This is a genomic window from Microcystis wesenbergii FACHB-1317, assembly GCF_014696875.1.
Lineage (GTDB): Bacteria > Cyanobacteriota > Cyanobacteriia > Cyanobacteriales > Microcystaceae > Microcystis > Microcystis wesenbergii_A.
Map to the genome: position 1 here is coordinate 1 of NZ_JACJQV010000142.1, position 44,096 is coordinate 44,096.

The following is a 44,096-nucleotide window of genomic DNA, read 5'->3' on the forward strand; positions in this document are numbered from 1 at the left end:
ATCTGTAAGAACTCATGTTTGTTCTTGTGGGTGTGTCTTGGATAGAGACGAAAACGCCGCTATAAACATTCTCGCACGGGCAAATACTGTCGGGCGGACAGAAATTCAAGCCCTCGGACAGACTACCCACTGTCTATTAATGGGACTTAGGCATTTTCGGGCAGCAAAAAAGGCTCAAACCATTACGGGACAAAGGGTTAACCTCGATTTATGATTTTCCTTGATCTATCTGGGTTTCAGCGATTTTGGGCTTCTCGAAGTAAATCCCAAGCAGGGATTGGGGTTGAGGCTTTTCTCGATTTGTTTTTTGTCTAAGTCCCATTAAGTGAAAGCCTAATAGATAAGGTAACTGGATGAACAGGGAATCCTGAAGCGCTTGAGTGCGATGGGAGCGTCAATTTAGGTATCCCGTCGAGTATTTTCGCTAGACTGGAAAATAATGCACCTCGGCTAGACAAAATCCTATGGTAAAGCTGCTCGAAAATCCTCTCCGAGTGGGATTGCGACAAGAAAGAACCCCAGAACCCCTAATTTTAGTCATTTTTGGGGCATCGGGAGACTTAACCCAAAGAAAACTGGTTCCTGCCCTCTATCAACTGAAACGGGAAAGACGACTGCCGGCCGAATTAACCATCGTCGGTACAGCGCGCCGAGAGTGGAGTCATGATTATTTTCGCCAACAGATGCGCCAAGGCATCGAAGAATTTTCCGACGGGATCGGTAGCGAGGAATATTGGCAAGACTTCGCCCAAGGGTTGTACTATTTCCCCGGCAACATGGACGATCCCGAAAGTTACGCCAAAATGAAAGTCTTTCTGGAAGAATTAGACGGAATCCGGGGAACCCGCGGCAATCGAGTCTTTTATCTAGCGGTTTCTCCTAATTTCTTTCCCCCCGGTCTTAAAAACCTCGGGGCGGCGGGAATGCTGAAAGACCCGATTAAACACCGGTTAGTGATCGAAAAACCCTTTGGCAAAGATCTCAGTTCTGCCCAAGTTCTCAATCGAGTCGTACAAGAGGTTTGTCAGGAGAACCAAGTTTATCGCATTGACCACTATTTAGGCAAGGAAACCGTCCAAAACTTACTGGTGTTCCGATTTGCTAACGCCATCTTTGAACCCCTCTGGAATCGTCAATTTATCGATCACGTCCAGATTACCGTGGCCGAAACCGTGGGAGTGGAGGAGCGGGCCGGATATTACGAAAAATCGGGAGCTTTGCGCGATATGGTGCAAAATCACCTGATGCAGTTATTCTGCTTAACGGCGATGGAAGCACCCAACGCTATTAACGCCGATAGTGTCCGCGGCGAAAAAGTCAAAGTCCTGCAAGCGACTCACCTGGCCGATATTAATAACCTAGAAAAATCCGCCATCCGCGGCCAGTATAAAGCCGGTTGGATGAAAGGAAAACCCATTCTGGGCTATCGGGAAGAACCGGGGGTTAATCCAGAATCGACCACTCCCACCTATGTGGCCATGAAATTAATCGTCGATAACTGGCGTTGGCAGGGTGTCCCCTTCTATCTGCGTACGGGTAAACGTCTGCCGAAAAAAGTTTCCGAGATTGCCATCCAATTCCGCCATGTGCCGTTATTAATCTTCCAATCGGCAGCCCAACAAACTAATGCAAATGTACTGAGTCTCCGGATTCAGCCTAACGAAGGTATTGCCCTCCGTTTTGAGGCGAAAATGCCGGGGTCAGAATTACGCACGCGCACGGTAGAAATGGACTTTAGTTATGGTTCCTCCTTCGGTGTTGCCAGCGCTGATGCCTATAATCGGCTACTTTTAGACGCTATGCTAGGAGATCAAACCCTATTTACCCGTTCTGACGAGGTAGAAGAAGCATGGCGCATCGTTACTCCCGCTCTCGCCGCTTGGGACGCTCCCGCCGATCCCGCCTCCGTACCCCAATACGAAGCGGGTACCTGGGAACCCACAGAAGCGGAATTTCTCCTTAACCGCGATGGCCGTCGTTGGCGACGACTTTAAAACAGTGAACAGTAATCAGTAATCAGTGAGCAGTAAACAGTGAGCAGTAAACAGTAAACAGTAATCAGTAAACTAAAAACTCACATCTGATAACTGATAACTCACATCTGATAACTGATAACTGAATCACTGATAACTGATAACTGATAACTGATAACTGGTAACTGATAACTGATAACTGGTAACTGATAACTGATAACTGATAACTGATAACTGACATGACTACCCAAAGCCCCCCCATTGTCTCCCTGCAAGCACCAAAAGATGTTTCCATCGATGTGATCGAGCAGGAACTGCGCGATATCTGGCAATCCTATAATAATAATGAGGATGGGATGGCCGCCACCCGGGCCACCACCTTTAGCTTTATTGTCTATGAACCCGACGCGGTACAGGAATTGTTAACCCTTCTTGGCTATTACACCGGCCCGATTGATGGTATTGCCGGTCCCCGGACCCACGCCGCCATCAAAGTCGCCCAGAAAGACCTAGGACTAGAAGTAACTGGACTTTCTAGCGATGAATTTGTCGTCCGGTTAAGGGCAGCCTGGGAAGCGGAAAAAAACGCCGAGGATGGGGCTAATCATCGTCAATACGCCGCCGATTTGGATGCGATTGGGGTGGCAGATGCGATCGCTGCTTCCAATCCCTGTCGCATTATTACCCTCTGTCCCACCGCCGAGGCCGATGAAGGGGTAAAAGCCTCTGTTTCTGCCTATTGTCCCGTTAACAAACGTAGTCAGAACACCTTAGTTTGCTGTGAATACGTCACTTTAAGCGGTACGGCGGAAGCTTTGGAACGAATTGGCGGCATTATTTCCGAGTTAACTATTCCCAGTTTGCCCAAATTTCTCTGGTGGAAAGCCAGTCCCGATGCGGAATATGGACTATTTAAACGTTTGGCCAGTCAATGTGATACGATTATCGTCGATTCCAGCACTTTTCGGGAACCGGAAACGGAACTGCTGCAAGTGGGGGATTTATTAGCAACAGATGTACCATTAGCTGACCTGAACTGGAGTCGTCTCGCCCCCTGGCAAGAACTAACCGCCGAGGCTTTTGATCCACCGGAGCGCCGGGATGCTATTCTGGAAGTCGATCGCATTACTATTGATTACGAAAAGGGCAATCCTTGCCAAGCTTTTATGTTCCTCGGTTGGATGGCCAGCCGGTTACAATGGCGACCGGTGGGATATACTCACCAGTCGGAAGATTACGCTATTCATCGGATTAGCTTCCTCGGTCAGGACCAGCGTTTAATTGAGGCGGAATTAGCCGGTGTTCCCGTGGCCGATTGGGGTGAAGTACAAGGAGATCTGATTAGTATTAAACTCACTTCTACTAATCTTCAGGCCGATTGTTGCACGGTAATTTGTTCGGGAACTACTGGCTGTATGCGGATGGAAGCTTCGGGAGGGGCCCAATCTTGCCGCATTGAACAAGTGTCCCATCTGGAAGACCAAAAAACAGAAACTCTCCTGGGTAAACAGTTACAGCGTTGGGGCCAGGACGTGCTTTATCAAGAAAGCATGAAAGTCACCGGCGCTATCCTCAAATTATCCCAACCAGATTAACAAATTAGCAACAATAATCCCACCCACTTTCAAGAGACCTTGTTAACAAGGTCTCTCGATATTTATACTAAATTCAGTTATTAAAAATGAGTAGAAAACGGGTTTCTCGGAGAAACCCGTTTTCTGTGCGTTACTCAACGGATTTAGTATTATACAGCAGTCAGCACCTGATTAAAACCGATAATTGTAGCTTTTTGGAAAACAGGTTATCATAAAGACAGAGCTTTGCTTTCAAGGGGGCAATATGGTCGCAACCACTGAGAAACGCTACACAGTCGCAGAATACTTTCAACTAGAGGAAACTGCCACCGACAGACACGAGTATCGAGATGGAGAAATTATTATTATGACCGGGGGAACTCCTAACCATAATCGCATTGCCTTGAATTTCTGTAGAAAATTTCCCTTAACTATCCAGAATCAAGCCTATGATATATTTATCACCGATCTACGCTTGGCAATACCCGCCTATAATGTGTACACCTATCCCGATATTATGATCGTTAAGGGAGAACCAATTCTTGAAAGAGGACGCACCGATACGATTACCAATCCACAGGTGATTATCGAGGTTTTATCAAAATCTACTCAAGACTATAATCGGGGTGATAAGTTTAAGTTTTATCGCTCTCTTAATAGTTTTGAAGAATATATTTTAATCGATCAATATGGTTATTATATCGAACAATTTCATAAAAGAGGCGATCATTGGGCATTTCGGGATTATCACGAGCAAGAAGCGATTTTAACTTTGTTTTCTCTAGATTTTCAAATATCCCTGACAGATTTATATCAGCGGCTGGATTTTACCGCAATTGAAGTATCCTAATGATTCAACTATTTAGGGTTTGCTGAAAAAGTTTTTCGTGGGGACAGGGTGTGACCCCCCCACCCCCCCCGACATCGGGGGGGCAGGTGGGGTGTAGGGTTTTACCGATTCTCATCTGGTCAATTACCTAATTTTAAGAGAAAAAGTCCCAGAATTTTCCCCCTATCTCTCCCACAACTGGTACTTTTTGATTGACAAAAAGTCTAAAAGTCTTACCCAACAAGGTTTTTAGATTTATTCAGCAAGCCCTATTTAGGGTTTGCCGCAAAAGTCCTGGTATGATTAACTCCCAATCCAACTTTAAAAACCCACTCCCTAATTCATAAAAAAAGGTGGGGCAACACCCACCTTGTTTAAACCTGAGATATTAGCGATAATTAGGCTTCATCGAGGGCGGCAATACCGGGTAAAACCTTCCCTTCGAGTAATTCCAAACTAGCGCCACCACCGGTGGAAATATGGCTCATTTTTTCCGCCACTCCCACTTTTTCCACCGCCGCTACCGAGTCACCACCACCGATAATAGTAGTTGTACCAGTAGCGGTTAAATCGGCTAAAGTGTTAGCGATCGCATCTGTACCCGCCGCAAATTTATCGAACTCGAACACCCCCATCGGGCCATTCCAGAGGACAGATTTACAGTTAGATAAAGCTTCTTGGAAAACTTTAACTGATTCAGGGCCGATATCCAATCCCATCCAACCATCGGGAATATTTTCGACGTTGACGATTTGGGAATTGGCATCTTTATCGAATTTATCCGCTAACACCACATCGGTAGGAAGGAGGAATTCCACCCCTTTTTCTTTAGCTTTTGCCTCTAGGGATTTAGCTAACTCTAGTTTGTCTTCTTCCACCAAAGACTTACCAACACTTAAACCGCGGGCCTTGTAGAAAGTAAAGATCATACCGCCACCGATGAGCAGTTTATCGCACTTTTCCAATAAAGTTTCAATCACGCCAATTTTACTAGAAACCTTAGAACCGCCGATAATCGCCGCTAGGGGACGTTGGGGAGTTTCAATAGCTGCTTGTAGGTAGTTTAACTCTTTTTCAATCAAATAACCCGCCACCGAGGGGCTGAGATAGTGGGTAACGCCTTCCGTGGAAGCGTGGGCGCGGTGGGCGGTACCAAAAGCATCATTAACGTATAAATCGGCGTTAGCGGCTAATTTTTTGGCAAAATCGGGATCATTTGCCTCCTCTTCACCGTGGAAACGCAGATTTTCTAAAAGGGCCACTTGACCGTTAGACATTTGACTAATCGCTGCCGTCACTCCCTCACCAATAGAATCGGGACACATGATTACTTCCTGGCCCAATAATTCCGAGAGACGTTTAGCCACAGGAGTCAGACGCAAATTTTCTTTAACTTGACCGTCGGGGCGACCCATGTGGCTGCATAAAATAACCTTAGCCCCTTTTTTGATTAAATCCTCAATAGTTGGTAGTGCCGCCCGAATGCGGGTATCATCGCTGATTGCCCCGGTGGCTTTGTCCATGGGAACGTTAAAATCGACCCGGACTAAGACCCGTTTACCCGCTAAATCAGCCTCTGTTAAATTCGCTACTGTTTTTTTTGGCACAGCCCATAACCTCCTAGATTGCTTACCGTACAATAAAGATTAAATCAGGGTATCGCTACTTGCGGCAATTACTTTGACAAAGATTATTTCAGATTTGGGGATCAGTGTTGCAGTTCTAAGACTGATTTTCCCAGAAAAATTTGATTGGAGAGACTTACTAATTATGTTTGAGACGATTTTATTTCCCATCGACCATAGCCGCGAAAGTCGTGACGCGACCAGTAGTGTGATCGAATTAGTCAAAATCTTTGACAGTCGTTTGGTGCTGTTGTCGGTGGTGGAAACGACACCCGCCGGAGAAATTGCCCCCGACGACAAGATGAATTCGATCGAAGCGGTGGATAGATTGTTACAATCGGCGCAAGCGATTTTTGCCCAAGCTGGCATCAATGCCGAAATGATTGAAAGGGAGGGAATACCTTCTTTTGTCATCTGTGATGTGGCCGATGAAGTTAATGCCGACCTGATCGTTATGGGTTGTCGCGGTTTAGGATTAACCAGCGAAGGCGTGTCCGAAAGCGTCACCACCAAAGTTATTAACCTTGCCCCCTGTCCAGTGTTGATTATCCCTTAATCAGTGATCAGTTATCAGTGAGCAGTTATCAGTTATCAGTGAGCAGTTATAGCGTTTCCCAAGCTAGTGAGGTACACCTATTTTTCTTCCCTTTTGCCTCTTGCATGAGTGCATGAGTGCCTAAAACCCATAACTTTTGTAGCTCAGCAGACTGAAAAACGCTATATCATACTAAATCCAGTTATTAAAGACTGATTATCTATTCCTCCTTTTGCTCCTTGCCCCTTGCCTCTTGCCTATCCTGATATGTAGCCTATACTCAACGGATTTAGTATCAGATGTGAGTTTTCAGTTCACTGATTACTGTTTACTGTTTACTGGACGGCTACGCCGTGCCTTTGGCAACACTGAAACAAAGCTCCCCACTCCTGTCTCCTGAGAGAAATGTAACGAATTGTGAGAGTTTCAGCCGTCAACCCTTGAAAACTCGATCGATGGGGTTGCTTGAAGTAATTCTTAGGCCTAAAGTGTAATCTTAAAGTTTTATGATCAATTTTCCTGTTGATCGGAAAAAGGAGAACTCAAACACAATGGCTGAAACTGGATACAAACAGGTGGTGACACCCTACAATGATGATCCGTTCATTGGTCATCTAGCTACCCCCATTTCCGCTTCTGGTTTTACCAAAGCTTTTATTGGTAACTTACCTGCCTATCGTCCCGGTCTAGCTCCGATTCTGCGCGGTCTAGAAGTGGGTATGGCCCACGGTTATTTCCTCGGTGGTCCCTGGGTTGTCCTGGGTCCCTTGAGAGACTCGGAATATGCCAATCTCGGCGGCTTAATCCCCGCTTTGGCCATGGTTCTCTTGGCTACGGGTTGTTTAGCTAGTTATGGTCTTGTCTCCTTCCAAGGTAAGGCCGCTACTGGTGATCCTCTGCAATCGGCCGAGGGTTGGAGTCAATTCGCTGCTGGTTTCTTTATTGGTGGTATGGGTGGCGCTTTTGTTGCCTATTTCCTCCTAGAAAATCTTGGTGTCGTTGATGGCATCATGCGCGGGGTTTTTAATCAATAATTAACCCTGGTTCTACCTGATTATCATTTCCTTATTTTTTTACTAGGAGCATTTGACATGACTGGTGCCTACGCAGCTTCTTATCTGCCTTGGATTTTAATCCCGATCGTCTGTTGGTTAATGCCAGCCGTAGTGATGGGTTTGTTATTTATCTATATCGAAAGTGAATCCTAATTTAGCCTAGGATTCCTACAATTCAGGACTTGAAAATTAGCTATTTGATAGTTAGTTTTCAAGTCCTATTTTCTGAGGAAAAAAGAAAAAATTGACCAGATGAAAATGGGTAAAACCCCACACCCCACACCCCCCCGATGTCGGGGGGGGTTGGGGGGGTCACACCCTACCCGCACCGAAAAACTTTTTGCCGCAAACCCTACTTATAAAGCGGTTAGATAGCGGATTTTTTCCAACAATAGGGAGGGTTGAATCGGTTTGAGCAGATAGTCGTCAATGCCATGAAGACCGAGAAAATTAACGCTGATTTCAGGGGTATCATTTAAGATTAGCACTTTACTGGCTTGAGTTTGGCTAGATTTTTTTAAGAGATGACAGAGATGATATATATCGGGCATTTTCCGATCGACAATTATAATACTTGGCTGCACGATCTCAATTTTTTTGATAGCGGAGACACTATCGATTAACCAAATAACTTGATAATGTGCCACCATCAATAACTCACAAATAAGATTGGCGATTTCTTCGTCACTTTCAATTAAAACTATAGTGGGATGGTGGTGATTAAAATGGGGATTATGCTCTGAGGGTTGGGGTTGAGATTTGGATGGGTTTTGTTGAGGTAAACGGACGGTAAAGATGGAACCTTTATCTAAGCAAGATTCTACCTCGATCGTGCCGCAATGGAGTTCCACTAATTGTTTAGTTAAAGCCAATCCTAATCCCACACCACCATAACGACGTTTGCGGGAGCCATCCAATTGGGTAAATTTTTCAAACAGAAGCGGTATTTTTTGAGCAGGAATGCCGATGCCCGTGTCCTCTACCTGAAAAATGACCTGACTGTCTTCTTTCCACAGTCTCAGCGTGACAGCACCCTGTTCGGGGGTAAATTTTAGGGCATTTTTTAACAAGTATAAAAGTATCTGCTGAACTCGATCATAATCGGCGTAAAAATAATGCTCTTTTTCGGCAATTTTCATCTCTAAAATTAGATTAATTTCTTTAATTTCTGCCTCCGTTTTGATAATTTCTAAAACATGATTACAGAGGTATTTTAGCGAAAATTGTTTAATATCTAAAACGGCTTTTCCTGCCGAAACTTGGGAGAAATTAAGCAAGTCATTGATTAATTCTAATAGTTTATTGCCGTTATCCTGAATAACTTTTAGATATTGTTTTTGTTTGTCGGGAGGTAAAAAATTACTAGCTGCCGAGCATTTTTGCAGGGTACTGGACAAACCGATAATACAAGTTAGGGGAGTTAATAACTCATGACTCATATTATTTAAAAATTCACTTTTGCAGAGGTTAGCGGCTTCCGCGGCCATTAAAGTATCTTGTAATTCTTGGGTTCTTTCTATTACCCGGCGTTCAAAAATATCTTTTTGTTCCTGTACTTGAGAATATAATTGCGCTTGATAGATAGCGATGGCGAGATGTTCACCAATCTGACCTAAAAATTTCTTTTCCTGCGGCAACCATTGGCGTTTTTGTTGACATTGATGGGCAATTAATAAACCCCACAATTCTTCTTGTACCACAATCGGGGCGATTAATTTTGATTGCACTTGGTGTTGTCGCAAAAATTCCGACAAACAGAAGGAAGAAGAATAGTTAACATCCACATCATCCACGGCCAGAATTAATCCTTGACGATACTTTTCCTTGTATTGGGGAATATAGGAAAAACAATCGTCTTCGGGGGTTAAATTTAACACGGAATTTATCTGGTCGGAAATGCGCGACTCGGAAGTTATTTTTCCCTTTCCCTCACCAGTACCAGGGAAAAATTGATAAATTAACAATCTGTCCACTTGCAGAAATTCCCGCGCTTCCCTGACCACGGTTTCCAGAATCACCGGTAACTCCAGACTCTGACGCATTTGGGTGATGACTTGGTTTAATAATCTTTCCTGTTGGATTTGTTGGGATAGGGCCGCTTCTACCGGTTGACAAACGGAGAAGATGCGGGGACAACCCCCCTCAGCAGCCGGAGAAGAAATTATCGAGAGAATTTTGACTAAAATTTTATTTTGAAAACTGCTGACATTATTGGATAGAGGCAAATTTAAAATTTGATAACCCTGCTCAATTTTCGGGTGGTGAAGAGACTTGACGGCCAGTCCTTGCAGAAAACTTTTAATCGTGTTCGCTTCAAAACTAATGCGGACTTCGTACTCAAAGTTATGTGCTTGGGGACTGGCTAACAATAAAGCTTGTAGGTCAGTGGAAAGCAAGAGTTGATAGATTTCCCCCGTCTGTGGGGGAATATCTCTTTCACTGAGACTAATCCTCGGCCCTGTTACCTGTATTGCCAACTGTCCCCACCAAGAACGAATTTGTTCGAGGTGAGTAGATGACAACACTTGACAGCAAACATAAGCGGGAGCAGCATTCATTTATCAGTTATCAGTTATCAGTTATCAGTTATCAGTGATCAGTTATCAGTTATCAGAAGGCAGGAGGCAGGAGGAGATAGGGTGATAGGGTGATAGGGTGTTAGGGTTTTGGGGTTTTAGGGTTTTAGGGTTTTAGGGTTTTGGGGTTTTAGTTGAAATTCCCCCACTTCCCCACTTCCCCACTTCCCCACTTCCCCACTTCCCCACTTCCCACTTCCCCACTTCCCCACTTCCCCACTTCCCCACTTCCCCACTTCCCCAAACCCCAGTTATCAGTAAGGGGACTGGGGTTGGGGTTTTAGTGAAGATTTTTCTTAATCCCTATCCCCTAACACCTATTCCCTGTTCTTTAAATTGCCGCAGACAGATATAATCATCTCTATCTACCTAGGAATGATCCCTCGATCGAGACCCTGATTCTCAAAACCTAATCATTATTTAACCTAACTCTCAAAATTTATGCATCGTATTGCTCCCCAAGCGGGTGGTTGGACAGCAGATACCGAAGGGGTGATTATTATTGACCAAAATCCGGCCCCGATTGTTCTCCTCACCATGGCTGATACCGATATTCAAACTCTAGCGGCAGCTATCGACCATCTACCGGATAATTTTCCCGCAATTCGCGCCCTCAATTTATCCCAGTTACAACAGCAATACAGTATCGATAACTATGGGGACAAGGTACTATCCCAAGCAAGGGTGATTATTCTTCGCTTATTGGGGGGACGGGGGAGTTGGTCCTACGGGTTGGAAGTAGTTAAGGAAATTGTCGAGGAAACTGGTGCGACTTTATTTGTCCTCCCGGGAGAGGATAAACCGGATTTAGAGTTGATGAGTCATTCCACTGCTTCCCTGACTACTGTTAATCAGTTATGGTGCTATTTCACGGAAGCAGGGATAGATAACTGGATTAATGCTGCTAAATTTATCGCGCATACCTGTCTCCATCTCGACTATCCTCCCTCTCCTCCTAGGGTTGTCCCTAGGTTGGGAATCTATTCCCAGATAACCCTACCCCAACCCCAAGCACGGACTTGGATACTTTTCTATCGTTCCCATTATCTCGCGGGTAACACCAAAGCTATCGATGCTTTAATCAGCGCTTTCACCCAAAGAAATATTGAAACTGTCCCTATCTTTCTCTCCTCTCTGCGGGAAATCGAAGTGCAAGAGGAACTATTAACCCTCTTTTCCCACCATCCCCCAGACTTAATTCTCGATACCACTAGCTTCTCTATCCAACGACCAGAAGACAAACAAAATCATCACTTCTGGCAGTCCCTCAATAAACCCATCTTCCAAGTTATCCTCAGCAGCAGCAGTTTAGAAGCTTATCAACAGGGCTATCAAGGTCTTTCCCCCCGGGATGTGGCCATGAATATCGCTTTACCGGAAATGGATGGCAAAATTATCACCCGCGCTATTTCCTTTAAATCTGTCCTCACCCGACATCCCAAACTAGAAACGGAAATAGTTATCTATCAACCCCTCCCCCACCGGGTTGATTTTGTCGCTGATTTAACCGCAAACTATTGTCAACTCTCCTCCCTTCCCAACTCCCAGAAAAAAATTGCTCTCATTTTCCCCAACTATCCCAATAAGGATGGTCGTATCGCTAACGGAGTCGGTTTAGATACTCCCGCTAGTGGTTTGGAAATTCTTCGCGCACTACAAACCCAAGGTTATACCCTCACCGACCTCCCCGACCATAGCGATGAATTAATGCGATTGCTGATTTCCGGTATCACTAATGACCTGGAAACAAGGGAATTAAAACCTATCTATCAATCTCTCTCCCTAGAAGCATATCTAGATTATTTCTCCTCCCTTCCCCCCGATAATCAAAGCGCTATGCTTGACCGTTGGGGACATCCAGACAAGGATTTTCCTATCCCGGGCCTCCAGTTAGGTAATGTCTTTATCGGTATTCAACCTTCTCGCGGTTATGACCTTGACCCGACTCTTAATTATCATTCCCCCGACCTGGAACCTACCCACAGCTATCTCGCTTTTTACCATTGGTTACGACAGGAATTCCAAGTCACTGCTGTGATTAATCTCGGTAAACACGGCAATTTAGAATGGCTACCGGGGAAAAGTCTCGCTCTTTCTCCCCATTGTTATCCCGAAATCGCTTTCTCGTCGCTGCCGAATTTTTATCCTTTTATTGTCAATGACCCCGGAGAAGGTTCCAACGCTAAAAGACGTTCCCAAGCTGTTATCATCGACCATCTCACTCCCCCGATGACGCGAGCGGAATTGTATGGGGATTGGGAAAAGTTAGAGTCTCTCATCGATGAATATTATCAGGCAGAATCTCTTGATCCTTCTCGTTTAGCTCTGATTCGCGAGCGGATTAACGACCTGGTGGCGAAAACTAATCTCGATCGAGAGCTAGGCACGACCAGCACTTCCTTTGGTCAATTTCTCACCGTCGTGGATGGTTATCTCTGTGAACTCAAGGAAGCACAAATCCGCGACGGTTTACATATCTTCGGTCAATGTCCCCAGGGTCAGCAGTTAATTGATTTAATCCAATCGATCGCTCGTTCTCCCAGTCCCGACCGCCCCGGTTTAACCCGTTCCCTTGCCCTTGACCTCCATCTCGACTGCGACCCCCTGACGGAATATAACGATACTACTACTTATCTGGAAGGTCTCGCTCAGGATTTAATTAGCCAGAAAATTGAACCTGTAGGCGAAAATACGGCAAAAGAATTGGTTTGGCTAGAAAATCAGTTAATTCCTGCTTTAAAACAAACCCCCGATGAACTTATCTATCTCTTAAAAGGTCTCGCTGGCCAATACGTCCCCAGTGGTGCTTCCGGCGCTCCTACCCGCGGCCGTCCTGATGTTCTCCCCACCGGCAGAAATTTCTATTCCGTCGATACCCGCGCAATCCCCACAGAAACCGCGTGGGAAGTGGGAAGAAAGGCCGCAGAGGCACTAATTGAACGTTATACCCAAGAAAATGGCGAATATCCCCGCACTTTGGCGATTTCTATCTGGGGAACTTCGACGATGAGAAATAGTGGCGAAGATGTGGCCGAAGCCATGGCTTTACTGGGAATTCGTCCCCTTTGGGATGGTTTTTTCCGTCGGGTGGTCGGGTTTGAAATCCTTACCCCGTCTAGCTTAGGCCGTCCTCGCATTGATGTGACTGTTCGGGTATCGGGCTTTTTTAGGGACAGTTTCCCCAGCATACTACATCTTCTTAATTCTGGCATAAATGCGGTAGCTTGTCAAGAGGAAGAGGAAAAAATTAATCCTTTAGCGGCGAAAGTGAAGACAGAGAGGGAGTTTTGGCTAAGTCAGGGCTTAGGAGAAAAAGAGGCGAAACTGAGAGCTACTGCCAGAATCTTTGGCTGCAAACCGGGTGCTTACGGGGCCGGTTTACAGGGGTTAATCGAGTCACAAAACTGGCAAAATGATCAAGACTTAGCTAATGCTTATATTAACTGGAGTTGTTATGCCTATGATAGTCAAGGAACTGCCCATTCTTTACCGGAAGTATTGAGAAATAGACTGCAAGAATTAGAGATAGTGCTGCACAATCAGGACAATCGAGAACACGATATTTTCGACTCCGATGACTACTATCAATTTCAAGGCGGCTTAACTGCCAGTGTCCGGGCTTTAACCGGCAAAAATCCCGTCACCTATTTTGGTGATCATTCCCGACCGGAAAATCCCCGCATCAGAACCCTAGAGGAAGAAATTCGCCGCGTTTACCGCTCGCGAGTGGTTAATCCCAAATGGATAGCGGGAGTGATGCGACACGGCTATAAAGGTGCTTTCGAGATGGCTGCGACCGTAGATTATATTTTTGCCTACTCTGCCACTACTCATCTGGTGGAGGATTTTATCTATCAGGGGGTAGCCGAAGCTTATTTATTTGACCACAAGGTACAACAATTTATTCAGGAGAAAAACCCCTGGGCATTGCGAGACATGGCCGAAAGATTGTTAGAAGCTCAACAACGGGGATTATGGACCCAGGTGGACCAGAAAACTTTAGATCGATTGAGGGCAATTGTCCATGAGGCCGAAGGAGCGATCGAATCGGGTCAGTAATTAGACCTCTTGTAAAAATCAAAAATCTTCCGTTAGAACGTAGGTTGGGTTGAAGCATGAAACCCAACGCCTGCATGGGTTACGCTACCGCTAACCCATCCTACAAATAATTGTGTCTCCCTACTTAGAATCAGTCTATACTATATATTCTCCGGGGAGAAATTGCTTAGATTACTTTAGTAATGAGAAACGGGACTAAATAATGGCCGGAATTGAGGGATTGAGGATTAAAAATTATCGAGCGCTCAAGGATATAACTCTGGGCAAGTTATGGAATACTCAAAATCGAGATTCTCTGACACCAATGACGGCCGTTATCGGCAAAAATGGTGTGGGAAAAAGCACACTTTTTGATGCGTTCGGTTTTTTATCTGATTGTCTTAAAGGAGGAGTAGAAGAAGCTTGTGATGTGCGAGGTCGGGGCGGGTTTGAGCGTCTTCGTTGCCAAGGTCAGGAAGGAAGCATTGAATTTCAGATTTACTATAAAGAAGATTACAATTCCCGACCAATTACCTATGAGTTAGCTATTGATCTAGATACCGATAATAGACCTTATGTAAAAAAAGAAAGACTCAGACAGAGAAGAAAAGGTCAAAAGACCGGATGGCCTTTTTCATTTTTACTCCTCGATGAGGGGAAAGGAATCGTCTGGAAAGGAGAAGAAGAAGGGAAACAAGTAGAAGAAGGTCAAGACCATTTTGATTTACTTAAGTTAATAGAAAAAATTAAACGAGGAGATTATGAGGATGGGGGAGAGTTAGTGGAACTGAATGATAAGCGCAAACTAGGAATTGCTACGTTAGGTTCTCTCAAACCGCATCCGAGAATTTCCCTATTTCGGAGATTTATTGAGGGATGGTATCTCAGCTATTTTACTCCCGATGCGGCCAGAAGTTTGCCCCTAGCCGGACCCCAGAAACATTTGAATATCCATGGAGATAATCTCGGTAATGTGGTGCAGTTTATGGAAAGAGAGCATTCCCAGAAATTTCAGAATATACTTAATAGTATTTCTCGTAAGATACCGGGTATAGAAAAAATTAGCACCGAAAAAAGTCCCGATAATCGACTACTATTAAAATTTAATGATCGGGGATTCCAAGACCCATTTTATGTACAGCAAATGTCCGATGGTACTTTAAAAGTATTCGCCTATCTCTTACTGTTAGAAGACCCTTCTCCACCGCCATTTATCTGTATTGAAGAGCCAGAAAACGGCTTATACCATAAACTATTAGAAACCTTGGCTCAAGAATTTAGAAAACACGCCACAGGACAGAGAGGACGTTCTCAAATTTTTATCACCACTCATCAACCTTATTTTGTTGATGCTCTCCAGCCGGAAGAAGTTTGGATTCTGGAAAAAGGTGATGATGGGTTTTCTCGGATTAAACGGGCTAGTGACAATCCCTTAATCAAGAATCTCGTCTCAGAAGGATTGCCCCTTGGTAGTCTTTGGTATAGTGATTACTTAGATGAGAGATAAGGTCATGCACTTTGAAATTTTGGTCGAGGATTTGTCGGGAAAAAAAGCACTTGATATTCTAATTCCTAAGATTATTGACATGAATGCAGGTCATACATTTAGGGTTCATTCCTATAAAGGCAGTGGTCATATTCCCAGAGACTTACAGTCTGTTTCCGATCCTAGTAAACGGATTCTTCTTGAGCGACTACCTAAACTGATTCAAGGATATGATAAAACTTTTTCTAGTTACCCTGATAATTATGCTGCTGTACTGATTGTGGTTTGCGATCTGGATAATCGATGTTTTCGAGAATTTCGACAGTAATTAGGCAATTGTCTGGAAAAATCTGCGATCCAATCCCCAATTTACTTCTGTATTGCTGTTGAAGAAGGAGAAGCTTGGTATTTAGGTGATATTAATGCCATAAAAATTGCTTATCCCCAGGCCAAAAGTGCTATCTTGGATTCCTATATTAATGATAGTATCTGTGGTACTTGGGAAAAACTGGCAGATGCTATATACAGAGGTGGAGCGAAACAATTATCTAAGTTAGGTGGAGCTTCTGTGGGTCAAGAGAAAACAGTCTGGGCAGAAAATATTTCTCCTCAGATGAATGTGGATATTAATCGATCGCCCAGCTTTGGCTATTTTCGGGATAAACTACGTCATCTCAGTAACGAAGAATCAACAACTTTAGTACAGCCTTTCTCCTAAAGATGAAATGTAACCTAATTTGGTATTAACGACCGACTCCCCAAAACGAAAACTTTCTATCTCACCATTCAGATAACTGCTGTGGGTGCTTAAAACTCAAATCTGATAACTTACAGAGGAATGTAGCGAAATATACGGAGCGATCGAACCAATTTGTAATATATGTGGCCTATAAAATAGAATGATGCGAGCGTTGTCCATACTTGCATCGGGAGGGAACCGTGACGACTTTTCTGGCTTCGCTCAATTTACTGCTTTCTGATTCTCCCGCTGCTAATTTTCAGACTGGAGAACGAACTTTTCCGGCATTCTACTCGACTCTTGCTCCTGCTGCCCTAGCAGATTTAGTTTTTTCTCGTTACGAGATTGATGTACCGAAAAATTGTCAATTTTGGCATCGGGGTTTAAGTGATGTGTATCTCCTCGAAACCCTGACAACTCCCTACATTTTGCGCGTGTCTCACTGCCATTGGCGCAGCAAAATGGAAATCGACTTCGAGTTAGAATTATTAGATTATCTCGATCGCTCTCAGGTTCCCGTCGCCGCACCAATTCGCAGCAAAAACGGTGATTTATCCCTAGAAATTAATGCTCCGGAAGGGAAACGTTACGCCGTCCTTTTTCCCTATGCTCCTGGGGGAATTGCTATTGGGGATATAGATATAGAACAAGCCTATCATTTAGGCGCGATCGTGGCTAATTTACATCGGGTGACAGCAGATTTTCAACCCCTAGCCTATCGTCATCCCCTCAACCTCAAATATCTTCTCGACGATTCCCTGCAAATTATCGCACCTTTTCTGCACCAACGACCGAGCGACCTAGACTGTGTTTTAGAAACCATTGGGGAAATAGAGGAAGAAACCGCTAAATTACCGACAGAATCTCCCTATTGGAGCATTTGTTGGGGCGATCCTCATAGTGGTAATGTGCATATCACCCCTGATAATCAGATGACCCTCTTTGATTTCGATCAGTGCGGTTATGGTTGGCGAGTTTTTGATATCGCTAAATTTCTGCAAGTTTCCCTACAATCCGGCTTAAATCGCCGGGTTCGCCACGGTTTTATCCAAGGCTACGAGCAAACAGTGCCTTTAACTGATGGTGAATTATCTTGTCTTCAGTATCTCACCCAAGCGGCCTATATTTGGTCTTGGTCAATTAGCTTAAATAACCTGCGTTTAACCGATTATAGTCGTCTCTGTGCTAATTATTTTAGTAGCCGTTTGGCCATTCTCAAACGTTTAAGAACCCAAGAATGGGAATTATTCTAAAGCAGCCTTAATCCTGTTGGTGACAGCCGGCCCTAACTAACCAAGATCAACTTTCTTGCTGGTCAATGGCCAAACGAGGTATCGATCCCTGTATGCTGGTAAGTATAGATAATCGCTAGGTAAAGACTTTCTTCTCCATCTGCCAAAAGTGAAGCAAGCTTTACCGCTTTTGAATACTCTCTCACAGGCTCACAGACAGATGGTTATTATGTCCAGAAGAAAGAAGAAGTTTCCCTGTGGTCACAAGGGTTATGGCCAAGTCTGCCATCATTGCGCTCAACTAGATGCCGCTTGGGAAGAAAGAAAACGTCAAAAAAATGCTTGGGAAGCCACTTTTTCCCAGGATCCGATCGATCTGCGGGAATTACCGAAAAATGTGGTACTTAAAGCTAGGGAAATCCTGCAAGGATTGCAAGATCACCGCAATTATCGAGATTTCCACGGTAAACGATTGCGACACGATCGCTTTATTATCAGTATCCCCGTTACCCGCAATTATCGCCTCATCTGTCGCGACCACGGCAATCTCCTCGTCCCAGAAGCGGTTATCTCTCACGAAGATTATAATGTTTGTAAACCGGGTAGGTGAAGCTAATCTTTAGTTCGCTTGGGAAGATTTATCGCTGTTTATATCTTCCCAATCCGGCAGCCAATTTTCATCGAGAATCTCCTCTAGATTAGCTAACACTTCCCCGGGGAAAATACTGGCATCTAATTGGGTGATATCAATAATTATCTCCCGAGCATCGCTGTAACATTCCTCAAGTATCTCGGATAAATAGGGTTTGAGACTGGGACTATCTCTCAGTAATTTCTTGATTTGTTTCCGAAAGGTTCTAATTTCCCCTTTCCATGCTGCTTGATTATAATCCCGTTGGGATTGCCAGTAAGTTAACTTCAGTAAATGTTCTAAAAGTCGAGTTAATAAACTTTCTAATGCTCGTCGATTATTTTTACCCAAATCTGCCAACTCCTCTAATAAATTCTGCCAATCTACCGCTTGAAAATCCCCCCGACGCAATTGGTTGATAGTGTTTTCTAACCAAAGTTGATAATCGCTATCGTAGAGATTTGGGATGGTAATATTCATGATTTTTTACTCCTTAATTGCACTTTTCAGAATTATTGCTGATAGCTTCCCAATCCGGCAGCCAATTTTGATCGAGAATCTCCTCTAGACTAGCTAACACTTCCAGAGGGAAAATACTGGCATCTAATTCGGTTTCGTCAATAAGCAGATTGCGAGCATCGAGATAACATTCCTGCAAAATTTCCTTTAAATAGGACTTTAAACTGGGACTATCTTTGAGAATTTTTTTGATCTGAATCCGAAAATTGCGAATTTCTTTTTTCCATGCTGCTTGATTATAATCTCGTTGGGATTGCCAGTAAGTTAACTTCAGTAAATGTTCTAGGAGTCGAGTTAATAAACTTTCTACTGCTCGTCGTTCACTTTTACCCAAATCTGCCAACTCCTCTAATAAATTCTGCCAATCTACCGCTTGAAAATCCCCCCGACGCAATTGGTTGATAGTGTTTTCTAACCAAAGTTGATAATCGCTATCGTAGAGATTTGGGATGGTAATATTCATGATTTTTTACTCCTTAATTGCACTTTTCAGAATTATTGCTGATAGCTTCCCAATCCGGCAGCCAATTTTGATCGAGAATCTCCTCTAGACTAGCTAACACTTCCAGAGGGAAAATACTGGCATCTAATTCGGTTTCGTCAATAAGCAGATTGCGAGCATCGAGATAACATTTTGCTAAAATTTCCCTTAAATAGGACTTTAAACTGGGACTATCTGCTAAAAGATCAGCAATTTGTAGGCGAAAATTTCTAATTTCTTTTTTCCATCCCGCTTGGTTGTAATCTCGTTGGGATTGCCAGTAGGTTAACTTCAGTAAATGTTCTAGAAGTCGAGTTAAGAGACTCTTAAGCGCTCGTCGATTATTTTTTCCCAAATCTGCCAACTCCTCTAATAAATTCTGCCAATCTACTGCCTGAAAATCCCCCCGACGCAATTGGTTGATAGTGTTTTCTAACCAAAGTTGATAATCGCTATCGTAGAGAGTTGGGATGGTAATATTCATCATTTTTAAAATGGGTAAAAATCAGGAGTTAAGCTGCCGGTGTCCAAAGTATAGAAGAAATTTGGGGCTAATCAATCAGCTAGTTTTGCCGGTTTAGCCGAATTATCCTCTCGATCACATCTAACCGCGAAAAAAATCGCCAAAAAGAGTGATAATAAACCTAGCTACTCCCAGAGTAACAAGGAAAGCCCGATGGTGAAAACAGTCATAGGTGTCGATTTAGGTGGAACCGCTATTAAAATTGGTAAATTTGACCAAGAGGGCAATTGTCTCGAATCTCTCAGCTTGCCCACTCCCCAACCCGCTACACCCAAAGAAGTCGCTCTTACCATACATCAAGGCATTTGTCAAGTAAATTTAGATAAAAATTGTCAAGCCATCGGTGTGGGAACGCCAGGACCGGCGGATGCTCAGGGGAGAATTGCCAAAATAGCGATTAATTTGGCAGGATGGCGGGATATTCCCCTCGCCGATTGGTTAGAAGAAAGTACGGGAATGCCGACAATTTTAGCCAATGATGCCAATTGTGCCGGTTTGGGGGAAGCTTGGTTAGGAGCGGGCAAACGGTTTCAAAACTTGATCCTGTTGACCTTGGGGACGGGAGTAGGAGGGGCAATTATTCTCGATGGTAACTTATTTGTGGGCAGCAAGGGAACAGCCGCCGAATTAGGCTTAATAACCCTCAATTTTGACGGTCCATTGTGCAATAGCGGTAATCAGGGTTCCTTAGAACAATACGCCTCCCTGCAAGCTATTCGCCGGATGACTGGCAAAGAACCGAAGCAATTGGCGGAATTGGCCGAAAAAGGCGATCAAGGGGCTTTACAATTCTGGCAGGGTTACGGTTGTTTACTGGGTGCTGGTATCGCCAGTTTACTCTATGTTCTCACCCCAGAGGCGGTAATTATCGGCGGCGGCATTAGCGCCAGTGCTAAGTTTTTCTTTCCCTCTCTCCTCACAGAAATCGAAAGACGGGTTTTACCTAGTTCCAGAGAAGGATTAGAGGTATTAACGGCCGAGTTAGGTAATCGCGCCGGGATGGTGGGGGCTGCTAAATTAGCTTGGCAATTAGTGGACCTGCGCGGGGAGTCTATTATGGCTGGGTCTGACTAAAATTGTCTGACTTGAAAGAGGGTGTAGGGTGTGGGGTGTAGGGAAAGAAACCTCTTTCATCTGTGGGGGTGAAAATTTTTTCCTCAGGACTGAGTTAATCGTGAATGATTAAATGGCGATCGCAATCGCTGCTCACGGCTCCCTGACGCTGAAATTCGCCTAACAAACGCGTCACCGTTACCCTCGTGGTACCGATAGCATTGGCGAGATTTTGATGGGTTAAACGGATCTTTAAACGACTGCCTTGGGCGATTGGTTCCCCCATTTCCCGCTTTAATAACTGTAGTAACTGCTGAAGACGTTCCTCGACTCGTTTGAGTCCTGCGATCGCAAGAAGCGATTCCGTTTGTTGTTGACGACGGATCATTTGATTTAACATCATCCTGGTTAATTCCACCGAATTTTCCACTTCGGCGATCGTGTACCATTTTAGGTACAGTTCCGACAAGGCTCTGGCGTGATAGGATTCTAGATGGGTCAAATTTAAGCCGAAAAAGTGGGATGAATGAACCCAGCCTAGTAAAATTTCCTCTCCACTCTCAGATACTTGACTTAGTTGGGCCATACCCCGATAAACTTGCCAGACTCCATCAACCACCAGAGGAATACTTTCCCCGCGATCATAAAAATGCAGCCGACGACTTTCGCTATAGTCTTCTCGGAAGGGTGAGGCGTCGGGATTATAGGTGAGCAACATGATCGAAGTTCTCCTAGGTGAAGGGATAGCAGTTTTAACCCCACTTTACTGTATCAAGGTAAACATTAGGTAATCCCCAGATTAACAGTGATCAGTGATCCCTAAGCCGATGTAAGCCTTTTTTCTGCTCTGGATCAGCAAGACCGCTGACCACTACTAGCGAATCCCTCATCGAATCCCTAGCAAATGCCTTAAAAACCACTAAATCCCCTGACACCTAGATAGACTTCCCTCCAGTGGGTACGACGATAATCTGGGTTAAAAGAACAGTCCACATAATTAACGACATTGGGTAATTCTTGCCCAGGAATTTCCTGTTTGAGAAACCTTAATAATTTGTTTTCCCAATCCCTAGAATAATCGCGGATAATTGGATGTTTGCTCACCAGTGGTTGGTATTGATTCTCATCGGGATCGACGATAATATCAAGATTGAGCATTCCTCAAGGACAGATCAATATTTCTGGGACGGCAATTTGAAATTATCCTGCTAATTTTACCTGTTTAAGCACGACAATAAAATGACCCCCTTCAGGAATTTTATAGGGAATTTGACTTCTGTTGATCATGGGCTTCACTTCCAGATTGTAACTGCAACCTAAACCTTCTTCTCGGCTGATTTCTTCCTATTGCTGATCAGGATGGGGAACGTATAGGGTAAATTGATAGGAGTCCTGTCAAGGGTTGCCGATCGCTTCTTCGTGTTCTTCTTGATAATCGTGGTAAACTTTGCCTAGTTCTTGACCTACATGGCTATCTTGATCGCACATATTGCCCAGGAACCTATTAATGACTCCCTGCTCAAATCTTGTCTCTCCTAATACATTCATTTTCTCTCATTTCCTCCGCCTAATTAGTATCATTCAAATATGGGTAAATTAGTATTTATGTCAAGTTTTTAACAATTTTTTTGGGGGAAAAACCTTAAATTATTTTAAGTAATTTGTCCGTTGATGACAATCTATGTCAAAATGGGAGATACTCCTCGTAAAAAGGAAAATTTCTGCTACCGATGGGAATGTTAATGATGAGCGGATTTGAGTTAAGGGTTGCTGCTTCAGTGATCACTAAAAAAAAGCTGGTCAACCTTCAGCTAATTTCTCTGCTTTTTTATCCATGAAAACTTAATTATTTACCCAATCTAATTGCCATGTATGAGAGTCTATGAATCGATTTACATCAAATCAAATTGTTAGTTTATCCTGTCAAAATAGCCAGCTATACGGAGAAGTAATTCAGGTGATCGAAAGTCGTTCGGCTCTTTGGGTGCGTCCTCTTTGGTTAATTGTGTCCGATAATTTTGAGACAATTGATGTGCGGGAAGGTTCCGATTTAATCCTGCCGATGGACTTATTTAAACCCGCCTTAGATACGGAAGTTTTACCCCTATTTTCCCAAGTTATCAAAGATAATTATATCACTAATATTTCCTATCCTCTCCAGGAATTTGTGCAGAAAGTTTGTCAAAATTATCCCGAATATTTTCAAAAAATCTATGATTGATGAAGGTTACGTTAAATATAATTGTACTTGGATTCCTGACCGTCCCTTAGTAAGTTCAGAGATTGCCGAATTAAATTATTGGCGCAATCGCCTCTATCGACTGGGATTAATCGGTCAATACGATAACGGAATCGGTTTTGGGAATGTGAGTAAACGAGGAAAAATAGACAAAGAAATTATTATTTCTGGCACTAACACCGGGGGAATACCAGTATTAAATGAATCCCATTACACCACAGTTATAGACTACGATTGGAGAGAAAATCGGGTCACTTGTCGGGGAACAATCGCCGCTTCTTCAGAAACTCTCACCCATGCAGCGATTTATGAAGCGAATCCCCAGATTAATGGGGTGATTCATATTCATCATCGCCCCCTGTGGCAAAATTTGATGTATCGCGTGCCGACTACTCAAGAAAATATTGCCTATGGAACCCCAGAAATGGCCGCAGAAATTATCCGTTTATGTCAAGAAGAGCGTCTAGAGGAGCAACAAATTTTAGTGATGAGTGGTCATGAGGAAGGAATTATCGCCTTTGGGCAAAATTTAGCAAAAGCGGGTAATTTACTATTAGCCTATTACCAGCAATCTCAATCATCTTGAAAGTGACCTCCCCTTCAACTCAGCGCCAGGGAGACAAAAGTGGTTTTAATTTAGTCGTTTTTATGTTAACTTGTTTTGTAGATTTTCGCCTTTGAGGAATGCCATCGTGATCGACACCTTCCATCATCTATTTGTCTCGAGCGACTTTTCGCCTCTCACCAATGTCTTGATGACTATTTCGGAGCAAGACGTGGATATCATCGGGAATGTCCAGAAAGCCTTCTCAAATTTCGTCAAAACTGGGCAAGCATGGGCATTATTAATCGGTTTGATTGTCGGTTATATGTTTCGAGGTTTTACTTCTTATTAGCTTTTCGCCTATCGGTATTCAGCCAGAGCGAGCAATTCTTGCTATTCTTATGTTTGTAGGGTTGGAGATTTTTCTAACCTGAAGCGGTAATGCTATCAGCGCCGGATTATTCCCCAAAATTGTCCAGCATATTTTAGTTAACTTTATCCACAATCATCTAACGAAAACAGTGACAGCAAAGAAAACTTGGAGCGATCGCTTTGAAGGTAGTCTCCATCCTACGATCGTAGAATTTAACGCTAGTATTGGCTTTGATATCGAATTAATCGAGTATGATCTCACTGGATCTATCGCTCACGCCAAAATGCTCGCCCATACGGGTATTATCACCCCCGAAGAAGCAGATAGTCTCGTCTCTGGATTGGAACAAATTCGTCAAGAATACCGCACCGGCAACTTTAAACCCGGCATCGATCAAGAGGACGTGCATTTTGCCGTGGAACGTCGTTTAACCGAGATTGTGGGAGATGTGGGCAAAAAACTGCACACGGCCCGTTCACGGAATGATCAGGTAGGAACGGATATACGTCTGTATCTTAGACAACAAATTGATGATATTAGGCAAGAAATTCGCAATTTTCAGCAAGCTTTAGTCAATCACGCTGAAAACCATCTGGAAACCCTGATCCCCGGTTATACCCACCTACAGCGCGCTCAACCGATTAGTTTAGCCCATCATCTCCTCGCTTATTTTCAAATGGCCGAACGGGATCACCAAAGATTAGGGCAAATTCGCGCCAGGACTAATATTTCGCCCCTAGGATGTGGCGCTTTAGCGGGGACCACTTTTCCGATTGATCGTCATTACAGCGCCAATTTACTCGATTTTGAGCAGGTGTATAACAATAGTCTCGATGGAGTTAGCGATCGAGATTTTGCCATTGAATTTATGACGGCCGCTAGTCTGATTATGGTCCACCTGAGCCGTCTGAGCGAAGAAATGATTCTCTGGTCTTCCCAAGAATTTAGTTTTATCACTCTCACCGATAGTTGTGCCACGGGATCTAGCATTATGCCCCAGAAAAAAAATCCCGACGTTCCCGAATTGGTGCGCGGCAAAACAGGGCGGGTTTTTGGGCATTTACAGGCGTTATTGACCTTAATGAAGGGTTTACCCCTAGCTTATAACAAAGACTTGCAGGAGGACAAGGAAGCGTTATTTGATGGCGTTAAAACCGTGCGGATTTGTTTGCAAGCGATGACGGTACTTTTAGCCACCGGAATTCAATTTAAAACCGACCGATTAGCTAATGCGGTGGCGGAAGATTTTTCTAATGCGACGGATGTGGCGGATTATTTAGCCAGTAAGGGGATTCCCTTCCGAGAAGCTTATAATTTAGTCGGGAAAGTGGTTAAAAGCAGTTTGGCAGCGGGTAAGTTATTGAAAGATTTAACCCTGACGGAATGGCAAGAATTACATCCAGCTTTTCAGGCCGATATCTACGACGCGATCGCTCCTCGTCAGGTGGTAGCGGCCCGTAATAGCTATGGTGGCACAGGTTTTGAACAAGTGCGATCGGCTTTAATTCAAGCTAAAGCCATTCTCGATCATGATTGATATTGTTGGGGGTTTTGGGTTTTGGGGTATTAGTTAAAATTTCCCTATCTCTCTATCTCCCTATCTCCCTATCTCCCCATCCCCCTATCTCCTAATTCCTATGGGTCGTGTTTGGCATTTTATTAAAAGTGTGATGGGAATTATCTTTCGTCATCCTGTAACTGGGGTGACAATAATTCCGCTGCTTGCTGACGGTACAATTGTTTTAATCCGACGCAGAGACACCGGCAAATGGGCCCTACCGGGGGGAATGATCGATTGGGGGGAAGATATTTTTAATACTGCTCAAAGGGAATTAAAAGAGGAAACAGGATTAAATTTAGTCAGTTTAGGGCGTTTAGTCGGGGTTTATTCCTCTTTTGAACGTGATCCGCGCATTCACTCCATTTCATTGTTAATTGAAGTGACGGTTGCGGGGAATTTTCAGATCAAAGACACATTAGAAGTTAGTGAGGTGAGAGCTTTTAGCGTCGAAACTTTACCTCTAGGCAATCTCAGCCACGATAACGATCGCCAACTAGAAGATTATCTCAGGGGTGCCAATGTAGTGGCTTGATGTCGAGGGAAAGATAGTGGAGTTAGAATGTTTGGTTAAAGGCAAGTGAGATAACATTTAGGGGAAATCAACACAATGACATTTGATGTGGCAAAAGTAAATGCCAAAGGCCAGGAAGTCGAACGAAAAAAGGCAGAAGCCTCATATTTCGCCCAAGATTTGGGCAACGGCATCACCCTAGAAATGATTGCCATACTGGGGGGAACTTTCACGATGGGTTCACCAGCAAATGAGAAAGATAGTTTTGATGATGAACGTCCTCAACATCAAGTAACTGTCCCCCCCTTTTTCATGGGTAAATATCCCGTCACCCAGGCCCAGTGGAGAGCAGTTGCCTCTCGCACCGATTTAAAAGTAGAAAAAGACCTTGATCCTGATCCTTCCTACTTTAAAGATCCCCCCAAACCCCCCTTAAAAAGGGGGGCTTCCGATTCCCCCCCTTTTGAAGGGGGGGCTAGGGGGGGATCGCCCACGCGCTGGGATAGACCCGTGGAACAAGTCAACTGGTACGATGCGATCGAATTCTGTGCGAGATTATCGAAACTAACGGTTCGGGAATACCGACTACCGAGTGAAGCGGAATGGGAATACGCTTGTCGTGCCGGAACCACCACCCCATTTTACTTTGGGGAAACCATTACGGGGAAATTGGCCAACTACAATGCCAGCGAAACCTACGCCGATGAACCCAAAGGAGAATATCGAGAAGAAACGACTCCTGTGGGACAATTTTCCCCCAATGCCTTCGGACTGTACGATATGCACGGCAATGTCTGGGAATGGTGCGCCGATACCTGGCACGATAACTATGACGGTGCGCCGAGGGATGGCAGTGTCTGGACAGAAAATGGGTATGATAATCATTCTTCTCTGCGGGGCGGTTCTTGGTACATCGATCCATTTAACTGCCGTTCCGCTTCCCGCTACGACGAATACCGCCGCTTCAGCGGCAGCGACTACGGTTTTCGGGTGGTGTGCGGTGCTGGGAGGACTTTGTAACCCTTTTTCTCTTTTTTCCCTTTTTACCCTCATTCCCTATTTTTTCTCTTTTTTTTTCTTTTCCGCCTCACGGTGGGTCGATTTTTTTGAGAAAATGGCGTTAATGTTAAATTTTATACTAAATCTGGTTATTAAAGACTGATTATTTATTCCCCTTTTTGCCGTTTGCATAAGTAGAAAACGGGTTTCTCGGAGAAACCCGTTTTCTGTGGGTTACTCAAGAGTTATCGGTTATCAGTTGGGAAGGTGGTGTGATATTATGGGTAGTAAAGTTGATCAAAAAGCTGATCAGTTTGCTATTAGAATAGTGAACGCTGATCAATATCTCAGCCCAGAAAAGAAAGAAGTTATCCTGTTATAATAAAGTTAATTGATATTTGCTTAATTTAAGTTATGAACTTCAACCTTTATCTGGAAGATGAATTAAGTCAGCAACTACAGGCTTTATCTCGCTCTACAGGCAAATCCCAGAATGCTTTGATTCGAGAAGCAATACAGCTTTTAATTACCACAAAAGAACAGTCGCAATGGTCGTCAACCATCCTTAATTTTCAAGGGGTAAGTGATAGTATTGTTTTTGAAGCTTATAGAGAGGAACTTTCCCCACCTAGAGAAGATGAGGTGATTTAGTGCTGGTTTTGCTCGATACTTGTACGATTAGTGATTTTGTCAAAGGTGATAGCAACACTCTAGTGCAGATCAAAAATCATACTAAATCTGGTTATTAAAAACTGATTATTTATTCCCCCTTTTGTCTTTTGCATGAGTAGAAAACGGGTTTCTCCGAGAAACCCGTTTTCTGTGCGTTACTCAACGGATTTAAAAATTAGGTAAAACCCCACACTCAGCCCCCAGGAAAAACTTTTTCAGCAGACCCTAAATAGGGTCTGCTGAAAAAGTACGGGCGAAGCATTCGGATAGAAAATCTACGGTTTCACCGATAGGTTATTGCCCGAATGCTTCGCCCCTACAGGACACGGGCCGATGAAGACGCAAGGTTTTGAACGACGATTCTCTCAAAATCTTGCACCTGTGAGAGCAAAACAGAACCCTAAAACCCTTACCTCGTCTATATTTCACATTTATTCAGCATACCCTAAATACTGGCTTTCTCTCTTCAACGGCTGATTCCGCGAAGTTGCTGCAGAAGTTGATCAAGAATGTCTTCCATCTCTTCCGGGCTGCGGCCCATCCTGACCGGTCCGCGCAGAAACTCTTTAACCGTTATCTTTTTATCGCGGAAGTCACGGACAAAATTATAGATTTTTTCGGTGGATTGAACTTGTAATTTCATCTCCTCTAGCATTTGCTCAATCGGGTCGATGCCATCCTTCTCACGAGCGCGGCTGGCCCTCACCATCTCGCCTTCTGGGGTATTTCGCACCGAGCGCAGTTCTCTTTTCAGGTTCTCGTATTGCTTTTTGAGTAGTTCGTTATTGGTTTCAACCCTCTCGCACTGTCGTTTGAGGTCGCTTTCCGATGAGCCTTCAACCTCGAAAGTGTCCCCCATTTGATACTGTCGTTCGATTTCGAGCAGTTTGGCAATATCTCCCTCTTTATAGGCGCGGTTGACTTCCTTCATAATCTCGTTGTGACGCATCCGAGTTTCGGGATCCGTAACCTTGTCGGGGTGAAAAATCTCGGCCATTCTCAGGAAAGTGCGGCGTATTTGTCTAGATTCAGGAGATTTAGGCGAGCTTTCAGGTGATAGCTCTGTTCCATCATCGTGACGGTTATAGGAGTCTCCCCCAGAGAAGAAATCCTGCACGGATTGCTCTGATGCTCCTTCTGGTTCTTCGTCTCCGAAAAGTTCGTCAAGTTCTTCATCTCCATCGTCAAATTTCGGGCTAATCACCCCCGTTAACTGAAGTGTCTCGTAAATTCCGAGAATCCTTTTTTTTGTCTGCTGCCCCAATTTTCTAGCAGTGAGGATTTCGTCAAAAAGGGCGTGTATTTCGCGGTCGAGGTCGGTAAGTTTTTCATAGAGGGGTTGCCCTCTCTGGAAAATCTCCGTCGCTAGGGAACGCATCTGGTCGAGGAATTTCTTCAGTTCGTTGCGCTTTCTGCCAATCTGCTTGAGGAGCCACTGATGCTCCTCCTCTAAAGCTTGGAGACGAAAATGTAGGGAAGACAGCGCCAAGGAAGGAGAGGTAGGCGAATCAGAGGAGTTCGGTGATTTCGGCTTTTTAGATCTGGTCATTACTTTGGGGTGAAAGCATATTGTCTATTCTACCAAGCCGGAAGGAGCCGCATTCCTAAAACTCACCCTTGGCTCATTTTATTGTTTCTCCCCACTTCCATCACCCCATCACCCCAAGTCCACAGATAAGCTTAAGTGGCTAGAAGCTAGATATATCAATGGTCTTAATTAATCCTTATCAATCGAATTAAATTTTTGTACATAAAATTCTCGCTCAGATTAATTATTTTTTCCAAATTCCGCTAGACTTATTTAGTAAGTTCAATCGAGATTCAATATTCCATAGCTAAATTTCTATAGCACAGGCTAGAAGGAAAGTTTAGCGAGGGATTCCTTTACCCATAATTCAGCACACATATTTGCTTTAGCAAGCAGGTAGGAGATTCTATGTCAAATTTTTCGAGACGGAAATTTTTAACCACGGCGGCAGTTTCAGCAGCAGGGGCTGTTGTCCTGAAAGGTTGTGTGGGTAATCCCCCCGACACTACGGGTGGAACCAGCACCACCGCACCCGCTTCCCCGGTTGCTTCTCCTGTGGCGGTAGCTCCCGGAGAGGCCCCCGAAACCACCAAAATTAAATTAGGTTATATTCCTATTGTTGAGGCCGCACCTTTAATTATTGCCAAGGAAAAAGGCTTTTTCGCTAAACACGGGATGCCTGATGTGGAAGTCTCCAAACAAGCAAACTGGGGATCCGCTAGAGATAACGTCGAAATTGGGGCAGATGCGGGCGGAATTGACGGGGGACAGTGGCAAATGCCCATGCCTTACCTAATTTCCGAGGGACTAATCACCAAAAATAACGTTAAAGTCCCCATGTATGTGTTAGCGCAGTTAAACACCCAGGGTAACGGAATTGCGATCGCAGGTAAACACGAAGGCAAAAATATCGGTTTAGACCTAAAACCCGCCAAAGATTACATCCTCGCCATGAAAACGACGGGAACTCCCTTCAAAGCCGCCTATACTTTCCCGAAAGCTAATCAAGACTTCTGGATTCGTTACTGGTTAGCCGCCGGTGGTATTAACCCCGATACGGATATTAACCTAATTGCCGTACCCGCAGCCCAAACCGTGGCCAACATGAAAACGGGAACCATGGATGCGTTTAGTACCGGCGATCCTTGGCCAGCGAGAATTGTGGCTGATAATATCGGTTTTATGTCAGCTTTAACCGCAGAAATCTGGCCCTATCACCCGGAAGAATACCTCGCTATCCGCGCCGATTGGGTGGATAAAAACCCGAAAGCCACCAAGGCCCTATTAAAAGGAATTATGGAAGCGCAGCAATGGCTCGATCAGGAGGCAAATCGGGCAGAAGCGGCGGCAATTCTCGCTAAACCGGCTTATTTCAACCTCAAAGAAGAAATTATCGCCGGTCCCCTCAAAGGAATGCAGAAAATGGGTGACGGTAAACCGGAAATCACCGACAAAAATAAAGGGGTTTTCTACTGGAAAGATCCCGCCGGTAGCGTTTCCTATCCCTATAAGAGTCATGATCTCTGGTTTTTAACCGAAAGTGTTCGTTGGGGTTTCTTGCCGAAAGAAAGTTTAACCACTGCCTCCGCCTTAATCGACAAAGTTAACCGCGAGGATCTTTGGAAAGCGGCAGCCACAGAGTTAGGGGTTCCCGCCGCCGATATTCCCACCAGTACCTCCCGCGGTGTCGAGAAATTCTTCGACGGCAAAACTTTTGACCCCGCTAATCCCCAAGCTTATCTCGATAGTTTGGCAATTAAAAAATAGCGAGCTTTTCTCGATAGGCTAGGGGCATAAAATATCTAGTCTATTAATCCCAAAAGTGTTTTCTTCTCTCCCCAATCAAGTAACTTTATCTTCAACAAAGGAAAACGGCAAAATGGCAAGTAGCGTCAGCAGAAAAAGTAACGGTGGTTTCAACTTCGGTAAATTCTGGAAAAAGCATTCCCAAGACATTCTTCCCCCTATTATCGGTACCCTGGGTTTTCTGATTGTTTGGCAATTAGTCTCGATGCTGGGATTAATCAAATTACCCCCCCCATCCGACCTAATCACCAATGAGCGTACCCGTACCTATTTAATGTATCCTTTCTTTGATCGTGGGGGCATTGATAAAGGACTATTCTGGCAAACTTTAGCGAGTCTGCAACGGGTATTAATCGGTTATTTTTTTGCCGCAGTGGTTGGTATTGGCGTTGGGATTATGGTCGGTTTAAATTCTTTCTTAAATAAGGCCCTCGATCCCCTTTTCCAATTCCTAAGAACAGTTCCTCCTCTTGCTTGGGTTCCCCTATCTTTGGCCGCTTTACAACAAAACCAACCTGCTGCTTTATTCGTGATCTTTATTACCGCAGTTTGGCCGATTTTGATTAATACCACCGTCGGTGTCCAACAAATTCCCCAAGACTATATCAACGTTAAACAAGTCTTGCAATTGTCCAACAAAAAATTCTTCTTCAAGATATTAATTCCCTCAGCACTTCCCTACATCTTCACCGGTTTGAGAATTGCGATCGGTTTAGCTTGGTTAGCGATTATCGCCGCTGAAATCGTTATGTCGGGTATCGTCGGTATCGGTTTCTTTATCTGGGATGCCTACCAAAATAACTACATCAGCGATATTATTCTTGCGCTGTTTTATATCGGTGGTGTGGGTTTATTACTCGATCGCTTTATGGCTTGGTTGCAAAATCAAATCGTTCGTCAATAGGGAATTAATGGGGAAAGTTTCCCCATTTTTCAAATAACTGAAACTTGAGCCAATTTAAGGAGAAAAAACTATGAGTTTGTTTGTCGCTGTCGATAACATTGATAAAGTATTCCCCCTTAGTGGTGGCGGTGAATATGTGGCCTTGAAAGGGATCGATTTACAGATAAAAAAAGGGGAATTTATCTCCCTCATCGGTCACTCTGGTTGCGGAAAATCCACCCTCTTAAACATGATCGCTGGTTTAGATTTGCCCACGGAAGGAGTGGTGACTTTGCAAGGTCAAAGCATTAAAAAACCAGGACCTGATCGCATGGTAGTTTTCCAAAACTATTCCCTTTTGCCCTGGTTAACCGTCAAAGAAAATATCACTCTAGCCGTCGATCAAGTTCTCGCCCAACTATCAGAAGACGAAAGAAAAGCTGAAGTCGAAAAATATATCGATCTGGTCAATCTTCGTCATGCAGTGGATAAACGTCCCAACGAATTATCGGGGGGGATGAAACAACGGGTAGCGATCGCTCGCGCCCTAGCCATCCGTCCGAAAGTGCTGCTTTTAGACGAACCCTTTGGGGCGTTAGATGCCCTGACTAGAGGTAATCTACAGGAACAGTTAATGCAGCTGTGCGAAGAATACGAAATGACCTCGGTAATGGTGACGCACGATGTGGATGAAGCGGTGCTATTATCCGATCGCATCGTCATGCTTACCAATGGCCCCGGCTCAAAAATTGGCGGTATTTTGGAAGTGGATATTCCCCGTCCCCGCAAACGCATGGAAGTGGTGGAACACCCCAGTTACTACAGTCTCCGGAGTGAAATTATCTATTTCCTCAACCAACAAAAACGGATCAAAAAACTGCGCGCCCGCAAAGTCGAAGTTATTGCCCGTCACGGTTTAGAAAAAGTCAATCTAGAAATCGGTTTTGTTCCCCTCACCGCTTGCGCGCCCCTAGCAGTGGCCAAAGAAAAGGGATTCTTTACTAAACATGGTCTAGATGAGGTGAATTTAGTCCGAGAAACCAGTTGGCGAGGCGTTGTGGATGGGATCGCAGGGGGATTCCTCGACGGGGCGCAAATGCCTTCGGGAATGCCCACCTGGTTAACCGTCGGTGGTTATCAAGATCAACCTTTGCCGATTGTCAGCGCCCTGACTATGACTCGTAACGGTAACGGTGTCACCCTCGCTAAACGCTTCTATGACGAGGGAGTGATTGACGGTAACGCTTTAAAACAGATGCTATTGGAATCGAAGGAGCAGCGCCATATTTTTGGCATTGTTCACCCTTCCTCCATGCACAATTTGCTCCTGCGTTACTGGTTAGCGGCAGCGGGAATTGACCCGGATCAAGACGTTCACCTCGAAACTATTCCCCCGGCCCAAATGGTAGCCGACCTGAAAACTGGTAGTATTGACGGTTACTGTGTGGGTGAACCCTGGAATCTCAGGGCCGCTATGGAAGATATCGGTTATACCGTCGCCACCGACTTAGAAATTTGGCAGGGCCACCCAGGTAAGGCCCTGGGAGTCCGGGAAGATTGGGCCAATAAATACCCTAATACCCATGTCGCTTTAGTCAAAGCACTGCTGGAAGGTTGTAGCTACTGTGCCGAGGAAGGGAATCAGGAAGAAATTCGTCAAATCCTCGCCAGTCGTCAGTATCTTAGTACCAATATAGATTATATCCAACTGGGTGATCCCAACTCCTACGCGTGCAGTCTCGATCAACCGATGAAAGAATATGCACACCATCTGTTCTATGGAGAAGGGGTAAATCGTCCCAGTCGTACCGAACACCTCTGGATGATGACCCAAATGGCGCGCTGGGGCCACATTCCTTTCCCCCGTAACTGGGTAGAAATTCTCGAACGCGTCTGTCGGGTGGGTGTTTTTAGTACCGCAGCCCGGGAATTGGGTCTAGGGGATATTAAATATCGTCGCACACCGATCCTTTTATTCGATGGTATCGAGTTTGATGCCGAGGATCCGATCGGTTATCTCAATAGTTTAGAGATCAAACAAAACATCACCATGGCCGAAGTGGCTATTGATGCTCGTCCTAGTGCCAGCGAATCTCGCAAAATTGCCTAAAAATCAACTAAGGGGATAATTATTAGCCAATTATCCCCGGCCATTGCCCCTATTAACTATTTCCCCCAAAGACTAATCATGTACACCACCACCGACACAATTAACCGAGCAACCCAGGCCCCCAGTAAAGAAGCTTTTGTCACCATTGAAGGAGTTTCTAAGGTTTATCCCACTCCCAGAGGCCCCTACACCGTCCTCAAGGATGTTAATCTCAGCATCAATGAAGGTGAATTTATCTGTGTGATCGGTCACTCCGGTTGCGGTAAATCGACCCTATTAAATATGGTGTCGGGTTTTTCTTCTCCCACCGATGGCATCGTTAAAGTTAACGGTAAGAAAATTACTAAACCCGGGCCCGATCGCATGGTAGTGTTTCAAAACTATGCTTTATTACCTTGGTTAAGCGTTTTTGAAAATGTCTATCTCGCGGTAGATGCGGTGTCTCCCAATGCTCCGGAAGCACAAAAACGCTCGATCGTGCGGGAACATTTAGCTATGGTGGGTTTAACCGAAGCTATGGATAAAACCCCTCCCCAAATCTCCGGGGGGATGAAACAACGGGTTTCGATCGCCCGGGCCCTTTCTATCCGTCCGGAAGTGTTGATTCTCGATGAACCTTTCGGTGCGTTGGATGCGATTACTAAAGAGGAATTACAGGAAGAATTGCTGAAAATCTGGCAAGATAAACGCTGTACGGTGTTGATGATTACCCACGATATCGATGAGGCCCTTTTCCTCGCTGATAAGCTGGTAATGATGACCAATGGACCGGAAGCGAAAATCGGCGAAGTGATGAATATTCATTTCCCCCGTCCCCGCGATCGAGAGAGAATTATGGAGGATCCGGAATATTATCGTCTGCGTAACTATGCCCTCGACTTCCTCTATAATCGTTTCGCTCACGATGATGTCAGCTAGATGCGAGCATTTGTATTAGTTTGGGGTGCGGTTGACTTAAAAGCGATCGCACCTAGATTTTTTTTCTGGGGAAGCCTTCTTCAAGTAAAATTATTTCTAAGTAGGTAAGTAGGTAGGCACAATTATTTGTAGGATGGGTTAGCGGTAGCGTAACCCATGCGGGCGTTGGGTTTCATGCTTCAACCCAACCTACGTTCATTTTATATTTAATTCCACTCACCCACTTAGATGTTAAAAATTGTCAGATACTCCCCTTATAAAGGGGGGATTAAGGGGGGATCAGCTTACTTGTTAGCTAAATAGAACAATTAGCAATAAAATACAATAATAATTTTTACTTTTTACTTAATTGATCATGCTCAAACAGATACGGAAACTACTTATCAATTTCGGACAACAATGGCGCGATGAAGATTTCATGAGGTCGATTCATCTCATTGAAAACATAGTTTCTAAGGTTTTATCCGTAGCCTTAATTGTTGTTATTATTGTTTCTCTTTATGACCTAGTAGTTATCCTAATCCAAGATTTATTTACTACGGAACCCGTCGGTTTTTTTAGCAAAACTTTAATTGAAATCTTCGGTTTATTTCTCAATATTTTAATTGCCTTAGAGTTATTAGAAAACGTCACTGCTTACTTAAGAAAACACATCGTACAGGTTGAATTAGTAGTAGTTACGGCTTTAATTGCCATCTCTCGAAAAATTATTATTTTTGACCCCAAGAAATACAGTAAAGATGATTTAATTGCCCTCACCGTGGGAACCTTAGCTTTAGCGGCAAGTTATTGGTTAATCAGAAAAGTTAATCGCGACAATCGCTCTTGAAATAAGTAGTCGTGACATGATTGATGCCAATAATTGCCGGTTGGATTTTGGTCAAATTGGCAGACTTTTAGCAAAATCACCTAGCTCTCTATAGTCTGAGTATCCTTGCATAGTTCCTAATATTATTATTAGCAAAACTAGCGATAAAGGATGTCTTTTCCGTTTATTTTTCCGAGAGTCCTTGACTTATTTAAGTTTTTCTATTAAGCTAAACATATCTTTAAAATATTAACGGTCACTCTCTATTTTACCTGATAGTGATTGCTTTTGACTTTCTGACCGTATTATGAAACAACCCTAACCTTGAAGGGGGGTGAGGATGTCATAATAGTCAGTCCCTATCTACCATATCTCTAAAAACCATGAGCGATCCTCGTCTATCTCTAGTGGCAGCTGCCCGAAGATTTTATCAACTGGGTTGGATGCTTGGCACGGCGGGTAATTTATCCGCTAAAGTTGATGATCATAGTTTTTGGATTACTGCCAGTGGCAAAAGTAAAGGTAAACTCACAGAAGAGGATTTTGTGCGCGTGGATCTGACGGGAAAAGTCAGGGAATTAGCTCATCGGGATAATCGTCCTTCGGCAGAAACTAGCATTCATCAGGTGATTTATCGTCTCTTTCCCCAAGCACAAGCTTGTTATCATGTTCACTCGGTGGAAGCGAATTTAGTTTCCCGTTTTGCTCGCGAGGACAAGTTATCGTTACCTCCCTTAGAAATATTGAAAGGTTTAGGTATTTGGGTAGAAAATCCTCAAGTATTTATGCCGGTTTTTGCTAACTATCTCGATGTGCCGAAAATTGCCGCAGAAATAGAAAGTAGATTCTCAACTTTCCCCCCGGAAATTCCCGCTTTACTGATTTCTGACCATGGCGTGACGGTGTGGGGTGAGTCTCTAGAAACTACCGAGAATTATTTAGAGATAGTCGAGTATATTTTTCGCTATCTAGTGGCAGCCTATCAAGTAAAACCTTGGTAAACCTTCATTTAGACAAGGCAATCAGAAAAAAAATTGCCGATATTTACCAAGGCGCCACCCAGATTCGAACTGGGGGTAAAGGTTTTGCAGACCTCTGCCTTACCACTTGGCGATGGCGCCGATTAATCATTATTCATCTTAGCATAACAGATGACAGTTTGCCAAGAGTGGAACCCAAGAGTCAAGCGATCGATCTATAATTTAGGCAGCGGTTCTCTAATCTAGTGGGTGATTTTAGGCTTAAAAAAGCGATTATGATGATAAATCAAAGGTATTTACTAACTTTTATCGGTTTATTGGCTTTATCCTTGCCAGTACAGGCTAATAATGCCGTTTACCTTAGCCAAAGTTCTAATACTGCCGCTACTTTCGACAGTTATCGTCAAGAATGTTTACAAAGAGCGCGTGGGGAGGGATTAGCTGCTGATGTGGCAAAGGACCTATGCGACTGCACGATTAAAAAATTCCAAGCTCGTTACAATCTACAGCAATTCCGCGCCCTCGTGCAGAAGTCGAAAACCGATAAAGCTGCCGCTAGGACTTTAGCGAGTGTGGGAGAAGCTTGTTTTGATGAGATTTTGTACGAATAGCAGTTATCAGTGATCAGTAAACAGTTATCAGTTATCAGCTTTTTCTCTCCCTTCTCCCCAATTCATAATTCATAATTCATAATTCCCCTCTCCCCTCTCCTAGGGTGTTGAAAACGCTTACAGACCTTTTTAACCGCAAACACGCACCCGACAAGCTGTATTAAGATTAAACTAATACAAGTATATCAGAGGCGGTAAGAGTGGGTTTAGAACTAAGAGTTGCAATTTGAATAGCTGCTAGTGTACCTGTCCCGTCCCCATCAAAGAATAATCCTCCAGTGATTGTATTATAAATAAAGCGATTGCTGGCATTTAATGCAGTTGTTCCTAACACAAATTGAGCGGCTGTAATCGCAACTCCTGCGGCTAAACCACCGCCAAAACCCCCAGCAGAGACAGTAATTTTATCCCCCTGACTGGAGAGAAAATCAGTAATTGTGTCAATCCCTTCATTGCGGTTGTTGAAGGTAAAGCGATCGCCACCCGCACCGCCTGTTATGGTATCATTACCAGTACCACCAATCAAGGTATCATTCCCATCACTACCATTGAGGATATTGTTACCACTATTACCCGTCAGGATATTGTTAGCAGCGTTACCTGTACCATTAATATTTGCGCTTCCTGTTAGGGTCAGATTTTCCACATTAGCGGGTAGGGTAGTGGTGACATTAGCGGTTAAGGTGTCGCTGATGGTGACAATTCCCTTGTTATTGGTAAGAGTTGCATTGACGGGATTACTGAGATTAATGGCAAAAGTTTCGTTTGCCTCATTAAGGTTATCATTTAAGATGGGAATGCTAATAGTAGCAGTGGAAGTATTAGGTGCAATGGTGAGAGTTCCAGTTTTGCTAGTGTAATCTACATTGGCGGTAGCGTTAATGGGTGCAGTGGTATAGTTGACGCTAATTGGTTGCGGATTTGGATTGTTGACAGTGACGGTGAGGATGGCATTATTATCTAAGCCTTCGACCACGGTAATATTATTGATGGATAGTTGGGAAAAGTCGTCATTGGTAATTGTCCCCGTCACTGCGGTGGTTGTACCCATTGTATAACCTGTCCCCGCAGCGAGGGTTAAAATAACGGTTTCGTTAGGTTCAACTGTGGTATCCGCAGTGGGATCAATTGTTACTTTAGCAGTGGATGAACCAGCAGCAAAGGTGACTGTATTATTAGTACCTGTACGAGTGTAGTCGGTATTAAGAGTCGCTGTCCCTCCGAGGGTGTAATTGACTGTTAAAGCATTTGTTGTTACACCAGTACGGGTGAAGGTATAAACCAGATTACTTGTCCCGTCTTCAGTAACACTACTGGGAGAAATAGAAAGAGTAACAGTTTGTGGACTGGTAAACTCACTCACATCAATAATCTTTAAACCGTCTAAACCATAAGCCACATAAGCATAGTTACCGACTACTTGTACGTCATAAGTATTATGCTGACCAGAAGTATCATAATTACCCTTAAGAGTGGGGTTTGATGGGTTGCTGATGTCGATGATTTCCAGTCCCCCATTAAGAGAATTACTTACATAAGCATAGTTACCGACTATTTCTACACCATAAGCAAAATAAGTATCATAATTACCCTTAAGAGTGGGGTTTGATGGGTTGCTGATGTCGATGATTTGCAGTCCTAAAAGATGAGCTACATAAGCATAGTTACCTACTATTTGTACACCATAAGCATCGTCAGAACCATAATTATAATTACCATTGAGAGTGGGGTTTGTTGGATTGCTGATGTCGATGATTTGCAGTCCAGACCTAGTAATTATATAAGCGTAGTTACCGACTACTTGTACATCATAAGCAGGGACTGCCTCAGAAGTATAATAATTACCCTTAAAGGTGGGGTTTGTCGGGTTGCTGATGTCGATGATTTGCAGTCCCGTATAAGTATCAGCTATATAAGCATAGTTACCGACTATTTGTACACCGTAAGCCCAGCCAGTATCATAATTACCCTTGAGAGTGGGATTTGTCGGGTTGCTAATGTCGATGATTTGCAGTCCTGAATCCCCATCAGCCACATAGGCATAGTTTCCGACTACTTGTACATCATAAGCATAGCCAGAAGTATCATAATTACCCACTAAAGAAAGAGTAAATACTCCCTGATAAGTGTTGAGGATATCCAGCTGAAAAACCCCAGATGTCTGCAACTCCGACAAATCTAAGGTTTCAACAAAGGTTTGATTCTCTCCCTTTATCGCCGGAAAACTCACCTCTAACTCCCAACTTCCTCCTAATGCTGCATTTCCTACCCGTCTGCTGGAAGCCGCTATTTTTGCTCTAGTAACTTGGGACAATTTATTAATAAACTCTGTCCCCGCATCTCCCGCCGCGACCTGACAACCGTACAGTAGAATATGATTAATCTTCGCCCAATTCTGTAACTGTTGGCGATAATCGTAAATATTTGTTAAATTAAGTTGACAATTCCCTAAATATAAGCATCCTGGCGCACCATGGGAAACAAGGTGAATGGTGGTAATCTGGGGATTTTGTTGTAAAAAAGCGGTGATTTGTTCGATTCCGTCTTGATTGGGAGTGAGAATAACGGTGGCGATTCCAGGGATTACCCCAGCTTGGAGGGTTTGATAATCGGTAACACCAGCATCAAGAAAGACTACGGTAGCGGTTAAACGCTGATTTCTCGCACTATTCACCTGATTAACTTGACTCAAGCCATCAGATTGAGCGAAATTGAACAAAATATCGTCAACAGCCGGAAGAATCGGCAAAAGAGTAGAAGTCATGACGCTGACCTAGAAAGACGACTGCGGCTATTTTATGCAAACAATCGCCAATTTTTCAAGACCCCTGTAACATAAATTAACATTTATACAAGAAAACGGGTTTCTCAAAGAAACCCGTTTTCTAAAGAAGTTCTAGGATTGGATTCTTGCGAAAGACTGCTTAAATTCTGCGAGAGAATTAGCAGTGGCTGCTAATTTTAGTAGCTCTTCTAAGATAGTAGGGTTAGTGATTTTGCCGATTATCTCTTCAATTTCTGAAGAAATTTGTCCAAAACGCACAGTTAAAACTGTTTTGATGTCATCGCGGCTTTTTTCTAACGCGCCAATTTCCTTGCCAATTTCCTTACCAATTTCCTTACCAATTTCCTTACCAATTTCCTTGCCAATTTCCTTACCGCGTTCGATTCCTCGTAACTCCATATTACTCATTAAAGGCATGGTTCTTTCCTCCTCAAATTGTTTGATTTTACTCTCTAAACTTGACTGCAATTCAGTTGATAAAGTCATCATATTGTCGATGATTTCAAACAGTTTACTAAGTAAGATAGGTATTACCCACACTACTTATTTATGATGATACTAAAAGACTTCCTACACTCCTCAAAAGAATTTACTATAAGTGCGGCTTTTAACATCTCTTCTAAAACCGAAATAACTGAAGCATCATTGATACATTGTCCAATATCTCCAGGGATATCGCCTAGTCGGTTTTCCAAAACTTTTTTCACAAAATCACGAGCATTTTCTAACGCTCCAATTTCCTTACCAATTTCCTTACCGCGTTCTATTCCTCGTAACTCCCCAATTTCCTCACCAATTTTCCTTCCTCGTAACTCCATATTACTCATTAAAGGCATGGTTCTTTCCTCCTCAAATTGTTTAATTTTACTCTCTAAACTTGACTGCAATTTAGGGGATAAAGTCATCATATTGTCGATGATTTCAAACAGTTTAATTATCTGTTCCCTCTCGAACTCCTTTTCATATAATCCTCTGATTAACTTCCATTTCCACTGTTCCCGTTCTGGCAGCTTCCCAGTAGTCGCTTTCGTTTTCAGGTGTGCCATGACTATTATAGCAAAGGGATTGCTACTTGCTTCTAGTTCTGACCAGCTTTCCTCATAGTCCAGTAATTTAACCGTTGGGAATTTCAGGCTGACTTCACAACCAGCGATAGTATAATTATAGGAATCTGGTCGCCAATTTACTCGTTCATCCCCTAAGATAGCGAGACTGATAACCGGTTTCTGATACAAATCAAAAGCCCGATAGTTATAAATATACATCCTCTGAGGGAAATTTTCTTCGTACTGGCTTTGAATTTCAATATGAATCAAAATCCAGATTTCTTCTCCACTGAGTAACCAGACTTTATAGAGTTTGTCAGCGAAACGTTTTTTTGTTTTAGCGGAAGCGGTAATCCGTTTGAGTTCTTTTTCTAGGGATTCGGGAATTTTTGTCCAATCAATTAGTTGGTGAACTTCGGGAAAAAAGAAGTATAAAAACGCCTCAAAATACTCGGTTAATGCTTCTTTCCAGGGTTCATCATAATTAGCGGTTGTCTGTTTCATTATGACAATTTTAGTGGGTTGTTGTCAGAAGGCGATCGCTAACGTCAAAGCTAGGCAGTTAAAGTATTTAACCAATTGATTAAATCTTCAACCGTAGAGAAATCGAATAAAGCTTCTCCTAATGCTTCAACATCATCAATACTTAACTCCATGATTTTAGTTTCTAATGAAGGATTAATCTCCCCTAACTTGCGTTTAAGTTGACGAAGAATCAATGTCTTTTCCCGTTCGATACCTTGTTCGATACCTTGTTCAATACCTTGACGCATCCAACTGGTGGTAATTTGCATAACTCCCTCCTGTACGGGTTGACTAAATGTGCTAATCTCTTCTTGGAATTGTCTCTCTTCGACTGGATTTAGATTGAGATATGTATCAATAAATCCGGAAATTAATTGCATTTTCGCTGGATTTAACCTTAAAGTAATTAACAAGCGCAGACATTCCGCTTTTACCTTGGCTCGCTCTTTCTCGGCAATGTTCATCTTAGCCATCAAAGCTGAAGCAACCGGATTCGGTTGATTAAGAAAATCTCGCCAATTTAATCGATTTAACTGTACTACTTGATAGTTAAATTCTAAGACTTTTAAATCGGGAAAATCGACTACATATTGACTAATTGCATCTCTTTTTGGCTTTGAATAAGAAAAAATTACAATCGGATAAATCGGTAAGACAAATTTCTCATGAAAGCGAGCAAAATAAGTAAACAGCCGCCGATTAAACCACTTGCGGGAACTTTCCTGCGCCTCTACATGAATCAGAAAAAAAGATTCTTTTCCTCGAAACTTAACCTGTGCGACTAAATCGCTTTCATGTCTTTCTCCTTCCGTGACATCGGTAAATACTTCTTTGTCTAAAAAAGTAATCGAGTCCCTATCTAAATAATCCATCAATTGAGGAAAAAATAACTCAATAAATTCGACAAAAAAGGTGGAGATTAACTCCTTAAATAAGCGATCGTGGTCAATATTATTAGTCATGTAATATCATCTTAACTAATCTGAGCGATGAATGACTACTCTTCTCTATTATATTCTGAGAAGTCGGTTTTGGCAACGGATTGTTATGACCTTACCCCCTTAACCTACAGCGATGGCCAAATTCGCCCAAAATCCGTCAGATTGAGCTAAATCGAACAAAACATCGTAAAAGGCAGGAAAAATCGGCAACAGGGGAGAAGTCATGACATTAACTGCAAAGGTTTATTGCTAACAGTTTTAGCCCAACAATCCCCAATTTTTCAAGGGTGCTATCACAAAAATTAACATTTATTACAAGAAAAAGGGTTTCTCAAAGAAACCCTTTTTCTAAATAGTTTCTCGAAGAAACCCGTTTTCTCTGTTGAGAATGAAGCTTATCTCTGAATTACTTCCTCACCATGAAAATTTTACAGGGTGATGGCGAGGGGGATACTTTCCGCCTTAACCTTTCTCTTTCAGCTAAAACCCCCTCCGAAGCAATCTTACCCCTTGGCAGTCCAGAAAACGGGTTTCTCGAAGAAACCCGTTTTCTAAATAAGTAGTCGTGCAAAATTAATTTCCTAGTCGAGACTCCGAGACTCCGAGACTCCGAGACTCCGAGACTCCGAGACTCCGAGACTCCGAGACTCCGAGACTCCGAGACTCCGAGACGGGATACAGCTATTAGGGATCGGATTTGAGTTTTCAGTTCACTGTTTACTGATCACAGCAGAAGTCTGACGGAGTAGTGGCTTAGATGTGTAATTAATTGTGCTTAGATACTTAGTTTCTCGAAGAAACCCGTTTTCTAAAATCACAACTTAATCTAATTCATTTGCCGTTTGCAAAACCTCCTCATAAAGTTGACGACTGATGCGAAAATTTGCTGGGAGTATTAGAGCATCGATTATGGGTTGAACCTTAGAAATCAATCCTCTATTTTTAGCGATTAAAAGAACTCCTAGAACCCCCGTAATTGACCGCCCCAAACGCACAGCCTCCCTCCTGCCAAGACGCTCATCAATTAACAATTCATCTGCTTTTAATTCCAAAGCAAGAGCGATTGCTTCTGCTTCGCCAATATCTAAATTATAGTCATTGCTCAAACAAGCCACAAGTTCCAAATTAGCGGCTTGTTTAACCTGTATCCAGTTCAGAGAAATTATCGCTTTAATGCGGATATCTTCCTCAGTTAAATTAGCCAATTCATTGGCAACTGCTTGGGGAATAATAACATTAGTATATAGCAATTCTTGGAGCTATGAGGTACAATAGAAAGCAAATAGACAAATAATAGAACTTACCAGCTTCCTATGAGACCCTATTCCGTAGATTTTCGCCAAAAAATTATCGATGTCTGGAAGAAAGAAAAAATTTCCATTCGAGG

General features: G+C 43.5%; 37 protein-coding genes, 1 tRNA gene and 6 pseudogenes. 28 read left to right on the forward strand and 16 right to left on the reverse strand.

Features of this window, described 5'->3' with window-relative positions; translation table 11 throughout:
- The 4 genes and pseudogenes from H6F92_RS25985 to H6F92_RS12180 all read left to right on the forward strand — a co-directional run.
- Positions 1-214 (forward strand): annotated as a pseudogene (locus tag H6F92_RS25985) (hypothetical protein); the annotation flags it as partial.
- Between the two features lie 250 nt (positions 215-464).
- A complete protein-coding gene (zwf, locus tag H6F92_RS12170) occupies positions 465-1,994 on the forward strand; it encodes a glucose-6-phosphate dehydrogenase (RefSeq protein ID WP_190358030.1) in 1,530 nt (509 codons plus the stop codon).
- Between the two features lie 218 nt (positions 1,995-2,212).
- Complete coding sequence (opcA, locus tag H6F92_RS12175) at positions 2,213-3,568, forward strand: glucose-6-phosphate dehydrogenase assembly protein OpcA (protein ID WP_190358031.1); 1,356 nt, start codon at positions 2,213-2,215, stop codon at positions 3,566-3,568.
- Positions 3,569-3,812: 244 nt separating this feature from the next.
- Positions 3,813-4,397, forward strand: a complete 585-nt coding sequence (locus tag H6F92_RS12180) for a Uma2 family endonuclease (protein ID WP_190358032.1) — start codon at positions 3,813-3,815, stop codon at positions 4,395-4,397.
- A 377-nt stretch (positions 4,398-4,774) separates the two neighbouring features.
- On the opposite strand, the gene H6F92_RS12185 is transcribed toward H6F92_RS12180, so the two are convergent.
- Complete coding sequence (locus H6F92_RS12185; protein WP_190358033.1) at positions 4,775-5,983, reverse strand: phosphoglycerate kinase; 1,209 nt, start codon at positions 5,981-5,983, stop codon at positions 4,775-4,777.
- A gap of 163 nt (positions 5,984-6,146) precedes the next feature.
- Between H6F92_RS12185 and H6F92_RS12190 the strand changes: the two genes are divergently transcribed.
- From H6F92_RS12190 to H6F92_RS12200, 3 genes are all read left to right on the forward strand, one after another.
- Entirely contained in the window at positions 6,147-6,557 is a 411-nt protein-coding gene (locus H6F92_RS12190) for a universal stress protein (RefSeq protein WP_190358034.1), read from the forward strand.
- A gap of 530 nt (positions 6,558-7,087) precedes the next feature.
- On the forward strand, positions 7,088-7,570 hold the full coding sequence (locus tag H6F92_RS12195) for a photosystem I reaction center protein subunit XI (RefSeq protein ID WP_190358035.1): 483 nt from the start codon (positions 7,088-7,090) through the stop codon (positions 7,568-7,570).
- A 57-nt stretch (positions 7,571-7,627) separates the two neighbouring features.
- The gene (locus tag H6F92_RS12200) at positions 7,628-7,744 is read left to right on the forward strand and encodes a photosystem I reaction center subunit VIII (RefSeq protein WP_002737043.1); all 117 of its coding nucleotides are present in this window, start codon (positions 7,628-7,630) and stop codon (positions 7,742-7,744) included.
- 203 nt (positions 7,745-7,947) lie between these two features.
- On the opposite strand, the gene H6F92_RS12205 is transcribed toward H6F92_RS12200, so the two are convergent.
- Positions 7,948-10,149 (reverse strand): ATP-binding protein, encoded by a 2,202-nt coding sequence (locus H6F92_RS12205; protein WP_190358036.1) that lies wholly within the window; start codon positions 10,147-10,149, stop codon positions 7,948-7,950.
- Positions 10,150-10,608: 459 nt separating this feature from the next.
- On the opposite strand from H6F92_RS12205, the gene cobN reads away from it, so the two are divergent.
- The 5 genes and pseudogenes from cobN to H6F92_RS12235 all read left to right on the forward strand — a co-directional run bounded on the left by cobN (position 10,609) and on the right by H6F92_RS12235 (position 18,272).
- The gene (gene cobN, locus H6F92_RS12210) at positions 10,609-14,226 is read left to right on the forward strand and encodes a cobaltochelatase subunit CobN (RefSeq protein WP_190358037.1); all 3,618 of its coding nucleotides are present in this window, start codon (positions 10,609-10,611) and stop codon (positions 14,224-14,226) included.
- Positions 14,227-14,428: 202 nt separating this feature from the next.
- Positions 14,429-15,712: an AAA family ATPase gene (locus H6F92_RS12215; protein WP_190358038.1), complete on the forward strand. Its 1,284-nt coding sequence runs from the start codon at positions 14,429-14,431 to the stop codon at positions 15,710-15,712.
- Between the two features lie 4 nt (positions 15,713-15,716).
- Positions 15,717-16,409: pseudogene (locus tag H6F92_RS26780) on the forward strand (DUF4276 family protein).
- A gap of 221 nt (positions 16,410-16,630) precedes the next feature.
- Positions 16,631-17,683: a phosphotransferase enzyme family protein gene (locus H6F92_RS12230; RefSeq protein WP_190358041.1), complete on the forward strand. Its 1,053-nt coding sequence runs from the start codon at positions 16,631-16,633 to the stop codon at positions 17,681-17,683.
- 208 nt (positions 17,684-17,891) lie between these two features.
- Entirely contained in the window at positions 17,892-18,272 is a 381-nt protein-coding gene (locus H6F92_RS12235; RefSeq protein WP_002735921.1) for a DUF7682 family zinc-binding protein, read from the forward strand.
- Positions 18,273-18,281: 9 nt separating this feature from the next.
- Here H6F92_RS12235 and H6F92_RS12240 read toward each other — a convergent pair whose 3' ends face one another.
- The 3 genes from H6F92_RS12240 to H6F92_RS12250 are packed head-to-tail and all read right to left on the reverse strand — an operon-like array spanning position 18,282 to position 19,780.
- A complete protein-coding gene (locus H6F92_RS12240; RefSeq protein WP_190358042.1) occupies positions 18,282-18,773 on the reverse strand; it encodes a DUF29 domain-containing protein in 492 nt (163 codons plus the stop codon).
- A 13-nt stretch (positions 18,774-18,786) separates the two neighbouring features.
- Positions 18,787-19,275, reverse strand: coding sequence for a DUF29 domain-containing protein (locus H6F92_RS12245; RefSeq protein WP_190358043.1), 489 nt, complete (start codon positions 19,273-19,275; stop codon positions 18,787-18,789).
- A 13-nt stretch (positions 19,276-19,288) separates the two neighbouring features.
- On the reverse strand, positions 19,289-19,780 hold the full coding sequence (locus tag H6F92_RS12250; protein WP_190358044.1) for a DUF29 domain-containing protein: 492 nt from the start codon (positions 19,778-19,780) through the stop codon (positions 19,289-19,291).
- A 189-nt stretch (positions 19,781-19,969) separates the two neighbouring features.
- Between H6F92_RS12250 and H6F92_RS12255 the strand changes: the two genes are divergently transcribed.
- Positions 19,970-20,890 (forward strand): ROK family protein, encoded by a 921-nt coding sequence (locus tag H6F92_RS12255; protein ID WP_190358045.1) that lies wholly within the window; start codon positions 19,970-19,972, stop codon positions 20,888-20,890.
- Positions 20,891-20,984: 94 nt separating this feature from the next.
- Here H6F92_RS12255 and H6F92_RS12260 read toward each other — a convergent pair whose 3' ends face one another.
- From H6F92_RS12260 to H6F92_RS25995, 3 genes are all read right to left on the reverse strand, one after another.
- The gene (locus H6F92_RS12260; RefSeq protein WP_190358046.1) at positions 20,985-21,587 is read right to left on the reverse strand and encodes a Crp/Fnr family transcriptional regulator; all 603 of its coding nucleotides are present in this window, start codon (positions 21,585-21,587) and stop codon (positions 20,985-20,987) included.
- Positions 21,588-21,778: 191 nt separating this feature from the next.
- The gene (locus H6F92_RS25990; RefSeq protein ID WP_242030110.1) at positions 21,779-22,027 is read right to left on the reverse strand and encodes a hypothetical protein; all 249 of its coding nucleotides are present in this window, start codon (positions 22,025-22,027) and stop codon (positions 21,779-21,781) included.
- Positions 22,028-22,264: 237 nt separating this feature from the next.
- Positions 22,265-22,417 (reverse strand): hypothetical protein, encoded by a 153-nt coding sequence (locus tag H6F92_RS25995; protein WP_242030111.1) that lies wholly within the window; start codon positions 22,415-22,417, stop codon positions 22,265-22,267.
- Positions 22,418-22,751: 334 nt separating this feature from the next.
- Here H6F92_RS25995 and H6F92_RS12270 point away from each other — a divergent pair, with 334 nt between their 5' ends.
- From H6F92_RS12270 to H6F92_RS12300, 7 genes and pseudogenes are all read left to right on the forward strand, one after another.
- Positions 22,752-23,090, forward strand: coding sequence for a hypothetical protein (locus H6F92_RS12270; RefSeq protein WP_190358047.1), 339 nt, complete (start codon positions 22,752-22,754; stop codon positions 23,088-23,090).
- Positions 23,083-23,694 (forward strand): class II aldolase/adducin family protein, encoded by a 612-nt coding sequence (locus H6F92_RS12275; protein ID WP_190358048.1) that lies wholly within the window; start codon positions 23,083-23,085, stop codon positions 23,692-23,694. Before H6F92_RS12270 ends, H6F92_RS12275 begins: the two co-directional genes overlap by 8 nt.
- Positions 23,695-23,800: 106 nt before the next feature.
- Entirely contained in the window at positions 23,801-24,004 is a 204-nt protein-coding gene (locus H6F92_RS12280) for a hypothetical protein (RefSeq protein ID WP_190358049.1), read from the forward strand.
- A gap of 169 nt (positions 24,005-24,173) precedes the next feature.
- On the forward strand, positions 24,174-25,562 hold the full coding sequence (argH, locus tag H6F92_RS12285; protein WP_190358050.1) for an argininosuccinate lyase: 1,389 nt from the start codon (positions 24,174-24,176) through the stop codon (positions 25,560-25,562).
- 100 nt (positions 25,563-25,662) lie between these two features.
- A complete protein-coding gene (locus tag H6F92_RS12290) occupies positions 25,663-26,118 on the forward strand; it encodes an NUDIX hydrolase (protein WP_190358051.1) in 456 nt (151 codons plus the stop codon).
- 66 nt (positions 26,119-26,184) lie between these two features.
- A pseudogene (locus tag H6F92_RS12295) lies at positions 26,185-27,117 on the forward strand (formylglycine-generating enzyme family protein); the annotation flags it as partial.
- Between the two features lie 393 nt (positions 27,118-27,510).
- Positions 27,511-27,747, forward strand: coding sequence for a ribbon-helix-helix domain-containing protein (locus H6F92_RS12300; protein ID WP_002766434.1), 237 nt, complete (start codon positions 27,511-27,513; stop codon positions 27,745-27,747).
- 487 nt (positions 27,748-28,234) lie between these two features.
- Here the strand turns inward: H6F92_RS12300 and H6F92_RS12305 are convergent, their stop codons facing one another.
- The gene (locus H6F92_RS12305) at positions 28,235-29,317 is read right to left on the reverse strand and encodes a molecular chaperone DnaJ (protein WP_190358052.1); all 1,083 of its coding nucleotides are present in this window, start codon (positions 29,315-29,317) and stop codon (positions 28,235-28,237) included.
- Between the two features lie 387 nt (positions 29,318-29,704).
- Here H6F92_RS12305 and H6F92_RS12310 point away from each other — a divergent pair, with 387 nt between their 5' ends.
- The 5 genes from H6F92_RS12310 to H6F92_RS12330 all read left to right on the forward strand — a co-directional run bounded on the left by H6F92_RS12310 (position 29,705) and on the right by H6F92_RS12330 (position 35,842).
- Positions 29,705-31,063, forward strand: coding sequence for a CmpA/NrtA family ABC transporter substrate-binding protein (locus H6F92_RS12310; protein ID WP_190358053.1), 1,359 nt, complete (start codon positions 29,705-29,707; stop codon positions 31,061-31,063).
- A gap of 112 nt (positions 31,064-31,175) precedes the next feature.
- On the forward strand, positions 31,176-32,006 hold the full coding sequence (gene ntrB / locus H6F92_RS12315; RefSeq protein WP_190358054.1) for a nitrate ABC transporter permease: 831 nt from the start codon (positions 31,176-31,178) through the stop codon (positions 32,004-32,006).
- Positions 32,007-32,076: 70 nt separating this feature from the next.
- A complete protein-coding gene (locus H6F92_RS12320) occupies positions 32,077-34,095 on the forward strand; it encodes an ABC transporter ATP-binding/substrate-binding protein (protein WP_190358055.1) in 2,019 nt (672 codons plus the stop codon).
- A gap of 78 nt (positions 34,096-34,173) precedes the next feature.
- Complete coding sequence (locus H6F92_RS12325) at positions 34,174-35,013, forward strand: nitrate ABC transporter ATP-binding protein (protein ID WP_002766427.1); 840 nt, start codon at positions 34,174-34,176, stop codon at positions 35,011-35,013.
- Between the two features lie 355 nt (positions 35,014-35,368).
- Positions 35,369-35,842, forward strand: a complete 474-nt coding sequence (locus H6F92_RS12330) for a phosphate-starvation-inducible PsiE family protein (RefSeq protein WP_002751476.1) — start codon at positions 35,369-35,371, stop codon at positions 35,840-35,842.
- Between the two features lie 63 nt (positions 35,843-35,905).
- Here H6F92_RS12330 and H6F92_RS12335 read toward each other — a convergent pair.
- Positions 35,906-36,058 (reverse strand): annotated as a pseudogene (locus H6F92_RS12335) (transposase family protein); the annotation flags it as partial.
- A 146-nt stretch (positions 36,059-36,204) separates the two neighbouring features.
- On the opposite strand from H6F92_RS12335, the gene mtnB reads away from it, so the two are divergent.
- Positions 36,205-36,822, forward strand: coding sequence for a methylthioribulose 1-phosphate dehydratase (mtnB, locus tag H6F92_RS12340; protein WP_190358056.1), 618 nt, complete (start codon positions 36,205-36,207; stop codon positions 36,820-36,822).
- A gap of 49 nt (positions 36,823-36,871) precedes the next feature.
- Here the strand turns inward: mtnB and H6F92_RS12345 are convergent.
- Positions 36,872-36,942 (reverse strand) — tRNA-Cys (locus H6F92_RS12345).
- A 134-nt stretch (positions 36,943-37,076) separates the two neighbouring features.
- Here H6F92_RS12345 and H6F92_RS12350 point away from each other — a divergent pair.
- Positions 37,077-37,412, forward strand: coding sequence for a hypothetical protein (locus H6F92_RS12350; protein ID WP_190358057.1), 336 nt, complete (start codon positions 37,077-37,079; stop codon positions 37,410-37,412).
- A gap of 166 nt (positions 37,413-37,578) precedes the next feature.
- Here H6F92_RS12350 and H6F92_RS12355 read toward each other — a convergent pair whose 3' ends face one another.
- The 4 genes and pseudogenes from H6F92_RS12355 to H6F92_RS12370 form a co-directional block, all read right to left on the reverse strand.
- Positions 37,579-40,176 carry a DUF4347 domain-containing protein gene (locus H6F92_RS12355; protein WP_190358058.1) on the reverse strand — a complete coding sequence of 866 codons (2,598 nt, stop codon included), beginning with the start codon at positions 40,174-40,176 and terminating at the stop codon, positions 37,579-37,581.
- A 132-nt stretch (positions 40,177-40,308) separates the two neighbouring features.
- Positions 40,309-40,710 (reverse strand): annotated as a pseudogene (locus H6F92_RS12360) (hypothetical protein); the annotation flags it as partial.
- Positions 40,711-40,736: 26 nt separating this feature from the next.
- A complete protein-coding gene (locus tag H6F92_RS12365; RefSeq protein ID WP_190358060.1) occupies positions 40,737-41,747 on the reverse strand; it encodes an RpnC/YadD family protein in 1,011 nt (336 codons plus the stop codon).
- 50 nt (positions 41,748-41,797) lie between these two features.
- Complete coding sequence (locus H6F92_RS12370; protein WP_190358061.1) at positions 41,798-42,730, reverse strand: DUF4351 domain-containing protein; 933 nt, start codon at positions 42,728-42,730, stop codon at positions 41,798-41,800.
- Positions 42,731-43,128: 398 nt separating this feature from the next.
- Between H6F92_RS12370 and H6F92_RS12375 the strand changes: the two genes are divergently transcribed.
- On the forward strand, positions 43,129-43,272 hold the full coding sequence (locus tag H6F92_RS12375) for a hypothetical protein (RefSeq protein WP_190358062.1): 144 nt from the start codon (positions 43,129-43,131) through the stop codon (positions 43,270-43,272).
- A gap of 258 nt (positions 43,273-43,530) precedes the next feature.
- Here the strand turns inward: H6F92_RS12375 and H6F92_RS12380 are convergent.
- Positions 43,531-43,956: pseudogene (locus H6F92_RS12380) on the reverse strand (PIN domain-containing protein); the annotation flags it as partial.
- Between the last annotated feature and the right edge of the window lie 140 nt (positions 43,957-44,096).

Bases quoted from the DNA above. Each gene is read 5' to 3' on its own strand.
- zwf (WP_190358030.1), top strand. From the start codon at position 465: ATGGTAAAGCTGCTCGAAAATCCTCTCCGAGTGGGATTGCGACAAGAA.
- opcA (WP_190358031.1), top strand. From the start codon at position 2,213: ATGACTACCCAAAGCCCCCCCATTGTCTCCCTGCAAGCACCAAAAGAT.
- H6F92_RS12180 (WP_190358032.1), top strand. From the start codon at position 3,813: ATGGTCGCAACCACTGAGAAACGCTACACAGTCGCAGAATACTTTCAA.
- H6F92_RS12190 (WP_190358034.1), top strand. From the start codon at position 6,147: ATGTTTGAGACGATTTTATTTCCCATCGACCATAGCCGCGAAAGTCGT.
- H6F92_RS12195 (WP_190358035.1), top strand. From the start codon at position 7,088: ATGGCTGAAACTGGATACAAACAGGTGGTGACACCCTACAATGATGAT.
- H6F92_RS12200 (WP_002737043.1), top strand. From the start codon at position 7,628: ATGACTGGTGCCTACGCAGCTTCTTATCTGCCTTGGATTTTAATCCCG.
- H6F92_RS12205 (WP_190358036.1), bottom strand. From the start codon at position 10,149: ATGAATGCTGCTCCCGCTTATGTTTGCTGTCAAGTGTTGTCATCTACT.
- cobN (WP_190358037.1), top strand. From the start codon at position 10,609: ATGCATCGTATTGCTCCCCAAGCGGGTGGTTGGACAGCAGATACCGAA.
- H6F92_RS12215 (WP_190358038.1), top strand. From the start codon at position 14,429: ATGGCCGGAATTGAGGGATTGAGGATTAAAAATTATCGAGCGCTCAAG.
- H6F92_RS12235 (WP_002735921.1), top strand. From the start codon at position 17,892: ATGTCCAGAAGAAAGAAGAAGTTTCCCTGTGGTCACAAGGGTTATGGC.
- H6F92_RS12240 (WP_190358042.1), bottom strand. From the start codon at position 18,773: ATGAATATTACCATCCCAAATCTCTACGATAGCGATTATCAACTTTGG.
- H6F92_RS12245 (WP_190358043.1), bottom strand. From the start codon at position 19,275: ATGAATATTACCATCCCAAATCTCTACGATAGCGATTATCAACTTTGG.
- H6F92_RS12250 (WP_190358044.1), bottom strand. From the start codon at position 19,780: ATGATGAATATTACCATCCCAACTCTCTACGATAGCGATTATCAACTT.
- H6F92_RS12255 (WP_190358045.1), top strand. From the start codon at position 19,970: ATGGTGAAAACAGTCATAGGTGTCGATTTAGGTGGAACCGCTATTAAA.
- H6F92_RS12260 (WP_190358046.1), bottom strand. From the start codon at position 21,587: ATGTTGCTCACCTATAATCCCGACGCCTCACCCTTCCGAGAAGACTAT.
- H6F92_RS25990 (WP_242030110.1), bottom strand. From the start codon at position 22,027: ATGCTCAATCTTGATATTATCGTCGATCCCGATGAGAATCAATACCAA.
- H6F92_RS25995 (WP_242030111.1), bottom strand. From the start codon at position 22,417: ATGAATGTATTAGGAGAGACAAGATTTGAGCAGGGAGTCATTAATAGG.
- H6F92_RS12270 (WP_190358047.1), top strand. From the start codon at position 22,752: ATGAATCGATTTACATCAAATCAAATTGTTAGTTTATCCTGTCAAAAT.
- H6F92_RS12275 (WP_190358048.1), top strand. From the start codon at position 23,083: ATGATTGATGAAGGTTACGTTAAATATAATTGTACTTGGATTCCTGAC.
- H6F92_RS12290 (WP_190358051.1), top strand. From the start codon at position 25,663: ATGGGTCGTGTTTGGCATTTTATTAAAAGTGTGATGGGAATTATCTTT.
- H6F92_RS12300 (WP_002766434.1), top strand. From the start codon at position 27,511: ATGAACTTCAACCTTTATCTGGAAGATGAATTAAGTCAGCAACTACAG.
- H6F92_RS12305 (WP_190358052.1), bottom strand. From the start codon at position 29,317: ATGACCAGATCTAAAAAGCCGAAATCACCGAACTCCTCTGATTCGCCT.
- H6F92_RS12310 (WP_190358053.1), top strand. From the start codon at position 29,705: ATGTCAAATTTTTCGAGACGGAAATTTTTAACCACGGCGGCAGTTTCA.
- ntrB (WP_190358054.1), top strand. From the start codon at position 31,176: ATGGCAAGTAGCGTCAGCAGAAAAAGTAACGGTGGTTTCAACTTCGGT.
- H6F92_RS12320 (WP_190358055.1), top strand. From the start codon at position 32,077: ATGAGTTTGTTTGTCGCTGTCGATAACATTGATAAAGTATTCCCCCTT.
- H6F92_RS12325 (WP_002766427.1), top strand. From the start codon at position 34,174: ATGTACACCACCACCGACACAATTAACCGAGCAACCCAGGCCCCCAGT.
- H6F92_RS12330 (WP_002751476.1), top strand. From the start codon at position 35,369: ATGCTCAAACAGATACGGAAACTACTTATCAATTTCGGACAACAATGG.
- mtnB (WP_190358056.1), top strand. From the start codon at position 36,205: ATGAGCGATCCTCGTCTATCTCTAGTGGCAGCTGCCCGAAGATTTTAT.
- H6F92_RS12350 (WP_190358057.1), top strand. From the start codon at position 37,077: ATGATGATAAATCAAAGGTATTTACTAACTTTTATCGGTTTATTGGCT.
- H6F92_RS12355 (WP_190358058.1), bottom strand. From the start codon at position 40,176: ATGACTTCTACTCTTTTGCCGATTCTTCCGGCTGTTGACGATATTTTG.
- H6F92_RS12365 (WP_190358060.1), bottom strand. From the start codon at position 41,747: ATGAAACAGACAACCGCTAATTATGATGAACCCTGGAAAGAAGCATTA.
- H6F92_RS12370 (WP_190358061.1), bottom strand. From the start codon at position 42,730: ATGACTAATAATATTGACCACGATCGCTTATTTAAGGAGTTAATCTCC.
- H6F92_RS12375 (WP_190358062.1), top strand. From the start codon at position 43,129: ATGAAAATTTTACAGGGTGATGGCGAGGGGGATACTTTCCGCCTTAAC.